The 57,671-nt window shown below is 67.9% G+C and carries 46 protein-coding genes and 4 tRNA genes (1 of these 50 running past the window's edge); 9 read left to right on the top strand and 41 right to left on the bottom strand.

Annotated features, from left to right (window positions below):
- From rpoC to trpE, 20 genes are all read right to left on the bottom strand, one after another.
- Positions 1–4,142, bottom strand: the 5' portion of a protein-coding gene (rpoC, locus tag AC1RAD_RS02280; RefSeq protein WP_062479330.1) for a DNA-directed RNA polymerase subunit beta'. Its footprint begins 94 nt before the window's first position; 4,142 of the gene's 4,236 nt are visible here — the first part of the coding sequence; it begins with the start codon at positions 4,140–4,142; the stop codon falls past the left edge of the window.
- A 21-nt stretch (positions 4,143–4,163) separates the two neighbouring features.
- Positions 4,164–8,288: a DNA-directed RNA polymerase subunit beta gene (rpoB, locus tag AC1RAD_RS02275; RefSeq protein ID WP_139701541.1), complete on the bottom strand. Its 4,125-nt coding sequence runs from the start codon at positions 8,286–8,288 to the stop codon at positions 4,164–4,166.
- A gap of 301 nt (positions 8,289–8,589) precedes the next feature.
- Positions 8,590–8,964: a 50S ribosomal protein L7/L12 gene (gene rplL, locus AC1RAD_RS02270; RefSeq protein ID WP_070063901.1), complete on the bottom strand. Its 375-nt coding sequence runs from the start codon at positions 8,962–8,964 to the stop codon at positions 8,590–8,592.
- A gap of 47 nt (positions 8,965–9,011) precedes the next feature.
- Entirely contained in the window at positions 9,012–9,551 is a 540-nt protein-coding gene (gene rplJ / locus AC1RAD_RS02265; RefSeq protein WP_056584633.1) for a 50S ribosomal protein L10, read from the bottom strand.
- A gap of 246 nt (positions 9,552–9,797) precedes the next feature.
- Positions 9,798–10,496 carry a 50S ribosomal protein L1 gene (rplA, locus tag AC1RAD_RS02260; protein WP_062479319.1) on the bottom strand — a complete coding sequence of 233 codons (699 nt, stop codon included), beginning with the start codon at positions 10,494–10,496 and terminating at the stop codon, positions 9,798–9,800.
- The gene (rplK, locus tag AC1RAD_RS02255; protein ID WP_056584627.1) at positions 10,497–10,928 is read right to left on the bottom strand and encodes a 50S ribosomal protein L11; all 432 of its coding nucleotides are present in this window, start codon (positions 10,926–10,928) and stop codon (positions 10,497–10,499) included.
- A gap of 141 nt (positions 10,929–11,069) precedes the next feature.
- Positions 11,070–11,681: a transcription termination/antitermination protein NusG gene (gene nusG, locus AC1RAD_RS02250; protein ID WP_062479316.1), complete on the bottom strand. Its 612-nt coding sequence runs from the start codon at positions 11,679–11,681 to the stop codon at positions 11,070–11,072.
- Entirely contained in the window at positions 11,681–12,064 is a 384-nt protein-coding gene (gene secE / locus AC1RAD_RS02245; RefSeq protein ID WP_062479313.1) for a preprotein translocase subunit SecE, read from the bottom strand. Before secE ends, nusG begins: the two co-directional genes overlap by 1 nt.
- A gap of 101 nt (positions 12,065–12,165) precedes the next feature.
- Positions 12,166–12,241 (bottom strand) — tRNA-Trp (locus AC1RAD_RS02240).
- A 21-nt stretch (positions 12,242–12,262) separates the two neighbouring features.
- Positions 12,263–13,456, bottom strand: coding sequence for an elongation factor Tu (gene tuf / locus AC1RAD_RS02235; protein ID WP_062478858.1), 1,194 nt, complete (start codon positions 13,454–13,456; stop codon positions 12,263–12,265).
- Between the two features lie 73 nt (positions 13,457–13,529).
- Positions 13,530–13,604, bottom strand: a tRNA-Thr gene (locus AC1RAD_RS02230).
- A 42-nt stretch (positions 13,605–13,646) separates the two neighbouring features.
- A tRNA-Gly gene (locus AC1RAD_RS02225) sits at positions 13,647–13,720 on the bottom strand.
- Between the two features lie 65 nt (positions 13,721–13,785).
- Positions 13,786–13,871 (bottom strand) — tRNA-Tyr (locus AC1RAD_RS02220).
- A 94-nt stretch (positions 13,872–13,965) separates the two neighbouring features.
- Complete coding sequence (locus AC1RAD_RS02215) at positions 13,966–14,688, bottom strand: uracil-DNA glycosylase (protein ID WP_070063900.1); 723 nt, start codon at positions 14,686–14,688, stop codon at positions 13,966–13,968.
- Positions 14,685–15,485 carry an indole-3-glycerol phosphate synthase TrpC gene (gene trpC / locus AC1RAD_RS02210; protein WP_492733684.1) on the bottom strand — a complete coding sequence of 267 codons (801 nt, stop codon included), beginning with the start codon at positions 15,483–15,485 and terminating at the stop codon, positions 14,685–14,687. Before trpC ends, AC1RAD_RS02215 begins: the two co-directional genes overlap by 4 nt.
- A 37-nt stretch (positions 15,486–15,522) precedes the next feature.
- Positions 15,523–16,545, bottom strand: coding sequence for an anthranilate phosphoribosyltransferase (gene trpD / locus AC1RAD_RS02205; protein ID WP_095950914.1), 1,023 nt, complete (start codon positions 16,543–16,545; stop codon positions 15,523–15,525).
- A 197-nt stretch (positions 16,546–16,742) separates the two neighbouring features.
- Positions 16,743–17,801 (bottom strand): low-specificity L-threonine aldolase, encoded by a 1,059-nt coding sequence (ltaE, locus tag AC1RAD_RS02200; protein WP_492733682.1) that lies wholly within the window; start codon positions 17,799–17,801, stop codon positions 16,743–16,745.
- Positions 17,802–17,807: 6 nt separating this feature from the next.
- On the bottom strand, positions 17,808–18,392 hold the full coding sequence (locus tag AC1RAD_RS02195) for an aminodeoxychorismate/anthranilate synthase component II (RefSeq protein ID WP_070063896.1): 585 nt from the start codon (positions 18,390–18,392) through the stop codon (positions 17,808–17,810).
- The gene (locus tag AC1RAD_RS02190) at positions 18,389–18,781 is read right to left on the bottom strand and encodes a GxxExxY protein (RefSeq protein ID WP_070063895.1); all 393 of its coding nucleotides are present in this window, start codon (positions 18,779–18,781) and stop codon (positions 18,389–18,391) included. The genes AC1RAD_RS02195 and AC1RAD_RS02190 overlap by 4 nt, the downstream gene beginning before the upstream one ends.
- Positions 18,778–20,280: an anthranilate synthase component I gene (trpE, locus tag AC1RAD_RS02185; protein ID WP_070063894.1), complete on the bottom strand. Its 1,503-nt coding sequence runs from the start codon at positions 20,278–20,280 to the stop codon at positions 18,778–18,780. Before trpE ends, AC1RAD_RS02190 begins: the two co-directional genes overlap by 4 nt.
- Positions 20,281–20,614: 334 nt before the next feature.
- Here trpE and AC1RAD_RS02180 point away from each other — a divergent pair, with 334 nt between their 5' ends.
- Positions 20,615–21,220 carry a chalcone isomerase family protein gene (locus AC1RAD_RS02180; protein ID WP_095743420.1) on the top strand — a complete coding sequence of 202 codons (606 nt, stop codon included), beginning with the start codon at positions 20,615–20,617 and terminating at the stop codon, positions 21,218–21,220.
- A gap of 15 nt (positions 21,221–21,235) precedes the next feature.
- On the opposite strand, the gene AC1RAD_RS02175 is transcribed toward AC1RAD_RS02180, so the two are convergent.
- Positions 21,236–21,913 (bottom strand): phosphoglycolate phosphatase, encoded by a 678-nt coding sequence (locus AC1RAD_RS02175; RefSeq protein WP_492733680.1) that lies wholly within the window; start codon positions 21,911–21,913, stop codon positions 21,236–21,238.
- A 79-nt stretch (positions 21,914–21,992) separates the two neighbouring features.
- Between AC1RAD_RS02175 and AC1RAD_RS02170 the strand changes: the two genes are divergently transcribed.
- Positions 21,993–23,225 carry an NUDIX hydrolase gene (locus tag AC1RAD_RS02170; RefSeq protein WP_492733678.1) on the top strand — a complete coding sequence of 411 codons (1,233 nt, stop codon included), beginning with the start codon at positions 21,993–21,995 and terminating at the stop codon, positions 23,223–23,225.
- A gap of 9 nt (positions 23,226–23,234) precedes the next feature.
- Here the strand turns inward: AC1RAD_RS02170 and AC1RAD_RS02165 are convergent, their stop codons facing one another.
- Complete coding sequence (locus AC1RAD_RS02165) at positions 23,235–23,939, bottom strand: response regulator transcription factor (protein WP_070063891.1); 705 nt, start codon at positions 23,937–23,939, stop codon at positions 23,235–23,237.
- A 253-nt stretch (positions 23,940–24,192) separates the two neighbouring features.
- Between AC1RAD_RS02165 and AC1RAD_RS02160 the strand changes: the two genes are divergently transcribed.
- Complete coding sequence (locus tag AC1RAD_RS02160) at positions 24,193–25,518, top strand: DotU family type IV/VI secretion system protein (protein ID WP_492733676.1); 1,326 nt, start codon at positions 24,193–24,195, stop codon at positions 25,516–25,518.
- A 17-nt stretch (positions 25,519–25,535) separates the two neighbouring features.
- Positions 25,536–26,651 (top strand): type VI secretion system protein, encoded by a 1,116-nt coding sequence (locus AC1RAD_RS02155; RefSeq protein ID WP_139701552.1) that lies wholly within the window; start codon positions 25,536–25,538, stop codon positions 26,649–26,651.
- 19 nt (positions 26,652–26,670) lie between these two features.
- Here AC1RAD_RS02155 and tssJ read toward each other — a convergent pair whose 3' ends face one another.
- Positions 26,671–27,189, bottom strand: coding sequence for a type VI secretion system lipoprotein TssJ (gene tssJ, locus AC1RAD_RS02150; RefSeq protein ID WP_307696189.1), 519 nt, complete (start codon positions 27,187–27,189; stop codon positions 26,671–26,673).
- Positions 27,190–27,260: 71 nt separating this feature from the next.
- Between tssJ and tssA the strand changes: the two genes are divergently transcribed.
- The 5 genes from tssA to AC1RAD_RS02125 all read left to right on the top strand — a co-directional run bounded on the left by tssA (position 27,261) and on the right by AC1RAD_RS02125 (position 31,621).
- Positions 27,261–28,292 (top strand): type VI secretion system protein TssA, encoded by a 1,032-nt coding sequence (gene tssA / locus AC1RAD_RS02145; RefSeq protein WP_492733674.1) that lies wholly within the window; start codon positions 27,261–27,263, stop codon positions 28,290–28,292.
- Positions 28,293–28,341: 49 nt separating this feature from the next.
- The gene (tssB, locus tag AC1RAD_RS02140) at positions 28,342–28,854 is read left to right on the top strand and encodes a type VI secretion system contractile sheath small subunit (protein ID WP_062482197.1); all 513 of its coding nucleotides are present in this window, start codon (positions 28,342–28,344) and stop codon (positions 28,852–28,854) included.
- A gap of 52 nt (positions 28,855–28,906) precedes the next feature.
- Positions 28,907–30,400: a type VI secretion system contractile sheath large subunit gene (gene tssC / locus AC1RAD_RS02135; protein ID WP_062482199.1), complete on the top strand. Its 1,494-nt coding sequence runs from the start codon at positions 28,907–28,909 to the stop codon at positions 30,398–30,400.
- A 152-nt stretch (positions 30,401–30,552) separates the two neighbouring features.
- A complete protein-coding gene (locus AC1RAD_RS02130; protein WP_056584576.1) occupies positions 30,553–31,032 on the top strand; it encodes an Hcp family type VI secretion system effector in 480 nt (159 codons plus the stop codon).
- Between the two features lie 88 nt (positions 31,033–31,120).
- Positions 31,121–31,621 (top strand): peptidoglycan-binding domain-containing protein, encoded by a 501-nt coding sequence (locus AC1RAD_RS02125; RefSeq protein ID WP_062482201.1) that lies wholly within the window; start codon positions 31,121–31,123, stop codon positions 31,619–31,621.
- A 91-nt stretch (positions 31,622–31,712) separates the two neighbouring features.
- Here the strand turns inward: AC1RAD_RS02125 and AC1RAD_RS02120 are convergent, their stop codons facing one another.
- From AC1RAD_RS02120 to AC1RAD_RS02035, 18 genes are all read right to left on the bottom strand, one after another.
- Positions 31,713–32,510: a PP2C family protein-serine/threonine phosphatase gene (locus AC1RAD_RS02120; RefSeq protein WP_492733672.1), complete on the bottom strand. Its 798-nt coding sequence runs from the start codon at positions 32,508–32,510 to the stop codon at positions 31,713–31,715.
- A 40-nt stretch (positions 32,511–32,550) separates the two neighbouring features.
- A complete protein-coding gene (tagH, locus tag AC1RAD_RS02115) occupies positions 32,551–34,233 on the bottom strand; it encodes a type VI secretion system-associated FHA domain protein TagH (RefSeq protein WP_492733670.1) in 1,683 nt (560 codons plus the stop codon).
- 154 nt (positions 34,234–34,387) lie between these two features.
- Positions 34,388–34,783 carry a DUF4150 domain-containing protein gene (locus AC1RAD_RS02110; RefSeq protein WP_056584565.1) on the bottom strand — a complete coding sequence of 132 codons (396 nt, stop codon included), beginning with the start codon at positions 34,781–34,783 and terminating at the stop codon, positions 34,388–34,390.
- Between the two features lie 9 nt (positions 34,784–34,792).
- The gene (locus AC1RAD_RS02105) at positions 34,793–35,482 is read right to left on the bottom strand and encodes a DUF3540 domain-containing protein (RefSeq protein WP_180838813.1); all 690 of its coding nucleotides are present in this window, start codon (positions 35,480–35,482) and stop codon (positions 34,793–34,795) included.
- Positions 35,483–35,526: 44 nt separating this feature from the next.
- Positions 35,527–36,582, bottom strand: a complete 1,056-nt coding sequence (locus AC1RAD_RS02100) for a pentapeptide repeat-containing protein (protein ID WP_492733668.1) — start codon at positions 36,580–36,582, stop codon at positions 35,527–35,529.
- 13 nt (positions 36,583–36,595) lie between these two features.
- A complete protein-coding gene (locus AC1RAD_RS02095; RefSeq protein ID WP_492733666.1) occupies positions 36,596–39,193 on the bottom strand; it encodes a DUF2169 family type VI secretion system accessory protein in 2,598 nt (865 codons plus the stop codon).
- Positions 39,194–39,222: 29 nt separating this feature from the next.
- Positions 39,223–42,045: a type VI secretion system Vgr family protein gene (locus AC1RAD_RS02090; RefSeq protein WP_492733664.1), complete on the bottom strand. Its 2,823-nt coding sequence runs from the start codon at positions 42,043–42,045 to the stop codon at positions 39,223–39,225.
- 40 nt (positions 42,046–42,085) lie between these two features.
- A complete protein-coding gene (gene tssH / locus AC1RAD_RS02085) occupies positions 42,086–44,779 on the bottom strand; it encodes a type VI secretion system ATPase TssH (RefSeq protein WP_159273679.1) in 2,694 nt (897 codons plus the stop codon).
- 39 nt (positions 44,780–44,818) lie between these two features.
- Entirely contained in the window at positions 44,819–45,862 is a 1,044-nt protein-coding gene (gene tssG / locus AC1RAD_RS02080; protein ID WP_492733663.1) for a type VI secretion system baseplate subunit TssG, read from the bottom strand.
- Positions 45,863–45,870: 8 nt separating this feature from the next.
- Entirely contained in the window at positions 45,871–47,763 is a 1,893-nt protein-coding gene (gene tssF / locus AC1RAD_RS02075) for a type VI secretion system baseplate subunit TssF (protein WP_492733661.1), read from the bottom strand.
- Positions 47,764–47,769: 6 nt separating this feature from the next.
- Positions 47,770–48,285, bottom strand: coding sequence for a type VI secretion system baseplate subunit TssE (gene tssE, locus AC1RAD_RS02070; protein ID WP_062481207.1), 516 nt, complete (start codon positions 48,283–48,285; stop codon positions 47,770–47,772).
- Positions 48,278–49,117, bottom strand: a complete 840-nt coding sequence (locus AC1RAD_RS02065) for a type VI secretion system accessory protein TagJ (RefSeq protein WP_492733659.1) — start codon at positions 49,115–49,117, stop codon at positions 48,278–48,280. The genes tssE and AC1RAD_RS02065 overlap by 8 nt, the downstream gene beginning before the upstream one ends.
- Positions 49,118–49,145: 28 nt before the next feature.
- Positions 49,146–49,703, bottom strand: a complete 558-nt coding sequence (locus AC1RAD_RS02060) for a type VI secretion system tube protein Hcp (RefSeq protein WP_056584544.1) — start codon at positions 49,701–49,703, stop codon at positions 49,146–49,148.
- Between the two features lie 54 nt (positions 49,704–49,757).
- Positions 49,758–51,776, bottom strand: a complete 2,019-nt coding sequence (locus AC1RAD_RS02055; protein WP_492733658.1) for a caspase family protein — start codon at positions 51,774–51,776, stop codon at positions 49,758–49,760.
- A complete protein-coding gene (locus tag AC1RAD_RS02050) occupies positions 51,773–52,909 on the bottom strand; it encodes a hypothetical protein (protein WP_492733656.1) in 1,137 nt (378 codons plus the stop codon). The genes AC1RAD_RS02055 and AC1RAD_RS02050 overlap by 4 nt, the downstream gene beginning before the upstream one ends.
- A gap of 27 nt (positions 52,910–52,936) precedes the next feature.
- Positions 52,937–53,686, bottom strand: a complete 750-nt coding sequence (locus AC1RAD_RS02045) for a hypothetical protein (protein WP_492733654.1) — start codon at positions 53,684–53,686, stop codon at positions 52,937–52,939.
- Positions 53,687–53,716: 30 nt separating this feature from the next.
- Positions 53,717–55,300, bottom strand: coding sequence for a murein transglycosylase A (mltA, locus tag AC1RAD_RS02040; RefSeq protein ID WP_095950933.1), 1,584 nt, complete (start codon positions 55,298–55,300; stop codon positions 53,717–53,719).
- 60 nt (positions 55,301–55,360) lie between these two features.
- The gene (locus AC1RAD_RS02035) at positions 55,361–57,271 is read right to left on the bottom strand and encodes a protein kinase domain-containing protein (RefSeq protein ID WP_492733652.1); all 1,911 of its coding nucleotides are present in this window, start codon (positions 57,269–57,271) and stop codon (positions 55,361–55,363) included.
- Between the last annotated feature and the right edge of the window lie 400 nt (positions 57,272–57,671).

The following is a 57,671-nucleotide window of genomic DNA, read 5'->3' as shown; positions in this document are numbered from 1 at the left end:
ATGGCGCGGCGCTCGGCCTCGTCCATGGCGTCCTTGACCTTGCGGGCCTGGTGGTACGCCATACCGGTGCCTGCGGGAATCAGGCGACCGACGATGACGTTTTCCTTCAGACCGCGCAGCTCGTCGCGCTTGCCCATGATCGCGGCTTCGGTCAGCACGCGCGTCGTTTCCTGGAACGAAGCGGCCGAGATGAACGAGTCGGTCGACAGCGACGCCTTCGTGATACCCAGCAGCAGGTTGGTGAACGTCGCGGGGATCTTGCCTTCGGCGCGCAGGGCGTCGTTGGTGTTGAGCATTTCGCTGCGTTCGACCTGTTCACCGGAGATGTAGCTCGTGTCGCCGATGTTGTCGACCACGACGCGACGCAGCATCTGGCGAACGATCACCTCGATGTGCTTGTCGTTGATCTTCACACCCTGCAAACGGTACACGTCCTGCACTTCGTCCACGATGTAGCGCGCGAGTTCTTCCGAACCCAGCAGGCGCAGGATGTCCTGCGGGTCCGCCGGACCGTCGACCACGCTTTCGCCCTTGTTCACCACCTGGCCTTCGTGCACCAGGATGTTCTTTTCCTTCGGCACGAGGTCTTCGTAGACGCCGCCTTCGGGATCGGTGATCTGCAGGCGGATCTTGCCCTTGGTCTCTTTACCGAACGACACGGTACCGGTCATTTCGGCCAGCATGCCCTTGTCCTTCGGCGAACGGGCTTCGAACAGCTCGGCCACGCGCGGCAGACCGCCGGTGATGTCTCGGGTCTTCTGACCTTCGACCGGGATGCGTGCCAGCACTTCGCCGGGGCCCACGTCCTGGCCGTCGCGGATCTGCACCAGGGCGCCGATCGGGAAGCCGATCGTCACCGAGTGGTCGGTGCCGGGGATCTTCACTTCCAGGCCTTGGGCGTCGATCAGCTTGACCTGCGGACGCACGACCTTGGCAGCGCCGCGGCGCTTCGGGTCGATCACGACCAGGGTCGACAGACCGGTCACTTCGTCCACCTGCTTGGCGACCGTCAGGCCTTCCTCGACGTTCTCGAACTGCGCCTTGCCGGCGAACTCGGTAATGATCGGGCGGGTCAGCGGGTCCCAGTTGGCGAGCACGTGGCCGGCCTTGATCTGCTGGTCGGCCTTGACCGTCAGCGTGGCGCCGTACGGCACCTTGTGACGCTCGCGCTCACGGCCGTGCTCGTCATGGATGACGATCTCGCCCGAACGCGAAATCACGACCAGCTCGCCCTTGCTGTTGGTCACGTAGCGCATCGTGGCGTTGAAGCCGATCGAGCCGTTCGACTTGGCTTCCACGCTCGAGGCGATGGCAGCGCGCGAAGCGGCACCACCGATGTGGAAGGTACGCATCGTCAGCTGCGTGCCGGGTTCGCCGATGGACTGGGCAGCGATCACACCGACGGCTTCGCCGATGTTGATCAGGCCGCCGCGGCCCAGGTCGCGGCCGTAGCAGGTCGCGCAGATGCCGAAACGCGTTTCGCAGGTCAGCGCGGTGCGGACCTTGACTTCGTCGACGCCCTGGGCTTCCAGTGCTTCGATGTTGTCTTCGTCGAACATCTCGCCGGCCTTGAGCAGCACCGAACGGTTTTCCGGGTGCAGCACGTCGTCCGCAGCCGAGCGGCCCAGGATTCGGTCGCGCAGCGACTCGATCACTTCACCGCCTTCGACGATGGCGCGCATCAGGTAGCCGCCGTGCGTGCCGCAGTCCTGCTCGGTAACCACCAAGTCTTGCGTCACGTCGACCAGACGACGGGTCAGGTAACCCGAGTTCGCCGTCTTCAGCGCCGTGTCGGCCAGACCCTTACGGGCACCGTGGGTGGAGATGAAGTACTCCAACACGTTCAGGCCTTCGCGGAAGTTCGCGGTAATGGGCGTCTCGATGATCGAGCCGTCCGGCTTGGCCATCAGGCCCCGCATACCGGCCACCTGGCGAATCTGCGCTGCGGAACCGCGGGCGCCGGAGTCGGCCATCATGTAGATGGAGTTGAACGACTCTTGCTCGACTTCCTTGCCGTGGCGGTCGATGACCTTCTGCTTCGAGAGCTTGGCCATCATGACCTTCGACACTTCGTCGCCGGCCTTGCCCCAGATGTCCACCACCTTGTTGTAGCGCTCGCCGGAGGTCACGAGACCGGAGACGTACTGCTGTTCGATCTCCTTCACTTCCTTGGCCGAGCGCTCGATGATGCCGTGCTTCTCAGCGGGCACCAGCATGTCGTCGATCGCGATCGAGATGCCGGCCTTGGTCGCCAGGCGGAAGCCGTTTTGCAGCAGCTTGTCGGCGAACACGACGGTCTCTTTCAGGCCGCACTTGCGGAACGAGACGTTGATGAGCTTGGAGATTTCCTTCTTCTTCAGCGCCTTGTTGATGTTCGAGAACGGCAGGCCCTTGGGCAGGATCTCGGACAGCAGGGCACGGCCCACGGTGGTGTCCACGAGCGAGGTCGACGGCGTGAACACGCCGGTTTCCTTGTCCTTGGTGTACTCCGTGATACGCACCGCGACCTTGGCGGTGAGTTCGACTTCGTTGGCGTCCAGCGCGCGCTGCACTTCACCGATGTCGGAGAAGATCAGGCCCTCGCCCTTGCCGTTGATGCGGTCGCGGGTCGTGTAGTACAGACCCAGCACCACGTCCTGCGAAGGAACGATCGACGGTTCGCCCGAGGCCGGGAACAGCACGTTGTTGGAGGCCAGCATCAGCGTGCGGGCTTCCATCTGCGCTTCCACCGACAGCGGCACGTGGACAGCCATCTGGTCGCCGTCGAAGTCGGCGTTGAAGGCCGCGCAAACGAGCGGGTGCAGCTGGATGGCCTTGCCTTCGATCAGGATCGGCTCGAACGCCTGGATGCCCAAACGGTGCAGCGTAGGCGCACGGTTCAGCATGACCGGGTGTTCCTTGATCACTTCTTCCAGGATGTCCCAGACCACCGGCGTGCCCGATTCGACTTCCTTCTTGGCAGCCTTGATCGTCGTCGCGATGCCCATGGCTTCCAGGCGCGAGAAGATGAAGGGCTTGAACAGCTCGAGCGCCATCAGCTTGGGCAGGCCGCACTGGTGCAGCTTGAGCGTCGGGCCCACCACGATGACCGAACGGCCCGAGTAGTCCACGCGCTTGCCCAGCAAGTTCTGGCGGAAACGACCGCTCTTGCCCTTGATCATGTCGGCCAGCGACTTCAGCGCGCGCTTGTTGGCGCCCGTCATGGCCTTGCCACGGCGGCCGTTGTCCAGCAGCGAGTCGACCGCTTCCTGCAGCATCCGCTTTTCGTTGCGCGCGATGATTTCCGGCGCCTTCAGCTCCAGCAGGCGGCGCAGACGCGAGTTGCGGTTGATGACGCGGCGGTACAGGTCGTTCAGGTCGGAGGTCGCGAAGCGGCCGCCGTCCAGCGGCACCAGCGGACGCAGGTCCGGCGGCAGCACGGGCAGCACTTCGAGCACCATCCACTGGGGCTTGATGCCCGACTTGCGGAAGGCCTCGAGCACCTTCAGGCGCTTGGAGTTCTTCTTGACCTTGACTTCGGAGCCGGTCAGGTCGCCGCGCAGGCGTTCGATCTCGCTGTCGAGTTCGATGCCTTCGAGCAGGTCCTTGATGCCTTCGGCGCCCATCTTGGCGATGAACTCGTCACCGTATTCCTTGCGCTTGGCGTCGTAGTCGTCCTCGGACATGATGCCGAACTTCTTCAGCGGGGTCATGCCGGGGTCGGTGATCACGTACGCTTCGAAGTACAGCACGCGTTCGATGTCGCGCAGCGTCATGTCGAGCACGAGGCCCAGACGCGACGGCAGCGACTTCAGGAACCAGATGTGGGCGCAGGGCGCGGCCAGGTCGATGTGACCCATGCGCTCGCGACGCACCTTGGTCTGCGTGACTTCAACGCCGCACTTCTCGCAGATCACGCCGCGGTGCTTCAGGCGCTTGTACTTGCCGCACAGGCACTCGTAGTCCTTGATGGGGCCGAAGATCTTGGCGCAGAACAGACCGTCGCGCTCGGGCTTGAACGTGCGGTAGTTGATCGTCTCAGGCTTCTTCACCTCGCCGAAAGACCACGAACGGATCTTCTCGGGCGAAGCCATGCCGATCTTGATGGCATCGAAATGCTCATCGGGCGTGAATTGCTTGAACAGGTCGAGTAGCGATTTCATAAGACTCTTTCCCTTTTCAACTTAGGAACGCTCGAGCTCGATGTCGAGACCCAGCGAACGAATTTCCTTGACCAGCACGTTGAACGATTCCGGCATGCCGGCTTCGATCGAGTGCTCGCCCTTGACGATGCTTTCGTACACCTTGGTACGGCCTTGCACGTCGTCGGACTTCACGGTCAGCATTTCCTGCAGGACGTAGGCGGCGCCGTAAGCTTCCAGCGCCCACACTTCCATTTCACCGAAACGCTGGCCGCCGAACTGCGCCTTGCCGCCCAGCGGTTGCTGCGTGACGAGCGAGTACGGGCCGGTCGAACGAGCGTGCATCTTGTCGTCCACCAGGTGGTGCAGCTTCAAGAAGTGCATGTAGCCGACGGTGACGGGACGCTCGAACTGGTCGCCGGTGCGGCCGTCGTACAGGTAGGCCTGCGTGCGCGTGTCGGTCAGGCCCTTGAGCTTGGCGATGTCGTCCGGGTAGGCGAGCTTCAGCATGCCGCGGATTTCTTCTTCCGAGGCGCCGTCGAACACCGGCGTCGCGAAGGTCGCGCCGCTTTGCAGGTTGGCCGCCATGGCGAGCAGCTCGGTGTCGCTCAGCTGGTCGAGCTCTTCCTTGCGGCCCGAGCCGTTGTACAGCTGCTCCATGAACTTGCGCAGCTCGGCCACCTTGGCCTCTTGCTGCAGCAGGTCACCGATGCGCTGGCCGATGCCCTTGCCGGCCCAGCCCAGATGCACTTCGAGCACCTGGCCCACGTTCATCCGCGAAGGCACGCCCAGCGGGTTCAGGCAGATGTCGCACGGCGTGCCGTCGGCCATGTGGGGCATGTCTTCGACCGGAACGATCTTGGACACCACACCCTTGTTGCCGTGACGGCCGGCCATCTTGTCGCCGGGTTGCAGGCGGCGCTTGACGGCCAGGTAGACCTTGACCATCTTGAGCACGCCCGCGGGCAGCTCGTCGCCCTGCGTGAGCTTCTTGCGCTTTTCTTCGAACGCGAGGTCGAAGCTGTGGCGCGTCTGCTCGAGCGAGTTCTTGATCGACTCGAGCTGCGAAGCCACGTCGTCTTCCGCCGGGCGGATGTCGAACCAGTGGAACTTCTCGACCGACGACAGGTAGGCCTTGTCGAGCTTGGTGCCCTTGGCCAGCTTGTTCGGGCCGCCGTTGGCGACCTTGCCGGTCAAGAGCTTCTCGATACGGTCGAACGCGTCGGCTTCGACGATGCGCAGCTGGTCGTTCAGGTCGAGGCGGAAGCGCTTGAGTTCATCGTCGATGATCTGCTGGGCGCGCTTGTCGCGCTGGATGCCTTCGCGGGTGAACACCTGCACGTCGATCACGGTGCCTTGCGAGCCCTGGTCCACGCGCAGCGAGGTGTCCTTCACGTCGGAAGCCTTCTCGCCGAAGATGGCGCGAAGCAGCTTCTCTTCCGGCGTCAGCGTGGTCTCGCCCTTCGGCGTGACCTTGCCCACCAGCGTGTCGCCCGGCTGCACTTCGGCGCCGACATAGATGATGCCGGATTCGTCGAGGCGGTTGAGCTGCTGCTCGGCCAGGTTCGGGATGTCGCGCGTGATTTCTTCGGCGCCCAGCTTCGTGTCGCGAGCCATGACCACCAGTTCCTCGATGTGGATCGAGGTGTAGCGGTCTTCGGCGACGACGCGTTCCGAGATCAGGATCGAGTCTTCGAAGTTATAGCCGTTCCAGGGCATGAACGCGATCAGCATGTTCTGGCCGAGGGCCAGTTCGCCGAGGTCGGTCGATGCGCCGTCGGCCACCACGTCGCCCTTGGCGATCTTGTCGCCGCGCTTGACGATGGGGCGCTGGTGGATGTTGGTGTTCTGGTTCGAACGCTGATACTTGATCAGGTTGTAGATGTCCACACCGACTTCACCGGCAGCCGCTTCGGCGTCGTTCACGCGCACCACGACACGGGTCGCATCGACGTAGTCGACGATACCGCCGCGGGTGGCCGTGACCACGGTGCCCGAGTCGACCGCGGAGACGCGCTCGATGCCGGTACCAACCATCGGCTTTTCGGGGCGCAGCACAGGCACGGCCTGACGCTGCATGTTGGCGCCCATCAACGCGCGGTTCGCATCGTCGTGCTCCAGGAACGGCACGAGCGAGGCAGCCACCGACACGATCTGCGCAGGCGACACGTCCATGTACTGGATGCGCTCGGCACCGACCAGGATCGATTCGCCGGCTTCACGCGCCGAGACCAGGTCGCCGGTCAGCTTGCCGTCCTTGTCCAGGACCGCGTTGGCCTGGGCGATGACGTACTTGCCTTCTTCGATGGCCGACAGGTAGTCGATGTCCATCGTGACCTTGCTGTCGACCACGCGACGGTACGGCGTCTCGATGAAGCCGTATTCGTTCAGGCGGGCGTACAGGGCCAGCGAGTTGATCAGGCCGATGTTCGGGCCTTCAGGCGTTTCGATCGGGCACACGCGGCCGTAGTGGGTCACGTGCACGTCGCGCACTTCGAAGCCTGCACGTTCACGCGTCAGACCGCCCGGGCCAAGGGCCGACACGCGGCGCTTGTGGGTGATTTCGGACAGCGGGTTCGTCTGGTCCATGAACTGCGACAGCTGCGAGGCACCGAAGAACTCCTTCAGCGCGGCCGAGATCGGCTTGCTGTTGATCAGGTCGTGCGGCATCAGCGGCTCTTGCTCGGCCTGACCCAGACGTTCCTTCACGGCCTTCTCGATACGTGCCAGACCGGTGCGGTACTGGTTTTCGGCCAGTTCGCCGACGCAACGCACGCGGCGGTTGCCCAGGTGGTCGATGTCGTCGACTTCGCCGTTGCCGTTGCGCAGGTCCACGAGGATCTTGACCACGGCCAGGATGTCTTCGTTGGTCAGCACCATCGGGCCGGTCGATTCGTCGCGGCCGACCTTGGCGTTGAACTTCATGCGGCCCACGCGCGACAGGTCGTACGTGTCCGGGTTGTAGAACAGGCGCTGGAACAGGGCCTGCACCGCGTCTTCCGTCGGCGGCTCGCCGGGTCGCATCATGCGGTAGATGGCCACGCGCGCGGCGAACTCGTCCACCGTTTCGTCGATGCGCAGCGTCTGCGAGATGTACGCGCCCTGGTCCAGTTCGTTCGTGTAGATGACCTGGATGTCCTGCACGCCGGCCGTGCGCAGCTTCTTGAGCAGCGCTTCGGTCAGTTCGTCGTTGGCCTTGGCCAGGATTTCGCCGGAGTCGGCGTCGACGATGTTGCGAGCGATGACGCGGCCGACCAGGAAGTCTTCCGGCACGCTGATGTGCGTGGTGCCGCCCTGCTCGAGTTCACGCGTGTGACGCGCCGTGACGCGCTTGTCCTTGGCGACCACGACCTTGCCCGACTTGTCGGTGATGTCGAAGCGCGCGACTTCGCCGCGCAGGCGCTCGGAGACGAACTCCATCTGCGCGCCGCTGTCCATCAGGCGGAAGTTGTCGTTCACGAAGAAGTTCGCGAGGATCGATTCCGGGTTCAGGCCGATGGCCTTCAGCAGGATCGTGACCGGCATCTTGCGGCGACGGTCCACGCGGAAGTACAGCATGTCCTTCGGGTCGAACTCGAAGTCGAGCCACGAGCCGCGGTAAGGAATCACGCGGGCCGAGAACAGCAGTTTGCCCGAGCTGTGCGTCTTGCCCTTGTCGTGTTCGAAGAACACGCCGGGCGAACGGTGCAGCTGCGAGACGATCACGCGCTCGGTGCCGTTGATGATGAACGAACCCTTGTCGGTCATGAGCGGCACTTCGCCCATGTAGACCTCTTGTTCCTTCACTTCCTTGACCACCTTCGACTGCGAGGTCGACGACTCGCGGTCATAGATGATGAGCTGCACCTTGGCGCGCACGGCCGAGGCGAAGGTCAGACCACGGGTCTGGCACTCACGCACATCGAACGCCGGCTTCGCCAGGTTGTACTCGAGGAACTTCATCTCGACGAAACCGTTGTGCGAGACGATCGGGAAGGCAGCGTCGAACGCGGCCTGCAGGCCTTCGACGGTGCGGTGCTTGGGGGCGATGCCGGCTTGCAGGAACGCGGTGTACGCGTCTTTCTGCATCTGCAGCAGGTAGGGGATTTCGACGACGCTGTCGCGGTTACCGAAACTTTTTCGGATGCGCTTGCGTTCGGTGTAACTGTACGCGGACGATTGGGCCATGAGAGCTCCGGTGCTTGAGATCTTCAGCGACTTGTCAGCAGTGCCGGGCGAACGGCACCACTGCTTGGCGGCTGGCCACTACCAGCCGTTGGCGGACGGCGATGCATTGCACATCGCCCGAACCAAGGGGTCTTCTGCAGTCGGGTTCAGAAGACACTCAAAAATCGTCTTGGCTTTTGCTATTCCATCGACCTTTCGGCCTCTGAAAGAACCGGCGCCAAGCCGGCTTTTGGGTGCGCTCTGAAAGCGGCAAAGGCTGGAGGGCCTTTTCAGGCACCTCCAGCCCTCTAGGGGGTCTGAATTACTTCAGTTCCACCTTGGCGCCGGCATCTTCCAGCTTCTTCTTGGCGGCTTCAGCGTCAGCCTTCGACAGGCCTTCCTTGACAGCCTTGGGAGCGGCTTCCACCAGGTCCTTGGCTTCCTTGAGGCCCAGGCCGGTGATTTCGCGCACGGCCTTGATCGCCGACACCTTGTTCGCGCCAGCATCCATCAGCATGACGTTGAATTCGGTTTGCTCTTCAGCGACTGCAGCAGCAGCGCCACCGCCGGCAGCGGGTGCCGACATGGCTGCGGCGCTCACGCCAAACTTCTCTTCGATGGCCTTCACCAGGTCGTTGAGTTCCAGGACCGTCATTGCGTCGAGCGCGGTCAGAAATGCGTCTTTATCGAATGCCATTTTTGTTTCCTAACAATTGGGTTGAATATTCAAAAACGAGGGCGCGCTCAGGCGGCCTGCGCTTCTTCTGCCGGTGCATCGGCGACGGGTGCAGCTTCGCCACCACCACGCTTCTCGGCCAGCGCCGCGAGCACGCGGGCGGTACGAGAAATCGGGGATTGCATCAAGCCCAGCAGTTGCGCCAGCAGCACTTCCTTGGAAGGGATGTTGGCCAGTTGCTTCACGCCTTCGACGTCCAGGGCCTTGCCACCGAATGCGCCACCGCGAATCACCAACTTGTCGTTGGTCTTCGCGAAATTGGCCACCACCTTTGCGGCAGCCACAGCGTCTTCGGAGAAGCCATAGATCAGCGGACCGGTCATCTGGTCGCCGACAATCTCAAACGGGCTGCCAGCGACAGCACGGCGAGCCAGCGTGTTCTTCAGAACACTCAGGGTCACACCGTTGCTGCGCGCTTCGCTGCGCAGTTTGGTCATATCGGCCACCGTGATGCCACGGTATTCCGCCATCACGAGCGTTTGAGCTTTTGCGGCGAGGCTGGTCACATCACTGATGACCGCTTCTTTCTCACTGCGATTCAGACTCAAGGTCTACTCCTTTTAATGCGACCTTCGGCCGGGGCCTCGGATCGCGCTTCATGCAGCGACCAACTGTTTCGGAACAAAAATCAAATTCCTTGCAGTGGGGTCGCCATCTGCGCTGGATACCGGAAGGATCGATCCGGCCATTAAGTGCAGCGCCCTGCACACCAGCGGTCTTGGATGGCTCGCGGCAACCGAAGCTGCCGCGACCCACCACATTCGCCCTCTCCTTGCGGGATCGGGCCAATCTCTTTAGCTTGCCGAGATGGTTTGCGTGTCCACGCGGACACCCAGACCCATCGTCGACGACACAGCCACCTTGCGCAGGTACACGCCCTTGCTGGTCGCCGGCTTGGCCTTGACCAGAGCGTCGATCAGCGCAGCGAGGTTGCCTTGCAGCTTGTCGTTGTCGAACGAGCGACGGCCGATCGTGCCGTGGATGATGCCGGCCTTGTCGACGCGGAACTGGACCTGGCCAGCCTTGGCGTTCTTGACAGCGGTGGCGACGTCAGGCGTCACGGTGCCAACCTTGGGGTTGGGCATCAGGCCACGCGGGCCGAGGATCTGACCGAGCGTACCGACGACGCGCATGGCATCGGGGGCAGCGATCACGACGTCGAAAGGCATGTCGCCAGCCTTGACCATTGCAGCCAGGTCGTCCATGCCGACGATGTCGGCGCCGGCGGCCTTGGCTTCTTCAGCCTTGGCGCCTTGGGCGAACACGGCGACGCGCTTGGTCTTGCCGGTGCCGTTCGGCAGCACGACAGCACCGCGAACCACCTGGTCCGACTTCTTCGCGTCGATGCCCAGTTGCACGGCCACGTCGATCGATTCGTCGAACTTGGCGGTGGCAGCATCCTTGACGATGACGATGGCGTCGGCCAGGGGGTACAGCTTGTTGCTGTCGACCTTGCCTTGCAGCGACTTTTGCTTCTTGGTGATCTTGGACATTTACACGCCCTCCACATTCACGCCCATCGAGCGGGCCGAGCCGGCGATGGTGCGAACTGCTGCGTCGAGGTCGGCGGCAGTCAGGTCCTTCATCTTGGCCTTGGCGATTTCTTCGAGCTGAGCGCGCGTGATCTTGCCGACCTTGTCGGTGTGCGGACGGGCCGAGCCCTTGTCCAGCTTGATGGCCTTCTTGATCAAGGTGATCGCCGGGGGCGTCTTGATGATGAAGGTGAAGCTCTTGTCAGCGAACGCGGTGATGACCACCGGCAGCGGCAGACCCGGCTCGACGCCTTGGGTTTGCGCGTTGAACGCCTTGCAGAACTCCATGATGTTCAGACCGCGCTGACCCAGTGCGGGACCGATCGGCGGGGACGGGTTGGCCTTACCAGCTGGCACTTGCAGCTTGATGAAGCCGACGATTTTTTTCGCCATGCTTTGCTCCTTGCGGGTGATATCGCCTTGGCTCTCGCCGCGGCTCCCCGGGGTTAAACGACTCTTCGATCAAGGCCGCGCGCCGAGTCGGACAACGCGCAGCCGGAAACTGGCAGGCCCGCCCGAAGGCAGGCCATGGGATCAGGTCTTCTCGACCTGACCGAATTCGAGCTCCACAGGGGTGGCGCGGCCGAAAATCATGACCGACACGCTGACCTTGCTCTTCTCGTAGTTGACGTCTTCCACCGTGCCATTGAAGTCGGTGAACGGGCCTTCCTTGACGCGCACGAACTCACCCACGGTGAACTCGACCTTGTGGCGCGGCTTCTCGGTGCCCTGCTGCATCTGGTTGACGATGTCCTCGACCTCTTTCTGCGAGATCGGGGCCGGACGGTTCTTGGCGCCGCCCACGAAACCCGTCACCTTGTTGGTGTGCTTCACCAGGTGCCAGCTCTCGTCGTCCATGATCATTTCGACCAGCACGTAGCCCGGGAAGAAACGGCGCTCGGTGGTGCGCTTCTGGCCGTTCTTGATCTCGACCACTTCTTCGGTCGGAACCAGGATGCGGCCGAACTTGTCCTGCATGCCGGCGCGGGTGATGCGCTCGGTGATGTTGCGCTCGACAGCCTTTTCCATGCCCGAGTAGGCATGCACCACGTACCAACGCAGATCAGGGTTGGCAGCGGGGGTCAGGAGAGGGTTCTGCTCCTCTTCCGGCGTGCTCTGCGTGGTTTCAACTGCGTCGTCGGTCATTATTTTCTCCAGCCCAGAATGAGGTCAAAGAACACCCATTCGAGCGTCTTGTCGGTGAGCCAGAGGAAGACGGACATGATCGCCACGAAGGCGAACACATAGGCCGTCATCTGCATCGATTCCTTGCGGGTCGGCCACACGACCTTCTTGACCTCGCGCCACGAGTCACGACCGAAAGCCCACAGCTGACGGCCATTCTCGGAGCTGCCGAAGGCGCCCACGGCCGCAGCCAGGCCGACCAGCAGCGCAGCCCATTGCACCAGCGAGCCTTGGCGCGACAGCAGGTAGAACGCCACGATGGCGCCCACTGCCAGCACCACCGCCGCAGCCAGCTTGGCTTTGTCGGCACCCGTGCTCACGGTTTCGATTTGAGAAGTGGCCATGTCGGCTGATTTCCTGTGGCCTCGCGGCCTTCAATTCAATGCGTCTCTTGAGACGCCGAAGCCCATCGGATCGCGATGGGCTTGTCGGGGTGCCACCTAGGTGGCAGGGGCAGTAGGAATCGAACCTACAACCTTCGGTTTTGGAGACCGACGCTCTGCCAATTGAGCTATACCCCTCCGGTACTCTTTACGCTCGGCTTAGATGTCGAGGATCTTGGCCACGACGCCCGAACCCACGGTACGGCCGCCTTCACGGATGGCGAAGCGCAGGCCTTCTTCCATCGCGATTGGGTTGATCAGCTTCACGGTGATGCTGACGTTGTCGCCAGGCATGACCATTTCCTTGTCCGCGGGCAGCTCGATCGCGCCGGTCACGTCCGTCGTGCGGAAGTAGAACTGCGGACGGTAGTTGTTGAAGAACGGCGTGTGACGGCCGCCTTCGTCCTTGGACAGGACATACACCTCGGCGGTGAAGTGCACGTGCGGCTTGATCGAGCCGGGCTTGCACAGCACTTGGCCGCGTTCGACTTCTTCGCGCTTCGTGCCGCGCAGCAGCACGCCGACGTTGTCGCCAGCTTGACCCTGGTCCAGCAGCTTGCGGAACATTTCCACGCCGGTGCAGGTGGTCTTGACGGTGGGGCGGATACCGACGATTTCGATTTCTTCGCCGACCTTGATCACGCCGCGCTCGACAGCGCCGGTCACCACGGTACCGCGACCCGAGATCGAGAACACGTCTTCCACAGGCATCAGGAACGTGCCGTCCACAGCGCGCTCAGGCGTGGGGATGTACGTGTCCAGGGCTTCTGCCAGCTTCATGATGGCGCCTTCGCCCAGGTCGCCCTTGTCGCCTTCCAGGGCCAGCTTGGCCGAGCCGTGGATGATGGGGGTGTCGTCGCCGGGGAATTCGTACTTGTCGAGGAGTTCGCGAACTTCCATTTCGACCAGCTCGAGCAGCTCCTTGTCGTCGACCATGTCGCACTTGTTCAGGAACACGATGATGTAGCCCACACCCACCTGGCGAGCCAGCAGGATGTGTTCACGAGTCTGGGGCATCGGGCCGTCAGCGGCCGAGCACACCAGGATGGCGCCGTCCATCTGGGCGGCGCCGGTGATCATGTTCTTCACGTAGTCGGCGTGGCCGGGGCAGTCGACGTGTGCGTAGTGGCGGTTGGCCGTTTCGTACTCGACGTGCGCGGTGTTGATCGTGATGCCGCGGGCCTTTTCTTCAGGCGCTGCGTCGATCTGGTCGTAAGCCTTGGCTTCGCCGCCGAACTTGGCCGACAGCACGGTGGCGATCGCAGCCGTCAGCGTGGTCTTGCCGTGGTCAACGTGACCGATCGTGCCCACGTTCACGTGCGGCTTGGTGCGGGTGAATTTACCTTTTGCCATTTTTCGACTCCGAAAAAAACGATTTCAACGCATGCAGATGGGTCGCAAGCCTGTCGTTGCAACCCCAGAAAACTGGTGCCCTTTGCGGGAATCGGACCCGCGACCTCTCCCTTACCAAGGGAGTGCTCTACCACTGAGCCAAAAGGGCTTTTGTTCTAACCAAATCGCTTCCGGCGCCGAACCGGGTCTCTGGAGCGGGAGACGGGAATCGAACCCGCGTCATCAGCTTGGAAGGCTGGGGTTCTACCATTGAACTACTCCCGCATCGGGGGCACTTCAAGGCACCCAAAGCGCTAGATCCAATCGCTCTTAGAAACCAAATTCATCGCTGGTGGAGAGGGCTGGATTCGAACCAGCGTACTCGTAAGAGGGCAGATTTACAGTCTGCTGCCATTAACCACTCGGCCACCTCTCCGGCGAACCTCGAAATATAGCACGATTTTGTGACTACACAGGATTCCCAGCAAAAGATGAAGCGTGGAAACCTGCTCGAGGTGTGAAGCCTCTGATTATGAGCGAAGTTCGGAGCCTCCCGACTGCTGCGCCTCACGCCATGCACGGGCTTGGCCAAAATGACCGCAGCCGATGAACGGAACCGGCGGCCGGAGCGCAGACAGCGGCGAGGGATGATTCGACATCAGCACCTTATGGCGCCCAACATCGATCAACGCACGCTTACTTTGCGCGTGCGAGCCCCATAGCATAAAAACAACAGGTCGCTCGCCCTGCGCCACATGGCGAATCACGGCGTCGGTCAGCACCTCCCAGCCGCGGCCCGAATGGCTGGCCGGCTGGGCCTCTTCGACCGTGAGGCAGGTGTTGAGCAGCAGCACGCCGTGCGTCGCCCACTTCACGAGACTGCCGCCCGGGTTCGGAAACGCCGGCGGCGGCGTGCCCAGGTCGCGCTGGAGCTCCTTGAAGATGTTGCGCAGCGATGGCGGCAGCGCCACGCCCGACGCCACCGAGAAGGCCAGGCCCTCGGCTTGCCCGCGCCCGTGGTACGGGTCCTGGCCCAGGATCACCACCCGCACGTCTTCCGGCGGCGTGAGCTCCAGCGCCCGCAGCGGCTGCGGCGGAAAGATCACCGCCCCGGCGTCGAGGCGCTCGCGCAGGAAGCCCTGCAGCTTCTGGCCGACCGCGCTGGCGAAGAAATCGTCGACCAGCGGCTGCCAGCCCGGCGCCACCGGCCAGTCGGCAGGATCGCTGCTCGACAGCTGGTCCGGCCGCGTCATTTGAACAATGCGGCGAGCGCCTCGCCGGGTTCCTTGGCGCGCATGAAGGCTTCGCCGACCAGGAATGCATTGACGCCCGCGCCGCGCAGCGTGGCGACGTCCTCGCGCGTGGCGATGCCCGATTCGGTCACCGGCAGGCGGTCCGCCGGCAGCCTGGGCAGCAGATCGATGGTGGCCTGGATCGACACCTCGAAGTTGCGCAGGTTGCGGTTGTTGACGCCGATGAGCGCCGTCTTGAGCTTCAGCGCGCGCTCGAGTTCAGCCGCGTCGTGCACTTCGACCAGCACCGCCATGCCCAGCCCGCGCGCGATGGCTTCGTAGTCCTTCATCTGCGCGTCGTCGAGGCAGGCGGCGATCAGCAGGATCGCGTCGGCGCCCATCGCGCGCGATTCGTACACCTGGTAGGCGTCGACGATGAAATCCTTGCGCAGCACGGGCAGGTCGCACGAGGCGCGCGCCTGCTTCAGGTAGTCGACGCCGCCCTGGAAGAACTGCTTGTCGGTCAGCACCGAGAGGCAGGCCGCGCTCACCACGCCGTCGCCCTCGGCATAGCTTTGCGCGATGTCGGCCGGAATGAAGTCTTCGCGCAGCACGCCCTTGCTCGGGCTGGCCTTTTTGACCTCGGCGATCACCGCCGCCTGGCCGGCCGCGATCTTGGCGCGCAACGCGGCCTCGAAGTCGCGCGTGAGCACGCGGCTTTCGGCGTCGAAGCGCACGGCTTCGAGCGGGGCGCGCTTCAGCGCGGCGGCGACTTCCTGGCGTTTGACGGCGACGATCTTGTCGAGAATGTCTGACATGGCTTGCTCTGCTTTCGGTGGCACGACGGCCTGATTCTCAGAAGGAGGTGGAGGCCTTGACCAGCTCGTCGAGCTTGGCCCTGGCCGCACCCGACGCGATGGCCTGGCGCGAGCGCTCCACGCCCGCCGGCACCGAGTCGACCACGTTGGCCGCGTACAGCGCCGCGCCCGCGTTGAGGAGCACGATGTCCAGCGCCGGGCCGGCCTGGTTGTCCAGCACGCCGATCAGCATGGCCTTCGACTGCTCGGGCGTCTCGACGCGCAGCGAACGATTGCTCGCCATCTGGAAGCCGAAGTCTTCCGGGTGCAACTCGTACTCGCGGATCTCGCCGTCCTTGAGCTCGCCGATCATGGTGGCCGCGCCCAGCGAGATCTCGTCCATGCCGTCGCGGCCGTAGACCACCACCGCATGCTCGGCACCGAGGCGCTGCAGCGCGCGCACCTGGATGCCCACGAGGTCGGGGTGGAACACGCCCATCAGGATGTTCGGCGCACCGGCCGGGTTGGTCAGCGGGCCGAGGATGTTGAAGATCGTCTTGATGCCCAGTTCCTTGCGCACCGGCGCCACGTTCTTCATCGCCGGATGGTGGTTCGGCGCGAACATGAAGCCGATGCCGACCTGCGCGATGCACTGCGCGATCTGCTCGGGCTTGAGGTTGATGTTGACGCCCAGCGACTCCAGCACGTCGGCACTGCCCGACTTGCTCGACACGCTGCGCCCACCATGCTTGCTCACCTTGGCGCCCGCCGCGGCCGCGACAAACATCGAGCAGGTCGAGATGTTGAAGGTGTGCGAGCCGTCGCCGCCGGTGCCGACGATGTCCACGAGGTTCGTGGTGTCGGCCACGGGCACCTTGGTCGACACCTCGCGCATCACCTGCGCGGCGGCGGTGATCTCGCCGATGGTTTCCTTCTTCACGCGCAGGCCGGTGATCAGCGCGGCCATCATCACGGGCGAGCACTCGCCGCTCATGATGAGCCGCACGATGTGCAGCATCTCGTCGTGGAAGACTTCGCGGTGTTCGATGGTGCGCTGCAGCGCCTCCTGGGGGGTGATCATGAAGAGTCTCCTCGGTGTGTGCGTATAGCCAGGCTTCAGAAGGTGTGAATGAATCCGGCGTGGCCGAGCAGCCCGCCCAGGCGCGCCCCATCAAGGCGCAAAGCGCAGCCATAGCTCGGGCTATGGCGAGCATTTGCAACGCAGAGGGGGCGTGTCTGGGCGGGATGAGCGGACATGGCGGGTTCGTTCACACCTTCTCAAGCCTTGAAGAAGCCGCGGATCGCCGCGACCGCGCGGTCGACGCCCGCAGCATCGACGTCCAGGTGCGTCACGAAGCGCAGGCGGTACAGCCCGGTCGCAAGGATGCCCTGCTGGTTGAGGCTGGCGAGCAGCTCCGAAGAACGCGCCTGCGCCGCCCCCGTGAGGTCGACGAACACGATGTTCGTGTGCGGCGCCTCGACGGTCAGGCCTTCGATGCCCTCGAGCCCCTGTGCGAGCCGTTGCGCCAGCGCATGGTCGTCGGCCAATCGGTCGATGTGGTGATCGAGCGCGTGCGACGCAGCTGCTGCGAGCAACCCCGCCTGTCGCATGCCGCCGCCCGCCATCTTGCGGATGCGGTGCGCGCGCGCAATGAAGTCACGCGAGCCGACCAGCGCCGAACCGATCGGCGCGCCCAGGCCCTTGCTGAAGCACACCGACACGCTGTCGAAGCACTGCGCGATGCGACGGGCTTCGGCGCGAATGTCGGTTCGCTTGTTCAGCGCGGCCTGCGCGGTGGCGGCATTGAAGAGCCGCGCGCCATCCAGGTGCCGCTGCAGCCCCTTGCTTTTCGCCAGGTCGGTCGCGGCCTGCACGTACTCGAAGGGCAGCAGCTTGCCACCCAGCGTGTTCTCCAGCGCCAGCAGCTTGGTGCGCGCGAAATGCGCGTCGTCGGGCTTGATGGCGGCTTCGATCTGCGCCAGCGGCAGCGTGCCGTCGGGCGCGTGGTCCAACGGCTGCGGCTGCACGCTGCCGAACACCGCGGCGCCGCCGCCTTCCCAGCGGTAGGCGTGCGCCTGCTGGCCGACGATGTACTCGTCGCCACGGCCGCAGTGCGACAGGATCGCGCACAGGTTGCTCTGCGTGCCGGTCGGCACGAACAGCGCCGCCTCGAAGCCCAGCAGCGCGGCGATCTTCTCCTGCAGCGCGTTGACGCTCGGGTCGGCACTGAAGACGTCGTCGCCCAGCGGTGCAGCCGCCATGGCCTCGCGCATCGCGGGCGTGGGCTGCGTGACGGTGTCGCTGCGCAGGTCGACGATGGGAGTGCGTTCGGTCATGGTGGGTCAGTCCAGAAAGTTCTTGAGCATGGCGTGGCCGTGCTCGGTGAGGATCGATTCGGGATGGAACTGCACGCCTTCGATGCGCACGTCGTGCGCAAAGCCGGTATGCCGCACACCCATGATCTCGCCGTCGTCGGTCCAGGCGGTGACAGCCAGTTCTTTCGGGCAGCTCTCGCGCTCGATCGAGAGCGAGTGGTAGCGGTTGACGATGAACTTCTGCGGCAGGCCCGCGAAAACGCCCTCTTGCGTGGTCGTGATCTCGCTGGTCTTGCCGTGCATGAGCTGCTGCGCGCGCACGATCTTGCCGCCGAAGGCCGCGCCGATGGCCTGGTGGCCCAGGCACACGCCCAGGATGGGCAGCTTGCCCGCGAAGGCCTCGATGGCCGCCACCGACACGCCCGCCTCGGCCGGCGAACACGGACCCGGCGACACCACCAGCCGCGTCACGCCCGAAGCGATCAGCGCGCCAATCTGCTCGACGGTGATCTCGTCGTTGCGGTGCACCTGCACGTCCGCTCCCAGCTCGCCGAAGTACTGGACGATGTTGTAGGTGAACGAATCGTAGTTGTCGATCATCAGCAGTTTCATGGCTTGCTCACAATCCGGTGCACGCCCTTCACGACGGGGAACACGTTGAAGTTGATGAGAAGGCCCAGCTTCAGGCCCGACAGGCGCAATGCGGCCAGCACCTGCGCGCGGTGCAGGTCGGTCAGCACGTCGACGGCGCGCAGCTCGACGATGACCGACTGCTCGATCACGAACCCCGCGCGGTACACCTCGCCCAGAGACCGGCCCTTGTAGCTGGCCGACAGCGCCACGTCGCGCGCGAAGCCGATCTCGCGTTCGGCGAGTTCGATGGCCAGTGCCGCGGCGTAGGCGCCCTCGTCGAGCCCCGTGCCGAGCACGCGCTGCACTTCGACGGCGGCGCCGATGATCTCGTGCGAGAAGTCGTTCTGGATATCGGGTGCGTTGCTCATTCCAGGCCTTCCTCGACCAGTTCGGCGGCACGCAGCAGTGCGCGCGCCTTGGCTTCTGTTTCTTTCCACTCCAGCTCGGGCACCGAGTCGGCGACCACGCCGGCCGCAGCCTGCACGTGCAGCATCTGGTCCTTGACGATGCCGGTGCGGATCGCGATGGCCACGTCCATGTCGCCCGCGTAGCTGATGTAGCCGCAGGCGCCGCCATACAGGCCGCGCTTGGTGGGCTCCAGCTGGTCGATGAGTTCCATCGCATGCACCTTGGGCGCGCCGGTCAGCGTGCCGGCGGGGAACGTGGCCTTGAGCACGTCGATGGCGGTCATGCCGTCCTTCAGCGTGCCCTCGACGTTGCTCACGATGTGCATCACGTGGCTGTAGCGCTCCACCGCGAAGGCCTCGGTCACCTTCACGGTGCCGGTCTTGGCGATGCGGCCGATGTCGTTGCGCGCGAGGTCGATCAGCATCACGTGCTCGGCGCGCTCCTTCGGGTCGTTGATGAGTTCCACCTCGGCCGCCTTGTCGAGCTCGAGCGACGCGCCGCGCGGGCGCGTGCCGGCCAGCGGGCGGATGGTGATCTTCTGCTCGCCGTCGCCCGTGTTCTCCTGGCGCACCAGAATCTCGGGCGAGGCGCCCACCACGTGGAAGTCGCCCAGGTTGTAGTAGTACATGTAGGGTGACGGGTTCAGCGAACGCAGCGCGCGGTACAGCGACAGCGGCGATTCGGTGTAGCGCTTGCTGATGCGCTGGCCCACCTGCACCTGCATGAAGTCGCCGGCGGCGATCATCTCCTTGGCGCGCTCCACGGCCGCGAGGTAGTCGGCCTTGGCGAAGCTGCGCTCGGGCGGATGCGCCTGCGTGGGCTTCACGACGGGTGCGCTCACCGAGTACTTGAGCTTGTCCTTCAGCTCGCGCAGGCGGCGCTTGCCCACGGCGTAGGCCTCGGGCTGCTTCGGGTCGGCGTAGACGATGAGGTAGAGCTTGCCCGACAGGTTGTCGATGACCGCGAGTTCTTCGCACTGCAGCAGCAGGATGTCGGGGCAGCCCAGCGCATCGGGCGGGCAGCTTTTTTCGAGCTTGCGCTCGATGTGGCGCACGGTGTCGTAGCCGAAGTAGCCGGCCAGGCCGCCACAGAAGCGCGGCAGGCCGGGCCGCAGCGCGACCTTGAAGCGCTTCTGGTAGTCGGCCACGAAGTCCAGCGGATTGCCCTTGGCGGTCTCGACGACCTGGCCGTCGGTCACGACTTCGGTGACGGCCTCGTCGCCGAAGCCCGAGGCACGCAGCAAGGTGCGCGCCGGCAGGCCGATGAAGCTGTAGCGCCCGAAGCGCTCGCCGCCCACCACCGATTCGAGCAGGAAGCTGTGCTTGCCGCCGCCCTGCGAATGGGCGAGCTTGAGGTACAGGGAAAGCGGGGTTTCGAGGTCGGCAAAGGCCTCGGCCATCAGCGGGATGCGGTTGTAGCCCTGGGCGCTGAGGCTCTTGAATTCAAGTTCGGTGATCACGGATCGTTCTCCAGTTGCCTGCCGACGCTCCTTTGGCCGGTGGCAAGGTCATTCACGAGAGTGGCCCGATGTCGGCATGCGTGCCGGCTCGGAACCGCGGGCGCACGGCGTGCGCCGCGCAATCAAACAGTCAGCGATGTATGGCGACGCCAGGGCCAGGCTCCCCGGCTGCCTTCACCTGTTTGAATGATGTGATGAACGAACATGGAGCGCCGAGTTTAGCCCACGAAAACGAGGCCTTGTGCAACCGCAGGCTTCAGGGTTCCCCCGGAGCCTCTCGGATAAAACGAAAAGATACATTCGCACGACCGTTCGCAAATTCAAGGAGACTCACTTGCTTGCACCCCTGCTCCCGGCCGTGTTCTCCCGCCTCGCGGCGCTCGCTGTCCTGTCGGCCGCGCTCTGCGGCAGTGCCTTCGCGGCGCAGGTCGAGGTGGCGGGCGTCAAGCTCGACGACCAGATGGACCTGCGCGGCGCCCCGCTGGTGCTCAATGGCGCGGGCATCCGCTACAAGACCATCATCAAGGTCTACACGGCCGGCCTGTACCTGGGCAAGAAGGCCTCGACCACCGAGGAGGCGCTGGCCGTGCCGGGCCCCAAGCGCGTGGCGATCACGATGCTGCGCGACATCGACGCCAACGAGCTCGGCAAGCTCTTCGTCAAGGGCGTGGAAGACAACTCGCCCAAGAGCGAAATGGTCAACCTGATCCCCGGCCTGCTGCGCATGGGCCAGATGTTCGCGGACCAGAAGCAGCTCAAGGCCGGCGACACCTTCACCATCGACTGGGTGCCCGGCACAGGCACGCTGATCACGGTGCGCGGCGTGCCGCAACCCGACCCGGTGAAGGAAGTGGCGTTCTTCAATGCGCTGATGCGCATCTGGCTCGGCCCGAACCCGGCCGACTGGAAGCTGAAAGACGCGCTGCTCGGAAAACAGTAAGAGCCGGACAGCCCTTCAGGCCGTCGCGAGGTCGGCCAGCGAATCCACGAAGCCGTCCGCATCCACGCCGCGCACCGGCTCGCCGTGGTTGTAGCCGTAGGTGACGAGCACCACGGGGCAGCCAGCGGCGCGTGCAGCGCGCGCGTCGTTGCTCGAGTCGCCGACCATCAGCGTGCGCGACGGCACCGTGCCCAGCGCCTCGCAGGTCTTCAACAGCGGCAGCGGATCGGGCTTCTTGCGCTCGAAGGCATCGCCGCCGAACACTTGCTCGAAGAAGCCGTCGAGCCCCTTCGCCGCCAGCAGCGGCTTGGCGAAGGAGGTCGGCTTGTTCGTGAGGCAGGCCAGCCGCAGCCCGCGCGCGCGCAGCGCCTTCAGGCCCTCGACCACGCCGGGGTAGGCGGACGAATACCGGCCGTTGATCTCCAGGTAGTGGTGCTGGTAGCGCTCCCACGCGCGATCGAACAGCGCCGCCGGGGCCGGCGCGCCCACGTGCGCCAGCGCCGACAGGATCAGGTGCTCCGAGCCCTTGCCCACCATGCGCTCGATGGCGGCGGGCGCCACCGGCGGCAGCTCGAGGTCGCGCAGCATGCGGTTCAGGGCCTCGGCAAAGTCGCCGAGCGTGTCGACCATGGTGCCGTCAAGGTCGATGATGGCGGCGTCGAAGCGGGAGAGATCGGTGCGAAGAGTGTCCAAAACAGGCGGCTCCCGGGGAGCGAAGTGGGTGACGGATGCGCGAGGCACGCATTCTCCCCCGGCCGCAAAATAGGCGCCCATGACCCCCACGACGCCCCCGCCCTCCGCCCCTCGCCCCATCCGCACCGCCGCCACGCTCGTCGTCCTGCGCGACGGCCCCGAAGGCCTCGAAGTGCTGATGCTGCGGCGGGCCGAGAAGGCCAACGACCAGAACAGCGGCGCCAGCGTCTTCCCGGGCGGCATGGTCGATGCGCACGACCGCCTGCTGCACCCGCTGTGCGCGGGCCTGGACGACGCCGCCGCGAGCGCGCGGCTGGGCCTGCCCGAAGGCGGGCTCGACTTCCACGCAGCGGCGATCCGCGAATGCTTCGAAGAGGCCGGGCTGCTGCTCGCGAACGATGCGCAGGGCCGGCCGGTCGAGCTGCTCGCGCTCACGTCGGGCGAACTCGACGCCATGCGCGCCGCCGCCGAACGCAGCACCGACGCCCTGCTCGCCCTGTGCGCCGAGCGCGGCTGGTGCCTTGCCGTCGACCGCATCGCGTACTTCAGCCACTGGCTGACCCCGCCCGGCATGCCGCGCCGCTTCGACACGCGCTTCTTCGCGGCCGCGATGCCCGCCGGCCAGGACGTGCGCCCCGACGGCCGCGAGACCGTCGAGCACCTGTGGCTGAAGCCCGCCGACGCGGTCAGCCCCGAACGCGGACTCAAGCTGCTGAACGTGACGCGGCGCGTGCTCGAGCACCTGGCCACCTTCGCCCGCGTCGACGACTTCATGGCCCATGCGCGCGCACTGCGCCGCATTCCGCTGACCATGCCGCGCCTGGCCGACGGTCCCAAGGGCCGACGGCCGGTGAACATGGAAGAGCCCGCCTACGACGAGATCGGGCACCTCGATCCCGACGGCCAGGGCGGCGGTTGCTATGCGCTCGAAGCGGGCCTGGTCACGCCGCTGTCCGCGCGCGTGGTGCGCGTCGTGCACGACAGCGGCCTCAACAGTTTTCTCATCGGCGGCACCGAGGGCTGGGCGCTCATCAACCGCGCGCCCGGCGACGCGGCGCACGAAGCCGCGCTGCGGGCGGCGGCGCCCGGGCCGGTGCGATGGGTGTTGTCGGCGGACGCTGCGCCGCAGTCGCTGGACCTCGGCGGCGCCACGCTCCAGGTGCTGGGCGCGCAGGGTTTCCTGCTGGCCGAGGAGCGCATGCTGTTCACGGAGGACGCGACGACCACCGCCGTCGAGACGGATCACCGCGTCGAATGGATCGTGCCCGCGCGCGGCTTCATGCGCCGCCCGGCGTCGGCGCTCGCCGACTGAGGCGCGTCTTCAGGCCTGCTGCGCTTCCGTCAGCGCCTGCGCCGCCACCACCGCCTCGGTGCGGTTGCGTACGTTGAGTGCGCGGAAGATGGCGGCCAGGTGGATCTTCACCGTGCCTTCGCTGATGCCCAGGCTGCGCCCGATCAGCTTGTTCGGCTTGCCTTGCGACAGCAGTTGCAGCACCTCGACCTGGCGCTCGGTCAGCACGCTGCGCAGGTGTTCGAGGGTCTGGGTACCGCCACCGCCGTTGCCGCCACCGCGCGCAAAGGGTTCGCCCGCCGCGGCAGACGACGGCGACACGCCGGCCACGATGCCCGGCGGCAGCGCCGTGAGCATCATCGGCGGCACGTACACGCCGCCCGCCAGCACCAGGCGCACGGCCGACAGCATGACGTCGGGCGAATAGGCCTTGGGAATGAAGCCGAGCACGCCGCGTTCGAGCGCGCTGCGCATGATGGACGGGTCTTCGTAGCCCGACAGCACGATCACGGGCACGGCCGGGTGTCGTCGCCGGATCTCGTCGATGTGGGCCTGCCCGTCCGCGCCGGGCATGTTGAGGTCGATCAGGGCCAGGTCGAGATCGTCGGTCGCGCCGGCAAGCAGTTCGTCGACGCTCAGCGCCAGGACGAACTCGATGCCAGCTCCCAGCTCCGACAACTTGGCTTTGACCGCCTCGATGACGAGCCGGTGGTCGTCGGCGATCAGAATTTTCATGGCATACCCCAGTGTCCCAACGTCAATGTGCATTGGATTCTTCTGCGACTGCGAAGATAACGGCGATTGCCCCGTCCAGCAAGGCCGCCGCGCCCCACCAACGGCATAGACCCCAAGCGGTATGGCGGCCCCGTGGGCCCGTTGAAAAAATGAACGCCCACTCCAACGACCGGGGACATGGGCATGTGCGATCGCTGCAGACGCCGGTGCAAGGCATGCTTCGCAATGCACGCTTGAGAAGCGGGCATCCCTCATGGCCCGCCTGCTCGACTGCTTCTCGCCCTTCATTGCCTTCGGTCTCGGCCTGGACGCGTCGATCGCGGCCGGCCACCCCACCCTCACCCACGGCGACGCCCAGCGCGAGGCCCTGCGCCTGCTGGACATCGCACGCGCCGACGCCGACGTGGCCGGCGCCACCGCCACCCAGATCGAGTCGGCCGCCTTCGCCATGGTCGCGTGGCTCGACGAGATCCTGGCGCGCCACCCCGACGCCGTGGACGGCGCCGCGCCGCTGCAGGTGCAGCTGTTCAACTCCAACAACGCGCACAGCGAGTTCTTCCACCACCTCTCGGCCCTCGGCGCGCAGGACCACGCGGTGCGCGAGGTCTACTGGCATGCGCTGGCGCACGGCTTCAAGGGCCAGTACTACTTCGAGTCGGGCGACGAGGGCGAGCTCGGCAAGCTGAAGGACCTGCACGGCCGGCAGCTGCAACCGCCGCCGCTCGAACTCGGCAGCCTCGCGCAGGACCACATCACGCCCCAGCCCTACGGCGTGCCCGACCCGCGCGGCCCGGCCGACATGCGGCGGCGCGACCGCACCGTGCTGCGCACCGGCGCCGCGCTGGCCGTGCTCGTGCCCGCGCTCTTCCTGCTGTGGCACTGGCTGGCGGGGCCGCCGGCCGCCGGCACGGCGCTCACGCAGCGCATCGACCGGCAGCTCGCCAGCTACGCCTGCGCCGACCTCGAGGCCTCGATCGACCCCGACGGCCGCCCGCGCGTGACCGGCTTCGTCTCGCAGCGCGACGACCTGCTGAAAGTGGCGGAGGACGTCGCGGCCATTCCCGGCGTGCGCGCGCCGCAGTTCGACATCGGGCTGCGCGTGTGGCCGCACTGCGAGGTGTTCGCCATCCTCAAGCCCTCGCAGGCGCGCAACCGCCAGAAGAACCACGGGCTGAGCGTGAGCGCGCCGTCCGCGCGCGACGGCCGGCTGCGCGAGGGCGACGCGGTGCGCGTGCAGGTGGTGGCGCCGCGCCACGAGAGCTACATCTGGGTCGATTACTACACCGCCGATGGCTCCGTGATGCACCTGAACACCGGGCCGGCCCCGACGCGGCTGCGCGCGGGCGAGTCGCTGGAACTCGGGTCCGACATCCCCTCGAGCTGGCTCGTGAGCCCGCCCTTCGGCAACGTGCTGATCACCGTGCTGTCGGCGCCGATGCCGTTCAGCGAAACCTCCGACCGCCCGCCGTACGAGATGGCCTCGGCCTACCTGCTGCGCCTGCGCGAGGCGCTGGCCGCGAGCAGGAACAGCGAGCGGCTGATCGCCGACTTCATCTCCCTCGAAACCGTGGCGCGCTGACCTCGCCCTTCCCCACCATGTTCGACACGCTGTCACCCGTGCACCTCTTCTGGCCGCTGCTCGCGGTCTGCCTCGCTGGCCTGGCGCTGCTGTACGCCGCCGTGCGCGACGCAGGCCGCGGCGCGCGGCGACGCGGCCTGCTGCGGCGCGTCGACGCCCTCGGTGCGCCCGCCGACCACGCCGCCGTCGACGCGCTGAAGGAGGCCATGGCACAGGCGCGCACCTCGCTGCGGCAGGCGCCGCGCACGCGCGCGACGGCGCCGTGGTTCCTCTTCATCGGCGGCCCGGCCACCGGGCTGCCGGGGCTGCTCTCGGCCGCCCGCGCCGAATGCGTGGCGCCGCCCGCGAACGAGGCACCGGGCACCCCCTGGTGGCGCTGGTGGACCACCGGCGCGCTGACGGCCATCGAGCTGCATCCCGACGCCATCGGCGACCAGGCCGGCACGGCGCCCGCGCGCGGGCTCTGGCTGCAGTCGCTGCTGGCGCTTGCCGAGCGGCGCGAACGCCTGCCGCTGCACGGCGTGGTGGTGTGCGTGGCGGCCGGCGACCTGCTGTATGGCGACCCGGCGCTGCGCAAGCGCGCCACCGCGAACATGCGCCGTCTGCTCGACGAAGCCAGCGACACGCTGCGCCTGCAGCTGCCGGTCTACCTCGTCGTGACGGGCCTCGAAGGCCTGAAGGGCTACGCCACGCTGCGCGCCGCGCTGCCGCCCGAGGTGCTCGCGCAGGCGCTCGGCCACCGCGTGGAGCACCCGTTCGCGGCGCACGCGGCGCGCGCCGCCGACCGGCTCGATGCGCTGTTCGATCCGCTCGTGGCGCAGCTGCACGGCCTGCGCATGGCCCTGCTGCGCGAGCAGCCGGGTCCCGCGGGGCGGCTCGCGCTGCATGGCTTCGTGGAAAGCGTGCGCACCTTGCAGCCGGCCTTGCGGCAGGTGGCGCAGGGGCTGTTCGAGGGGCACGGCAAAGGGGTGCGCGCGCCGCGCTGGCGCGGGCTGTACCTCACGGCGACGGCGTCGGAGAACGGCACGGGCGCCGCGTTCGTGAGCGACCTGTTCGGCCGCTTCCTGCCGGCGGACCAGCCGCTGGTGCGGCCGGGACGCTTCGCGCCCACGGTGCCGGCGGAACTGCGCTGAGGCCGCCGTGCAGCTGGCGTTACTTGGCGGCAGCGTCGACGCGGATCTGGCGCGCGCCGAAGGTCACGTTGAGCACCTGCGCCTGGCCCGGCACGACCGCACGCACCTCGCGCCAGCGCGCGCGGTCGAGGTCGCGGAACGCGGCCATCACGCCGATGGCCTTGGCATCGGCCGGCAGGGTGAGGTCGAGCTTTTTGCTCTCGCCGGGGCGCAGCAGCATTTCTTCGCGCTGCACCAGTTCGGCGCCGAGCGTGGCCTGGTCTTTCTCGAACAGCGAGAAGAAGTCGGCGCCTTCGAAGGGCCCCGGCGTCTTGAGCGCATAGACGCGCACCGTGAGCGGCGAGGCGCGCCCGCGCGCATCGGGGTTGGCATCGGCGCCGGCCGTGAGCGTGATCGACACCGGCGTGACCACCGGTTTGCTCGCGCAGCCCGCCATCAGAAGACCCGCTGCAGCAAGGCCAAGGGCTGCGATACGGCGTCGCGATGCGACAGCAAGGAGGCCCTCATAGGACGAATGGTGTGTACCCAGCGTGCGCATGCTATTCCCTTCGTTGCATTGACCGGTCCTGACGCATCTTTGATTATCACCAGCGAACTCGAACAGGCAACATGCTGACTCCCCAACTCGTCGACGCACTGCTCACGCCCATCGGCGAGGCCTCGCCTTGCGGGGACGACTTGGAGTACGACGCGGACTTCATGGCCCTCACGACTGCGGCGCAAGGCAAGGCCGAGCAGCAGTTCGGCGACACCGTGATCCCCGCCGTCGAACCCGACTGGCGCGACGTGGCCGAACGCGCCGATGCGCAGCTGCGCCGCAGCAAGGACGTGCGCGCCGCCGTGCTGCTGCTGCGCGCCGCGACGCGCCTGCAGGGCGTGGCCGGCTTCACGGCGGGCCTGCAATTGCTCACCTCGCTGCTCGACACCTTCTGGGACGGCATACATCCAAAGCTGGATGCGGACGACGACAACGACCCCACGATGCGCCTGAACGCGCTCGCGCCGCTGAGCGACGACAGCATGGTGCCGCGCGACCTGTACGACGCCTCGGTGGGCAACGCGCCGGGCGTGGGCCCGATCCGCGTGCGCGACATCGCCATTGCGCACGGCGTGCTCAACGCCGTCGGCGGCGAGGCCTCGTATTCGCCCGCGCAGGTGCATGGCGGGCTCGAGGCCCTGCACGCCGCGCACCCCGAACAACTGCAGGCCGCCATCGGCCTGCCTGCACTGCTCGACCGCCTGCAGAAGCTGCTGGGCGAGCGCACGGGCCGCACCGATGCGGTGGACCTGGGCACGCTGCGCACCGTGTCGCGCGCGGTCGCCAAGGCCTGCACGGCGGCAGCCGGCGCGCCCGAAGCCTCTGCCGACGAGGGCGCAACAGCCGACAGCGACGCCCCCTCCGGCAACACGGCCCGCCCGGCCGCGCCGCGCGGCGAGATCCAGAACCGCCAGGACGCGGTGCAGATGCTCGACCGCGTCATCCGCTACCTCGAACAGGCCGAGCCCGGCAACCCCGCGCCGCTCCTGATCGAACGCGCCAAGAAGCTCATCGGCGTGAGCTTCCTGGACATCATGGCCAACCTCGCGCCCAACGCGATGGACACCATCGAGACCGTGACGGGCAAACGCCAGTCCGAATGACCGCCGCCGTTTCCACCCGTCCCCTTTCATTCCCGCAAGGAGCATCGCCATGGCCAAGAGCAGTCAGAAATTCATCGCACGCAACCGCGCGCCCCGGGTCCAGATCGAATACGACGTGGAGCTCTACGGCGCCGAGAAAAAGATCCAGCTGCCCTTCGTGATGGGCGTGCTGGCCGACCTGTCGGGCAAGCCCGCCGACCCGCTCGCGCCCGTGGTCGACCGCAAGTTCCTCGAGTTCGACGTCGACAACTTCGACGCCCGCATGAAGGCCATGAAGCCACGCGCCGCCTTCGCGGTGGAGAACTCGCTCACCGGCGAGGGCGACCTCAAGGTCGAGCTCACCTTCGACAGCATGGACGACTTCTCGCCCGCCGCCGTGGCCCGCAAGGTGGGCGCACTCAACAAGCTGCTCGAAGCGCGCACGCAGCTGTCGAACCTCGTGACCTACATGGACGGCAAGGGCGGCGCCGAAGACCTGCTGGCCAAGGTGCTCGAAGACCCGGCCCTGCTGCAGACGCTGGCCGCCAGCAAGAAGCCCGGGGACGGCGAAGCCGCCGCCTGAGCCCCACCCCGATTCCTGACAGACACACACCGGTACACGAGGAGAAACCATCATGGCCGACGCACTCGAGCAGAGCGCACTGAAAGACGTTGCGTACGCGGGAAGCGACTTTTCGTCGCTGCTGCAGAAAGAATTCAAGCCGCGCAGCGACGAAGCCAAGAGCGCCGTCGAAGCCGCCGTGCTCACGCTGGCGCAGCAGGCGCTGAGCAACAGCACCGTCATCGGCAAGGACGTGACCAAGTCGATCCAGGCCATGATCGCCGCGATCGACGCCAAGCTCACCGACCAGGTGAACAAGATCATCCACCACCCCGACTACCAGAAGCTCGAGAGTGCGTGGCGCGGCCTGCACTACATGGTGAACAACACCGAGACCGACGAGAACCTGAAGATCCGGGTGATGGACATCTCCAAGCAGGAGCTGGCCAAGAACCTCAAGAAGTTCAAGGGCGCGGCCTGGGACCAGAGCCCGATGTTCAAGAAGATCTACGAGGAAGAGTACGGCCAGTTCGGCGGCGAGCCCTTCGGCGCGCTGGTGGGCGACTACCACTTCGACCAGAGCCCGCCCGACGTCGAGATGCTCGGCGAGATGGCCAAGATCGCCGCCTCGGCCCACGCGCCCTTCATCACCGGCGCGAGCCCCAACCTCATGCAGATGGAGTCGTGGCAGGAGCTGGCCAACCCGCGCGACCTGACCAAGATCTTCTCCACGCCCGAGTACGCCGGCTGGCGCTCGCTGCGCGAGTCGGACGACTCCAAGTACCTGGGCATGTGCATGCCGCGCTTTCTCGCGCGCACGCCCTACGGCGCCAACACCAACCCGGTGGAAGAGTTCGACTTCGAGGAAGACACCGCCGGCGCCGACCACAGCAAGTACGCCTGGGCCAATGCCGCCTATGCGATGGCGACCAACATCAACCGCTCGTACAAGCTGTACGGCTGGGGTTCGCGCATCCGCGGCATCGAGTCGGGCGGCGCGGTGGAAAACCTGCCGCTACACACCTTCCCCAGCGACGACGGCGGCGTGGACCAGAAGTGCCCCACCGAGATCGCCATCAGCGACCGGCGCGAAGCCGAGCTGTCCAAGGCCGGCCTGCTGTCGATGATCCACCGCAAGAACTCCGACTTCGCCGCCTTCATCGGCGCGCAGTCGCTGAATAAGCCGGCCGAGTACGACGACCCCGACGCCACGGCCAACGCCAACCTGGCGGCGCGCCTGCCTTACCTCTTTGCCTGCAACCGCTTTGCGCACTACCTGAAGTGCATCGTGCGCGACAAGGTCGGCAGCTTCAAGGAGCGCGAGGACATGCAGCGCTGGCTCAACAAATGGATCATGAACTACGTGGACGGCGACCCCGCCAACTCGTCGGAAACCACCAAGGCCCAGAAGCCGCTGGCCGCCGCCGAGGTGATCGTGGAAGAAGTCGAAGGCAACCCGGGCTACTACACGTCCAAGTTCTTCCTGCGCCCGCACTACCAGCTCGAAGGCCTCACGGTCTCGCTGCGGCTGGTGTCCAAGCTGCCGACGGCCAAGGGCGCCGGCTGAAAAAAATCTGCGGATTCTTCTTGAATTCCCGGTTCCGTTTCGTTCTATGAGTAGCTGCCGGGCATCGGAACTTTTCTCCCACCGCCGGCAGCCATTTTTTTCGTTTCGATCATCAACCGCCCGAATGCAATCGGGTTCCAAGGAGTAGGAACATGTCATCTGACTTTCACATCAAGCTCGACGGCGTCAAGGGCGAGTCTTCTCACAAGGACCACAAGGACGAGATCGAGATTTCGTCGTGGTCCTGGAACGTGAGCAACGCATCGGGCGCGGGATCGGGCGGCGGTTCGGGCAAGGGCAAGGCCACGCCGGGTGAATTCAATTTCACGCACACCTACGACAAGGCATCTCCCGTGCTCGCCAAGAACTGCGTGAGCGGCAAGCACTTCAAGGACATGGTCATGACCTGCCGCAAGTCGGGCGAAGGCCAGCAGGAGTACCTGAAGGTCACGCTCAAGGAAGTCTTCATCTCCAGCGTGGGCCCCGGCGGCGCACAGGGCGGCGACGTGCACGAGCAGGTGTCCTGCAGCTTCAAGGACATCGAGTTCGCCTACAAGGGTCAGGACGAAAAGGGCGCCGGCGGCGGCGAGGTGAAGTTCGGCTGGAACGTGGCCACCACCGAAACCCGCTGACGGGCGACGGACCCGCCAGCCCCGTCCGCCCCAGGCACCGCACGGTGCCGGGGCCGGTCCCTGCCCGTGTCCTCACCGGAGCAATGCCATGGCATTCAGCACCACACTCATCGGTACCAGCGGCAAGCTGCACACGACCTACAACTCCGATTGGTCGGTCGGACGGATCGGCTCCAACACGCGTGAAGACGTGATGCTGGTGCAGGCCCTGTTCAAGATCTTCTACTACGAGCTGCTCGGCTTCAACCACGACTTCGACCCGCCCCCCGGCGCGACCGAGGTGATCGTGGTGGACGGCTATTACGGGCCGGTCACGCAGAAGCACATCACGCACTTCCAGGAACAGGCGATCGCACGCGGGCGCAAGGTCCTGCCGGACGGCATCTTCGATCCGTTCCGCGAGCCCGGTGCGTCCAGCACGATCAGCAAGACGCGCTACGCGCTCGACCTGCTGAACAACGGCTGCGCCAACAGCTGCGAAGAGCAGAACATCGACAACTACAGCAACCTGCCGAACCGGGAAGACATGCCCGCGTTGCTGCGCAGCGCGCTGAAGAAAGTCAAGAAGAAGGCCAGCAAGTACAGCTGAACAATCTCAGCGGCCCCAAGCAAAACGCCCATCCATCGGATGGGCGTTTTGCTTGAGGGATGGCAACGCCTCGTCGCGAGGCAGGCTGCGCTCAGGGGGCCGTTGTCGACGCGACGTTCTCGGGCAGCAGCCGCGTCAGGTCGTCGTCGGCGTCCTCGATCACCCACAGCGTGAGCGCCGTGTAGTTGTCGTGGCCCGGCTTGGCGTTGGCCTTGATCTGCGCGTCGAGCAGCTCGGTCCACTGGCTGGGCGTGCGCGACGCGTGCAGCGTGTCGACCAGGCACTCGTCGCCCAGCGGCTCCCACACGCCGTCGCTGCACAAGAGCAGCACGTCGCCGGGCAGGAGGCGCATGCGGTCGGACACCGCGATGTCGGGCGCCTCCTCGATCGAGCCCAGTGCCGACAGCAGCATGTTGCGCTGCGGATGCAGGCGCGCGCCCTCCTCGTCGAGCATGCCGCCCGCGACCATCTGCTGCACCAGGCTGTGGTCGGTGGTGCGCGCCACGATGGCGCCGCCGCGGAACAGGTAGGCGCGGCTGTCGCCGCTGTGGACCCAGGCCAGCACCTCGCGCTCCAGGTCGATCACCGCGAACACCACCGTGGAGCGCATGCCGGCGAGCTTGCCGCCTTCGGCCTGGCGCGCCACCACGTCCAGGTTGGCGCGCTCGATCAGCGCGCGCAGCGCGGCCTCGTCCAGCGAGGGCGCCCCCGAGAAGCCGCCGAGCACGCTGGCGCGCACCGTGGCCGCCGCCACGTCGCCGCCGCCGTGGCCACCCGCGCCGTCGGCCACCAGGCAGGCGACGTAGCGCTCGTCGTGCCAGTGGCCGTGCACGTCCTCGTTGTAGGTGCGCCCGCCCTGCCGGGAGAGCGTGACGATTTCGATTTCCAAGCGGGGTGCCTCGCGAGTGCTGGGGTTGTTCTGGTTGTCTTCAGGTGTCGGACTTCAGGCGCGCCATCTGCTCTTCGTAGGCCGCGAGGAAGGCCTTGCCGAAGAGGCTGTGGAAGTCGTCCTCGGCCTCGCTCGCGATGCCGCCGTACAGCGCCACGAACTGGTCCCAGAGCTTGGCCTTGCGGTTGGCGGCAAAGAGCGCGTCGAGCGCGGTCTTCGCGCTGATCTTCTTCTCGAGCTCGGCCGGCTCGAAGCGGCCGATGACGTGGGCCAGCGCCGCGCGCATGCCCACCATCACGCCGAACTGGTGTGCACGGAGGTCGTCGAAGGCATCGCGCATCGCGGCCTCGGGCGGCATGAAGCCGCGCACGCCGGGCCCCAGCAGGTGCGCCAGCGCGACCTCGACCGTGGGCGAGAACTTGAGCGGGTTGTTGGCCTGCGACGCGATCATCGTGACCTCGGCGCGCACCTCGCGCTTGAACTCCTGGCGCGTGAGCAGCAGCTGCAGCGTGCCTTCGGTGGACGTACGCAGCATCGCGCCGATGCGCTCCATGAGGCCGGGCGTGAGCATCTCGGGCGGCTGGTGCGTGCTGGCGAGGCCGCGCAGGAAGGCGGCGAGCAGTTCGTCGTCGGAGGCGGTGCGTGCGGATGGTGTGGCTGCTGGCGTTGCCGGCGGCGCGACATGCACGGGCGGTGGTGGTGGCGGAGGGGGCGGCGGCTCGGCCACGCGGCCGGCGTTCTCGGGCCCGCTGATGCGGATCGGCTGGCCGGTCACGTCGTCGAACTTCGCGAGCGGGGCCACGGGTGCTGGCGCGGGCGCAGGGGGCGGCGGCGGCGGTGGCGGCGTGATGGCCTTCGGCGGCTCGAAGCCGAACTGGTCGATCGGCAGATGATCGGAGCGCGGCACCGGCGTGGCGGGCGCCGCGCGCTGCAGTGCGGCCAGCGGGTCGGCGTCCGACGCGGTGTTGGGCTGCAGCAGCGGATCGGCCAGCGGCGACAGCGCAAGCGGATCGCCGCCGATGCCGCCGGCGCCCGGCGAACCGCCGAAGAGGTCGTCGATGCTCGCGGCCTTGCCGTGCGCGGGCGGCGCGCCCAGGTCGGAAAAATCGTCGAGCGCGCCGAGTCCGGCAGAGGGCGCGGCCGAGGGCGTGGGGCCGAGCAGGTTCGCGAACGGGTCGACCTGGTCGGCCTGCGCATTGCGCGAGCCACTGGCCATGGGGTCGGGAAAGAGCAGCGACTCGGCGGGCGCGGCGGCGGCGCGGGCCGCAGCAGGCGCCGGCGCGGGAGCGGCCGGCGACCCCAGTCCCGCAAGCAGGTCGGCGAACGGATCGTCGCTGCTGGCGGCAGGCGCGGCGGCCGGCGCCGACATCACGGTGTTGGGGATGACCGGCGCGCGTGGCGCCGCCGCAGCCGCCATCACGCGCACCGAGAGTTCGAAGCTGCCGATGACGAGCCGCGCGCCGTCCGTCAGCGCCGCTTCCTTGCCCGCGCCCAGCGACACGCCATTGCATTGCATCGCGTTGCTGCCGCGATCGACGATGAAGTACTGCCCGTCGCGGCACAGCACCTGTGCGTGCACGCGCGAGACGGTGCGGTCGGGGTCGTCGAGCACCAGCGTGTTGGTGTCGGCACGCCCGATCGTGCCCCCGCTGGGACCGAAATCGGCGGCAATGGCCGGCCCTGCCGGGGCGCCTTGCCGTGTGATGACAGCGATATGGATCATGAGTCGGCCCCCGGGGCGTTTACGCCCGAACACGGCCCGCGCGTGCGCGGGCGAAGTCCAAAGGAGTATTCATTCCGGGGGGCGGGTTGGCAATCTCGCCGGAAGAGGTATGCCGTAGCGGCGCGGTGATGCCAAGGTGCGCACGGCATGCACCTCAGGGCGCCAGCAGGAGCACCAGCGTCTGGCTCGGCACCGTGCGCACGCCGGGGCAGTTGGTGCTGTTCTGCAGCGAGGTGCTGGTCAGGCGCGTGGCGGGCATGCTGTTCAGCAGCACCGTGAAGGCGCCTGTCAGATGGCGGCTGGGCCCCATGACCGTGCCGGACGCCACCCCCAGCAACACGCCCGGGTTGTCGCCGTTGGTCATGGGAATGACCGTGCCGAGGTTGTGGGCCGGCGTGCACATGAACAGGATCGTTGGGCAGTTCGGAATGGCCATCGGCCCCATCGCGATGTTCGGATAGGGCACCGGGATCGGCGAGGGCGCGGCGGGCGTGATGCAGACATCGGGAAACCCCATGTCCGTTCCCATCATCTGGCAGTTGGCGAACATGGTGCTGCCTCAGCCAAAGTGGATTTGCGCGCCGCGCGTCTTCACCAGCTTGGCGCCGTTGATCAGCGCATGCTCGCCGCGCAGGTGCAGCAGCTCGGTTGCATCGCATTCGATGTGGGCCGCATTCACGCGGTCCAGCCCCTTGGTCGTGCGCAGGTAGTGCTGGCTGAAGTGGTTGACGCGGTCCACCACCGTGCTCAGCAGGCTGCCCACGAGCTTGACCGTGCCGGCGATCATGCGCACCCGTTCGCCGATGAACTCGGTCGAATCGAGCGACACGGTGGCGGTGGCGGCGCGCACGCCCAGGCGGTGCGACGCCAGGTGCAGTTGATCGGCCTCGAGCGCGAGCTGTCCGCCCTCCACCACGAGCCGCGTGTCGCCGCTGCACCGGAGCACGCGCTCCTGCGTGCCGGCGCAGCGCTCCAGCACCGAGAGCACCCAGATGTCGCCCGGTGCCGTGCCGAAGCACAGCACGGTGTCGCCGGCCGCCGGCACCAGCAGGCAGCCCGCGGCCGTTCGCACGGCCGCGACCTGCGCGCCCTGCCGGACACACAGCGTGCCGTTGCGTCCCGCCTCCAGCAGCGCGGTCCAGCAACGCTCGGGGGGTCCCGCGGGCGGCGCCGGGTCGGCGTCGATCGGCCTGGCGCTGCGCGGCGCGGCGGTGGCGCGGCGGACGGGGTGGTGGGCGGTGGTTTTCATGGCAGGGCTTCCAATGGAAAGAAGGGGCATCGGCCGGTGGCGCCTCAGGCCGACAGGGGGCGCCAGTCTTCGGCCTGGGCCAACTCGGGATCGGTTTCGATCGCACGGGTGCGATCTTCGATCTGCGCCTCGTCGGTCAGGGCCCGGTGCAGGCAGGTGCGCGCGAGGGTCGCACCGCGCAGGTCGGCCTGGTGCAAGTGCGCGTGGCGCAGGTCGGCGTACGTGAGGTCCGCCCCGTTGAAGCGCGCCCGGTCCAGCACGGCGCCGGCGAAATGGGCCTGGTGCAGGCGTGCGCCACTGAAGTTCGCCTGCGGCAGCCTGGCGCCGGTGAACAGTGCCTGCGTCAGCACGGCACTGGAGAAATCGACACCGGCCCCTTCGGCCTCGCAGAACAGGGCCAGGGGCGCGTCGATGCGGTCGAAGCGCGCCTCATCGAGCGTGGCGCCCTGAAAGTTGCACTGGCGCAGCGGCGCCCCGCTGAACTGGGCACCGCGCAGGTCGGCGTTCGCGAACTGGCAGCTCTCGAGCGCGACGCCGTCGAACGACACGCCGGCCAGCTGCGTGGTGGAGAACGCCACGCGCAGCAGGTGGGCGCCGCGCCACGCCACATGGCGCAGATCGCAGCCGGCCACGGTCACATGTGTCCAGCGCGTCGATTCGGCCCCCAGGTCGATCAGGCTGCTCTCGGTCAGCACGCAGGCGTCCAGCAGCGCACCGCGCAACATCGCGTGATCGAGGCGGGTCTTGGTGCAGGCGAGCATGCTCAGGTCGGCATCCGACAGGTTCGCATGCGGCGCCTGGCATTCGCTGAACACGGCCGCGTGCAGGCCGGCTCCGTGCAGGTCGACGTGGTCCATCAGGCACTGGTTGAAAACGGCGCGCTGCAGCCGCGCCCCGCCCAGCAGCGCGCCGCGCAGGTCGCACTGGTTGAACACGACCTCGCGCAGGTCGGCCCCGCGCAGATCGGCCTTGGCGAAGTTCACCCGGTCGAACAGCCCCCCCGCCAGCTGTGCATTCGAGAAATGACCGCCCGACAGGTCGAGCCCGGCAATCGACTCGCCGAGCAGCACGGCCAGGGTCAGCGTGGTGGTGTTCATCATGGCGCCGTCCTCCTCATGCGCCTGCGGCCTGCTGCTCGGGCGTGAGCCGCGGCCATGTGCGCGCGCGCTGCAGCAGGGCCCCATCGAAGCGTACGTCGCCGTCGAGCCGGGCGCGCGACAGGTCGGCAGCGAACAGGTTGCTGTTGCGCAAGTCGCAGCCGCGCAGGTCGGCGTGCTGCAGGATCGCCTCGCTGAAGTTCACGCCCGCCAGCCTGGCGCCCCGCAGCACGGTCCGGCGCAGCAACGCGCCCTTGGCCGAAGCCAGCCGCCAGTCGCTGTCGGGCAGCCGGGCCTCGCACAGGTTGGCGCCGTCGAGCACGCTGCCGAGCAGCCGCGCGCGCGACATGTCCGCAGCGCCGAAGTTGGCACCCTGCATCCGCGCCCCGGAAAAATCCGCGTCGGCCAGGTCGCAGTGCTGGGCGAACACCATGCCCATGCCGCGTGCACCGCCGAAGCGGGCCCCCGTCAGCTTGCAGGTGATCAGGTTGGCCTGGGCCAGGTGGGCTTCGCGGAAGTCGGCCTCCGTGAGGTCGCATTCGACGAACTGGCAGCCCGCGAGATCGGCCTCGGCGAGCGAGAGACCCGGCAGCGACAGCCGGTAGAAAAGCTGCTCGGGCGCCTGCAGCCCGTGCGCATCGGTGCCGTCCCAGCGCGTGCCGATCAGCATGGCGCCCTTCATCTTGGCGCGTCGCAGCGAGAGGCCCCCCAGGTCGGCATGCGACAGCTGCGTCGCGCTGAAATCGGCCTCGTCGAACACTGCGCCTTGCCAGCGCGTGCAACCCAGGTTGGCGCCCTGAAGGATGGCCCGGATGCCGATCGCGCCGTCGAGGTTCGCATGCGCCAGCACCGCCGCCGTGAAGTTCGCGCCCGACACGTTGGCTTTTCCGAAGTCCACGCTCTCGAGCCACGCGCCGGCGAAGTTGACATCGCGCAGGTCCAGCCCCGAGAAGTCGGCGCCGGTGAAGTCCATGCCGCCGAAGAACCGCAGTCCGCCGGCCAGTGCCTGCTTCATGCCGTCCTTCAGTGTCTGGGCCTGCGCCGCCTGCATCGCGGGTGCGGGCTGCTGCGCGTGTGCGCCCTGCAGATAGCCAAGCCGCTCCATCGCTTCCTGCTGCAGCAACTGGCCATGCACGGCCGCGAGGTCGAACGCACCGGTCGCGCCGGCGTTCGCGCCCTGGAGCTGCGCCAGCGCCACGTCTGCATTGAAGAGCGGCGGCCCCCGATGCTCGATGGGCTTCATGGCCGGGTTCGCCTTGCGCGCCGCCACCGCCTGCTCGAGGGCATCGAGCGCATCGTCGACGGCCGCCAGCTTCTGCGCTTCGGCCTCCTGCAGCTTCTGCTTCAGGTGGGCCACGCGCTGCGCCGGCGCTGGGGGCGCTTCGCGCGACGGCATGACGATGCCCATGGCATCTGGGTCGCGGCCGCTGGCGCGCACCTCTTCCCGCGCGAGGGCCACGTCGATCTCGGCGCGGCGGTACTGCGCCTGCGCCTGCAGGCCCTGGCTCGCGAAGGCCTCGGCGGCCCGCTCGGCCTCGGGGTCCACCGCGTCCAGCCCCTCGGGCAGCAGGTCGCTGTCGTCCAGGCATTCGACCCCGCCCCATCGCGGGTCGGCGCGTCGCGCCAGCGCATCGAGGTAGTGGGTGTCGGGCCGCGACGCATCGACGCGCTCGACGGCGCCGAGCAGCCCGTGCACGTCGGAGCCGTCGTCGGTGGCCACCTCGGCCAGCCCCTGGAACAGCAGCAGCGCCCGCTCGGCATGCGGAAAGAACCAGACCGTCGTCAGGCGCAGCGGCACTTCGCGCAGGCGCGGCTCGGCGGCGCCGACGGCTCGGTAGTCGGCGAACACACGCGCACGCAGGCCGGGCAGCCGGCCTTCGAGCCGCGGCTTCTGCGGATGCATGTGATCGAACTGGAAAGGCTCGTCGCCGCGCAACGGGGCGTCGAACCACTGGTCCTCGGGGGCGAGATTGAAATAGCGCCAGTCCAGGTCGGGCGCGAAGCCCGGCGCATGCGCCTTGAGGTAGTCCGCGTCGTAGGTGCCGCGAAAACGCGCGCGCTCCGGATGCATCGGCCCCCGCAGGCCGAAGCCGGCGGGCGCCACGGGCTGTGCCGGATCGCGCAGGGGCTGATCGGGCCGCTCGATGTTGGGCAGCCGATGGAACCCGCCTTCGGGCACCGCGCCGATGCCCTCGGGGTTGGCCGGCACCGCGGCGCCCCCGTAGGCATGCGTGGCGTCGATGGGCATCGCGTCGAACGGCAGCGGCGCACTGGCCTTCGTGCCCTCCCAGTGGCGATCGCCGAAGACGAGCAGGGTCTTGCTGCGGCTGCCCAGCCGCGCGCGCACCGCGCAGGCGCTCGGGCTTTCAGCGGGAGGAAAGGCTTGGCCGTGCACGAGGAACTCGGGCGTGAGCTTGGCCACGCCCTCGTCGACCAGCGGCACCGCCATCTCGCGTCCGATGAAGTTCCAGGCCGACTGCTCGCCCCACAGCGTGCCGCCCTCGGCCTGCTCGAACGGCACGTGCAGCATGGCCGTCACGCACAGGCCGAAGCGCTTGCGGTACTCGATCGGCCGGGTGCTCAGGCAGACAGCCTGGGGTTTGACGACTTGCATGATGATTCGCGCGCTGGCCTTCTTCCCGATCAGCCGTTGGGATGGGTGGGGTTGCCGGCGTCATCGCGGCCGAGCAGCTCGCCGGCGCCGCGTTCGCTGCCCACGGCGTCGACGCCGGGGATCATGCCCAGCAGTGCCAGCACCGCGCCGCCGGTGCCCACCGTCGCGACCGTGAGGGCGCCGTCGTTGAGATTGGTGCTCACCAGATTGCGCATGCGCTCCAGCCGTCCGCGCATGCCTGGGATGCGGTCGATGTCGCTGCTCGAGAGAATTTCGTTCATCAACTTCCTCGCGTCGGCGTACTGGGAACCCAGGGACGCCGCGCCGCTGATCATGGAAACGGCACCGTACGCAAGGCTCGCGACTGCCCCCACCGTCCCGGCGGTGGCCATGGCGCCCGTCGCGGCGGTGCCCGCCCCGGCCCCGGCGCCCGGCATGATCGAATGCAGCGGGGCCTGCCGCACCGAGGTGCCGTCCCGCTCGATCTTGAGGCCGGCCACCGATTCCATGCTGATGGCCAAGGTGTTGTCGACCTTCAACCCGAGGAAGTTCGACATCGCGATGCCCAGCGCGTTGTCCATGCTCAGCCCCATGAAGGTCGAGCGGGCGACGCCGAGATTGAAGTCGGTGTTGTTGCCGATGTAGCCGCTGGTGTTGGGGCCGAGCACCGTGGTGTTCGAGCCCACCGACACGGTGTTAATGTTGCCGATGGCCACCATGTTGAGCTCGGTGTTGCTCACCAGCGTGTACTTCTGGAACGCCGCGGCATACGGTGCGGCATTGGCATCGATCTTCATCGAGTTGCCGCCGGTCACCTTGAACTCCATGTGCCCGGCCTCGAAAAGCATGGTCGGGGCCTTGTACTTCACCCCGCCCTTCACCGTGACGGTCTGCGTGCCCGTGACCGTGCGCGTCTCGTTGCCGCCCGTGATGTCGGTGCGGTTGCCGTCGGACTGGATCTTGTGATGGCCCTTCACCAGCAACGCATGGTCGATGTCGACATTCGTGGTCTGGTAGCCCACCACATGGTTGTCCTGGTTCTTGCCGACCGTGAGCTTCTGGAACTTCTGGATGATCGTGGTGTCGTTGTTCTCCACCGTCGTCTTGCGGTCCCGCACGACCGTGGAGGTCTGGTCGCGCTTCACGGTCACGGTCTGGTCGCGGTCCACCGTGGTGGAGTCGTCCAGCTCCACGCTGCGGCTCATGTTCTTCTCGGCGTGGATGTTGATGTTCTCCTCGCCCTTCTTGTCCTCGAACATGATCTCGTTGTAGTTGTTCACGCCGCCGCCCGGCGTGGACCGGGTCCGGAAGCCGCTCTGCGTGGGCGACTTGTAAGGAATGGGCTGGTCGTCGTTGTAGACGCGGCCCACGATCACCGGGCGGTCGGGGTCGCCGTTGAGGAAGTCGACGATCACCTCCTGGCCGATGCGCGGCGCGAAGTAGCCGCCCCAGCCCTTGCCGCCCCAGGGTTGCGACACGCGCACCCAGCAGGTGGACTTCTCGTTGCTCTCGTCGTAGCGGTCCCAGTGAAAGTGCACCTTCACGCGGCCGTGGTCGTCCACGTGCAGCTCGTCGCCCTTGGGGCCGACCACGATCGCCGTCTGCGGGCCGGGCATGGTCACGCGCGGCGTGAGGCGCGGCGCGCGAAACGGCCGGTCGACCGGCATCACGGTGAGCAGGAACAGGCTGCTGCCGGTCTGCGCGGCGGCCAGCGCGGGCGTGGCGGCGATCAGCTCTTCCAGCACCGGCAGGGTGTCGGCGTTCACGGCGTCGTCGCGCAGCACCTCGGCCAGCGCGCGCTGCACGGGCTGGGCCGGCGCGCTGGCGCTCACGCCTTCGTAACCGCGGTGGCTGGCGATGAAGGTGCAGGCGGCGATCACGTAGTCGCCGTTGCGCGTGCCGTCGGGGTCGTCCTCGAACTTGAAGCTGCGCCCGGCCGCCACGTCGGGCCACGGCGTGAACGCCCAGTGGCGGTCGCGGCGCGCGTTGAGTTCGTCGCCGCGCAGCTTGGCGCGCGTCTCGGCGTCGTCGCCGCTGAAGTAGCCGCCGGGGAACTCGAACATCTCGAACTCGGCGAGCTCGTGCTGGTCGGAGCTGTCGATGTCGGCGCCCAGCTTCTTCTTGATGGCCTTGAAGTCGCTGTCGCGCGACGAATGCTTGCCGGTGTCGAACTGCCGCGCGCTGACCCAGCGCGAGATCTCGTTGAAGCGCGGTTCGGCCGCATGGACGGCCATGTGGCGCAGCGTGTCGGTCGCGGGCAGCTTGTCGTGCGCCAGGTCGCTGGCGTCCGACAGGTGCATGGTGCCGGGCGCATCGTGCGCGTCGAACCAGTAGTAGATGCCCTCGTCCTCCAGCAGGCGCGACAGGAACTGGTAGTCGCTCTCCTGGTGCTGCACGCAGTAGCGGCGCGGGTTGTGCGTGCCGATGACGTTGGTGGCCTTGGTCTTCTTGAAGCGCTTGATCGGGCTGTCCTCGAACACCGCGTCGAGCACCTCGAGCACCTTCTTTTCCTGGTGGATGCGCGAGTTGGCGCGCTTGGTGAGCAGCCAGAACCACGAGCGCAGCGCGATGCGGTACTCGTAGTGCCGCCCGATGTGGCCCGCGCGCACGAAGCGCACCGCATGGCCCTGGCAATGCCGTTCGTGCGCGCCGCCGTCGGCGTCCTTGAACTCGATGACCACGTCGAAGGCGTGGCCCAGGATGTCCTTGGCGGCGAGGTCCTTGTTCTTGGACAGCACGGTGAGCTCGTAGGCCGCGGGGCGCGCCAGCGCCTCGTGCCCGACGATGCGCCAGAACATCAGGTCGTCCTTGGCGGGCGAATCGCTCTCGATGCGGAACTCGTGGTCGGCCATCTTGGGTCTCTCGGAAGTGGGGCGTCGCGCAGCGGGGGGCTCAGTCGAACGCGTAGGTGAAGTCGGCGTCCTTCACGTCGAGCGCCACGCGGCGGATCTCGCCGCCCGAGGCCAGGCGTTGCAGGTACTCGACCGAAATGGTGGGCAGCACGGTGTTGGTGAGGATCGCGTCGATCACGCGCCCGCCCGACTCCGGGTCCTGGCAGCGCGCGACCACCTGCTCGATCACCGCCTCGGTGTATTCGAAGGGCACGCCGTGGTTGGTCTCCACGCGCTTCTTGATGCGGCCCAGCTGCAGCCGCACGATCTTCTTCATCATCTCGGGCGACAGCGGGTAGTAGGGAATGGTGACGATGCGGCCCAAGAGCGCGGGCGGGAACACCTTCATGAGCGGCGCCTTGAGCGCATCGGCCAACGCGTTCGAATCGGGCAGCAGCTCGGGGTCGCGGCACATGCTCATCACGAGCTCGCTGCCGGCGTTGGTGGTCAGCAGGATGATCGTGTTCTTGAAATCGATCATGCGGCCCTCGCCGTCTTCCATCCAGCCCTTGTCGAAGACCTGGAAGAAGATCTCGTGCACGTCGGGGTGGGCTTTTTCCACTTCGTCGAGCAGCACCACGCTGTAGGGCCGGCGGCGCACCGCCTCGGTCAGGATGCCGCCCTCGCCGTAGCCCACGTAGCCCGGAGGCGCACCCTTGAGCGTGGAGACGGTGTGCGCCTCCTGGAACTCGCTCATGTTGATGGTGATGATGTTCTGCTCACCGCCGTACAGCGCCTCGGCCAGCGCCAGCGCGGTCTCGGTCTTGCCCACGCCCGAGGTGCCGCAGAGCATGAACACGCCGATGGGTTTCTGCGGGTTGTCCAGCCGCGCACGCGAGGTCTGGATGCGGCGCGCGATCATCTCCAGGCCGTGCTTCTGGCCGATGACGCGCTGGTTCAGCGTGTCGGCGAGCTTGAGCACCGCCTCGACTTCGTTCTTGACCATGCGGCCGACGGGAATGCCGGTCCAGTCCGCGACCACCGAGGCCACGGCCTGCTCGTCAACCGAGGGCAGGATGAGCGGCGACTCGCCCTGCACCGCGTGGATCTTCGTCTGCAGTTCGTGCAGCTCGGCCAGCAGCGTGGCGCGGTCGGGGCCGGCCTCGGCGGCGGCTTCACCGGCCGCCGGTTCATCGACCGGCTTGTTGCCCGCGCGCAGCTTGCTGCGCAGTTCGAGCAGCCGATCGACCAGCCCCTTCTCTTCCTGCCAGCGCGCATTCAGCGCTTCGAGCTGCACCTTCGATTCGGCCAGCAGCGTGGCCACCAGCGCGGCGCGCTTGGTCACGTCGATGCCGATGGCCTCCTCGCGGCCGATGATCTCCTGCTCGACCGTGAGGCCTTCGATGCGGCGCATGCAGTCTTCCACCTCGGGCGGCGTGGCGTGCTGGCTCACGGCCACGCGCGCGCAGGCCGTATCGAGCAGGCTCACGGCCTTGTCGGGCAACTGGCGCGCAGGAATGTAGCGGTGCGACAGCTTCACGGCCGCCTCGATCGCCTCGTCGAGCAGCTGCACGCGGTGGTGCTTCTCGAGCACGCTGGCCACGCCGCGCAGCATCAGGATCGCCTTGGTCTCGTCGGGCTCGGGCACCTGCACGACCTGGAAGCGCCGCGTGAGCGCCGGGTCTTTCTCGATGTATTTCTTGTACTCGGCCCAGGTGGTGGCGCCGATGGTGCGCAGGTTGCCGCGCGCCAGCGCCGGCTTGAGCAGGTTGGCCGCATCGCCGGTGCCGGCCGCGCCGCCCGCACCGACCAGCGTGTGGATCTCGTCGATGAACAGGATGATCGGCGTGGGCGAGCTTTGCACCTCGTCGATCACCTGGCGCAGGCGCTGCTCGAACTCGCCCTTCATGCTCGCGCCGGCCTGCAACAGGCCGATGTCGAGCGTGAGCAGCTTCACGTCCTTCAGCTGCGGCGGCACATCGCCGCGCGCCAGGCGCTGCGCGAAGCCTTCCACCACCGCGGTCTTGCCGACACCCGCTTCGCCCGTGAGCAGCGGGTTGTTCTGGCGGCGGCGCATGAGGATGTCGACGATCTGGCGGATTTCCTCGTCCCGCCCGGTCACCGGATCCATCTCTCCCTTCTTGGCTTTCTCCGTGAGGTCGACAGCAAATTTCTTGAGGGCATCGCCCTTGCCCATGGCGGCCGGCGCCATGGCGCCCGAGTCTTCGCCGGGTGCGCCGCTGCCCATGCCGGTGCCGTCCTGGGCACGCATCTGCGCTTCGGGCGAGGCGTCGCAAATTTTCGGAAAGTTGTCGGCCAGGTCTTCGACCTTGATCTTCTCGAACTGCTTCGACAGGCCGAACAGCGGGTTGCGCAGGCTCTGCGTCTTGAGCATGCCCACCAGGATGTAGCCGGTGCGCACCTGCGCCTCGCCGAACTGCAGGGTGGCGTAGGTCCAGGCGCGCTCGATGGCGTTCTCGATGTGCGGCGAGAAATCGCTGATGGCGGTGGCGCCGCGCGGCAGGCGGTCGAGCGCGGCCGTCATGTCCTTGGCGATCACCGACACATCGAGGCCGTAGTGCTGGATCACGCGGTGCAGGTCGGAGTCCTGCGCCTGCAGCAGCTGGGCGAACCAGTGCTCCAGTTCCACGTACGGGTTGCCGCGCATCTTGCAGAAGACGGTGGCGCCCTCGATGGCCTTGTAGGCCAGCGAGTTGAGTTTGCCGAAGAGGGCGGTGCGGCTGATTTCACTCATGGAGGACTCCGTATCTCTTCTGAACGAATGAAGATGGGTTTATTGAAAAGAGGCGGACTGCTTCGGCAGGCGCGCCCTCGACGGCTGGCTGGCAATGCGCACGTCGGCCGCATCGCGCGTGCGCGGGCGTTCGCCGAGCCACGAGACCCAGCCCAGGCGCGGGCCGTTGCCCCGGGCCTGGCCCAGGCGCGTGGGCGGCACCTGTACTTTCTCGAGCACCAGTTCGGCGTCCCATTCGAGGGTGTCGCCGAGCAGCTGCTGCATCCAGCGCTGCAGCACGGGCTGCGCGTCGCCGGTGGGCAGAAACATGCGGTACTGGGCGACCGTGAGCGGCCCCAGGTGCAGGCGCACGCGGTGCTGGCGGTCCCACGCGCGCGTGCCGAGCATCGCGCCCATGCCCATCGCGCGCGAACTCTCCCCCTGCCCCAGCCGCGTGACCTCGTCCGTGGGCACGCGCATCCAGTGGCCGACCCAGCGCTCCAGCTTCACCGGCACGCCGAAGTAGCTGCACAGCACCGACTCCACGCTTTCCGCGTTGTGCACGCGGCGCGCGAGCCAGCCCGAGAAATGCAGGCGCGCGTCGTCATGGATCTCGTCGCGGTCGATGCGCCCCGGCGTGCCGATGCCGACCAGCGCACCGACCTGCAGGCGGAAGCGGTCTTCGCCCGGCCGGTCGAGTGCCACGGCGGGCCGCGACTGCGCCCACGCGCGGTAGAAGTGCAGCGAGAAGCGGTGCGAGAAGGTGTCGAGAAAGGCCAGCCAGGTCGGGTCGCCGTGGTTCAGGCTGCGCTCGCGGATGAAGTCGCTCAGGTGCACCGGCAACGGGCCGTTGGGGCCGATGTAGCCGAAGAAGTGCTGGCGCAGGCGCGGCGGCGAATGCGCGGTGGCCGGCTCGAAGCGACTGAAGCTGGCGGGCGCGAACGACAGCGAGGGCTCCTGCCCCACGCGCACCGGCTCGGCGCTGGGCAGCAAGGCGCGGCCCCAGCGCGGCGTGGTCTTGGCGACGGATTCGATGCGCCGCATCACGGCGAAGTAGTCGAAGTCCCACGGCTGCGCCGACCACCCGCGCAGCGCCTGGTCCACCCGCGTGCTTACAGAATCTGTCGTGTCCCGCACAGCGGCCTCCAGCGCATGGCTTCGCCCTTGCCCGCCACGCGCAGCACGGTCTCGACGAAGTGATTCACCTCGACATGGCGCGCGAGAAACTGCGCCAGCACGGCACCGAACAGGAAGGCGCTGTGGCCGTGGAAGGCGTCCTTGTCGACTTCGAGCGTCACCTCGAGCCCGCGCCCGAAGGCGATCGGGCCCGCGAGCGGCAGGCGCCGCGCCACGGGCTTGCTCTTGACCGACAGCAGCCCGCGCACCTGGCCCTGGCGCATCTCGTCGGCATGCACGGCGTAGAGCATGAGCGTCTCGCGCAGTGCTGCGGCGCCCTGCTCCGGCGTGCTGTCGGACAGCGACAGGTAGTTGAGCGCCAGGTGGTCGATGACGCGCCAGCCCAGCCCCTGGCTCACGACCGGCGACACCGGCCGCGACGGCCCGCGCACCATGCGCACGCGCTGCACGGGAAAGGAATCGACGCAGTCGAAGTCGTTGTCGCGCCCCAGCGGCATCAAGAGCGGCAGGTCGCGGTTGGTGCACAGCGCGGTCACGGCGAGCTGGCGCAGCGTGGCCGCATACGGCGCCTGCTGCGGGTCGACGATCTGCATGTAGACCTCGGAGCCGATGTGGCTGCTGCGGTGGCCTTCGGTGCGCTGGCGCACCGAGAGCATGCGCGGCTCGCGCGTGGTCGTGAAGTAGGCCGGGTGGCTGTTGCGGCTGCCGTGGAAGGCCGAGTAGAACGACCGGAACGGCTGCTCGGCCACCGCGGCGTCGGCCCCGGGCGCGCCGTGACCGATGACCTCGGTGACGGTGTGCACCTCGAAGTCCTGCGGCCGCGTGCGGTCGGGCACGAGGTGGAACTGGCTCACGCCTTCGGTCACGGGCACGCGGTCGAGCCGCTTGGTGAACAGGTTGACGGCGGGCACGCAGTGCAGCTGCACGTTGTCGGCGCTCACCAGCTTCTCGAGTGCCGCATCGCCGCGCGAGAACAGCAGCACGATCTCCAGCTCGGTCACCGGCATCGTCGCGAGCAGCGCCTGCAACCCGCCGATGCGCACGAACTGGAAGCGCTGCGGGAACGCGAAGTACTCCTGCAGCAGCCGAAAGCCCGAGAAGCCCGTGGCCGTGACCGGCAGCAGCGCCTCGTCGTCCCCGAAGCCGACCGCGCCGATGGCGCTGCCCGGCAGGCTGCGCACCGCGCCCTGCAAGGCGCCGCCGGCCGTGAGCGGTCGCACCCACACGCCCACGGGCTGGCCGAGCGCGCATTCGTGCAACTGCCAGGCCACGTCTTCCGCGCCGCCGAAGTGCAGCACCAGGTCGTCGAGCGCGATCTGGCTGAAGTCCAGCCCCGCCGTGGCGCGCAGTGCGATGCGCAGGCCGCCGCGGATGGCGCGCGACTGCGGGTGGGTGTTCAGCGGCAGGTCGGGCGCGTAGGTGAAGTACTGGGCGCGCTGCACCTCGATCGGCCAGATGCGCAGCGCGGCGGCGGTGCGGAACTCGCAGTGCGTGTTCTGCCCCACGGCCTGGCGCGCGCGCAGGCCGGCGCCGCGCGGCAGCGTGGGGCCGGCCGCGAGGTTGGCGTCTTCCGGGTCGGGCACGAACGACACCACGGTCATGGCCGGCGTCGGCGCCAGGAAGTGCGGGTAGACGATGTCGAGCAGGTGGCCCGTGAAGCGCGGGTATTCGGCGTCCAGCTTCAGGCCCACGCGCGCCGAGAGAAAGGCCGTGGCCTCGATCAGCCGCTCCACGTACGGGTCGGCGACTTCCTGGCCCTCGATGCCCAGCCGGTGCGCGATCTTCGGGAACGCACGGGCGAACTCCGAGGCGCTTTCGCGGAAGTAGCGCAGCTCCTGCTCGTACAGGCTCAGCAGCCGAGGGTCCATGTGGACTTACCTTGGGTTTTGCGCCATGTCCACGATCTCTATGCGGCCCTCTTCCAGATCGACGCGGCTTCGCATGAGGAACTCGAGCGGCACGGGCTGCGCCCACAGCATGCCGCGGATCTGCAGGCCGATGCTGTTGTGGGACTCCAGGGCCGGGCCTTCCATGACGAGTTCGACTTCGAGTGTGCGGGACAAAATGCGCGGCTCGAACTGCAGGATTGCGTTCTTCAAAGCCTGTTCCATGCTGACACGCTGCACCGACGAGGTGAACTGGCCAGACAGCATAGGCAATCCGTAGTTGATGACGGAGCGCGCGGCATTCGGGTGCTGCTTGTCGTCCATCGACAGGCCGTGCCCCGTGGCATTGAAGAGCCAGCCGAGGTCGCGCAGCACGGCCTGGCGCAGCGCCTGCTTGGTGAGCGTGCGCTTGTCGTCGCCCTCGCGCTTCTCGTCGGGCGCGTGGTCGACGAGGCGGTCGAGCAGCGAAGGCTGCAGCCGCTCCTGCGCGGTGAGTTCAGCCACCGCCGCTGCTTTCGCCGCCCTCGGCCGCGTCGGCGGCGGCGGGCGTGAAGAGGATCTCGCGCACGTCCATCAGCGCGTACTCGCCGGCGTCGCTGCCGAGCACGCGCTGGCCGTAGCCGGCCCAGACCTCGGGGCGCAGCTCGTGCCACTCGGTCTTGCGCGCCAGGCGCAGCTCGCCGTCGTCCTGTGCCTCGGTGCCTTCGTAGCGCGTGGGAATGAGCGCCAGCGTTTCGCCGCCGTTCTCGAACTGCAGGTGCGCGGGCATCCAGACGCAGTCGCGCAGGTCTTCGGGCGGCTCGATCTTGATGTGTGCCAGGCGCGCGTAGGGAATCCAGTAGTACTTGCCGTTGACGAAGGCCTCGAGCACCGGGCCCAGGCGCATGTCGGCGTCGGCCAGCCATTCGAAGGGCGCGCCGTCGATGGTGCCGGCGATGGCGGGCGCGCCGTCGAAGGCGCGCTGGCGCAGGTCTTCGGCCAGCCCGCTCTCGCCGCGGCCTTGCCGCAGCAGCGATTCGATGAGCAGTGCCAGCCATTCATCGGGCTGGCCGAAGATCATCGGCGTGCGCGTGCCGGCGAACACGTCGGCGCGCAGGCCTTCGCAGCGCACGGCCTCGCCGTACACCTGCTTCATGGGCACGGCGAGCGCGTCGAGCTCGGCCGCGACGGTGAGCTGGTTGAGCGCGCGCTCCCACTGCCCGAGCACGCACAAGAGCTGCGCCATGAAGACGCGGTGCTTGGGGTCGGAGGGCTTGGCGCGCACGTCGTCGCTCAGGGCCTTGAGGGCGGCCACCGGGTCGGCGGCCTTGAGGAAGTCTGCGGCGGTCGTCGTCATGGCGGTGTGCTCCTGGAGGCGTTCGGATTCAGGTCCGGGTGAACTGGCATTCGCGCACCGCGCCGCGCGCGCCGCTGGTCTTCTGCGGCGCCGACTTGATCTTCACCGTGCGGTAGCTGATGGAGACCAGCTCCGAGGGCACGCCCCAGTGGCCGCCGGAGTTGAGCACCAGCCGGCAGATGCGCGCGTTCTCCAGCGAGATCTCGAAGGTGGCCTGCGCCTCGGGCGATTGCGGATCGCCGCCGGCCTTGTAGGCGCTGATGACGACCTTCAGGTCTTTTTCCTGCGCGCGCAGCAGGCTGGCGAGCGTGGCCGTGGCCGCGTCGCTGCGGCGCGCGACGACCAGGTTGTGCGGCACGACCTGGTTCTGCGCGGACGACTCGGGCACCTGCACCGACCAGTAGTAACCGCCGATGTTCAGGCGCGCCTTGCCGTCGTCGAAGACGCGTTCGAGCTCGCCCTCGACGGGCGAGCCCTTGCTCTCGATCATCATGACCAGGTCGGTCTCGGCCGAGCCGGTGCCGATCAGTTCGTAGAACTGCCGTGCGTCTTCGGGGCTCCAGGAGCCGTCTTCGAGAAATGCCATGTCAACCTCCGGATTCGGACAAAGAAAACTGGACCGGGACCACGCGCAGCCGCTTCATGGCCGTGCACCACCGTCTGGTGCGGCGGCGCTCCTGCGCAGCAAGGCCGCGAACACCTGGCGCTCGCCGCTGGCGGCCGGTGGCTGGCCGCCGCGCACGCGCACTTCTGACACATCGGCCTGCGCCGCGGTGGCCACGCCGAACAGGCGCGGCGCGCTGTGGGGCGCGGCCGGCACCGCCATGACGAGCAGGCGCGCCTCGCCGGCCGCATCGAGCCAGGGCAGGTCGAAACGCTTGACCGCCGGCTGCTCGGGCGTGCCGCGCTTGAAGCGGTTGGTTTCGCCGGCCCCGTCGGGGTACACCGCCTGCAGCGCGCCGCGCGCGTCGATGCCGGTGATGACGAGGTCGAGCGAACGGCCGCTGGTGTTGCGCACGTTCAGGCGCACGCGCTCGCCGGTCCGCAGCGCAGGCAGCACGCTCGCGGCCTCGGCGACCGGCACGCTACGCAGCAGCCGGTCGGCGCTCCAGACTTCGAGCGCCGCATCGAAACCGTCGAGCTGGCCACCCTTGGCATGGGCCTGCAGCTGGGCCAGCCACTTGAGCTGTGCCAGCGCCTGCAGGCGGCGGCGCAGCGCGGCCACGTCGGGCACCACGACGGCGGAGGCGGCGGTGCCGAACACGGGCGCAAGCGCTTCGAGGCGATGGCCCGCGGGGCCGAGGTCGGTCCAGCGCACGTCGGCGTTCGCGGGGTCGTCGGCCAAGCGGATCGCGGCCGGGTAGTCGAGGCTCAGGCCGGCGGGCAGCGGCTTGTCGGCGCGCACGCGCAGCGCTGTCGCGGCCGGCTCGGCGACCGGCGTGACGCTCCAGAAGGCGCTGCCCGGCAGGTCTTTCAGCGCCGCGGGCACGGCAAGCCACGCGCCGCCGAGCTTGATCTGCGCGATGGCGGCCGGCGCGCGGCGCACGGTGCCGTCGTCGAGCGTGGCGAGCACGCGCACCTCCTGCTGCGGCGCCAGGCCGTCGAGCAAGCCGGCCTTGACGGCCAGGCTGTCGCCGCTGCGCTGCGCGCCCCACACCGGGCGCGTGGACGCGGGCGCACCGCTGTTGGCGAACAGCGGCGCATCGAGGTTGCCCTCGGCCACGGGCGATGGCAGCTCGCGCGTGGGAAAGCGCTGCGCGAGCTCGTCGATGACCGGCGGGTACAGCGCGAGCACGCCGTCGAACAGGTCGCGCCAGGTGGCGGGCTTGCGCGCCAGCGACTCGACCACGGCCCAGGTCAGGAGGCCCTGCGGCCGGGCGCTGCGCGCCTTGCGCGGCAGGCGCAGCTCGGGCGTGATCTGGTGGCTCTCGGACGCGAACAGCGCCACGTAGCGGGCGCGCGGCACGGCGTCGCTCGCCACCGGCGGAGACAGGGACCGCGCGGGCGATGCACCGCCCGCAAGCTGCGTCGCGCGCAGGCCGCGCCAGCGCACCTCGTCGTCGGCCGGGCCCTCGGCGGTCGCGGGCGCATCGCCCGTGCCCCGCGTCATGGAGTTGGCGGAGCAGGTGTCGAACACCGAGGCGACAAACACGTTCTTCGCCAGGAAGGCCTGGATCCAGGCATCGAAGTCGACGTCGCGCAGGTCGCCGCTGAGCGCGGCATCGGCGCCGAGCGTGCCGCGCACGTCGCGCGCGAGAAAGTTCTCGGACAGGCCGTCGGGCTCCTGGTAGCGCTTGGCGACGTCGCGCAGGCGCGTGCCGTGGCCGGAGAAGTACAGCAGCACGAAGTCGCCGCTGGCCGACTGCGCGAGCAGCCGCGCCAGGGCCTCGTGGATGGCCTGCGATTCGGGCAGCGCGGCACCGGGCACGCCGTCGGCGAGCACCGCAATGTCGGGCGCGCCGAAGCCCTGCTTCAGCAAGGCGTCGCGCATGAGCATCACGTCGTTGCGCGGCGCCTGCAGCCACAGGGCCTGCGGCTGGTTGACGAGTTCGGAGACGCCGACGAGCAGCGCGCGTTGCGCGGCCTGCGCGGCGACACCGCCCGCGCCCCACACCACCAGCGCGAGCAGGAACCGCAGGCTGCACGCGCGCAGGTTCATGGCGGCTCCGAGGCCGGTCCGGCCGACGCGACCAGCGGCGACGTCGCGAGCACCGACAAAGCGCCGACCGGATCGGCCACGCGCAGACGCCAGACGCCATTCGGCCCCGGCCCGCCGACCACTTCGGCCGACATCGTGTGCAGCAGGCGATCGGCCTCGTCGATGCGCACGCCGTCCTTCCAGCGCACGACCAGGTTGGCCTGCGCCGCGACGGGTGCCGTGGGCACCGAGCGAAAACGCACGTCGTCGTCTTCCGCGCTGCCGCGCCCGCCGATGAGCCCCACGTTCTGGATCACCGCGAACAACGCCACCGCCGCGAAGGCCGGGCGCGCCCAGCCTTCGGCGCCGAACCAGCGGCGGATGCTGCCCCACCAGCCGTCCTCGGGCCGCGGCAGCGGCCGGGCGGGCGATGGCGGCGGTGCGGCTGCCGGAGCCTCGTCCTGCGGTTGCGCCAGCGCGCGGCCCAGCTGCAGGCCGGCATCGCGGTACAGCGCCTGGTAGTCGGTGCGCGGGTCCTGCGGGCCCAGCGGCGTGCCCGAGAGCACCGAGAACGCGCCGGCCACGCCGCGCAGCGCGATGCGCCCGGGCTCGGGCGCGATGTCGGGCGCCGCGTGCGCGGCCCATTCGTCGTGCACCGCGCGGATCGCGGCGAGCCGCGTGGCCGACACCTCGCCGAGCACGCGCGCGGCCAGCTGCGGGCTGGGTTCGAGCGTGAGCACGTTCCAGGCCTGGACCACGCCGAACATCGGCTCGAAGGGCTCGTCGTCGGGCTCCAGCAGCACGTCGAAGGGGCCGGCCCAGTCGGGCTCGCCGGCGGCCATCCAGCCCTGCCAGAGGTCGCCGTGGATGCAGCGGTCGAGCAGCACGCCGAGCAGGCGCCCGTCGTGCACCACGCTCACGAGGCGGCCCGGCGCCCAGCGCGCGGTGAAGGCGCGCCGGGCGACAGCCTCGCGGCGCCGGGCCAATTCGGTCAAAGGGAGCAGCAGGTCCGACACCACCGGCGTGCCCGCGCCCGCGCTGCTGCCGTGCGGCATCGCGACGGGTGCAGTGTCCGGCGAGGCATCGCCGGGCGGCGCGCCGGTTTCGAACGCATGGCGGATCACGCTGAGCGGGGGCCAGAGGTCGGTGGTCATGGCGTCTGTTCCTGAATGGCTATGTCTTCAGACATAAGACGCTTCAGCCCCGAGGATTTTGAAAACCTGCAGGATCGCCGCCATGTTGTCGGCCTCGATGGCAATGCCCAGGGTCTGGCCGATCCAGCTGCCGATGCGGGTCTGCGCATAGCCGGCGCCCAGCCCTTCGCGCTTGTGCACGAGGCCCAGCCGCCCGGCGCGGTAGTGGTACGAGGCGATGGCGTGGCGCGAAGCCACGCCCGACAGCCCGCCCTCGGCCTCCTGCCCGAAGCCCTCGCACAGCAGGATGCGCTCAGGCTCGGGCAGCCCGGCGATGAAGGTGCGCGCCGCCAGCTGCACGGCCTGCGCGCTGAGGCCGTGCTCGGCCAGGCAGCCGTCGAGGTCTTCGCCCGGGCCGAGTTCGTCTTCGAGCTGGGCTTCGGTGATCTGGTCGCCGATGGAGACCTTGCGGCGAAACGAACTGGCGCGCGTGCAGTCGATGAGGTAGCGGCGAAAGTACGCGCACAGCGCGAAGGCGGTGGACGGCGCGCTGTGGCCGGCGCGCTCTTCCGACTCGTCGGGGTCGGCATCGAGCCGCAGCACCTTCACGTAGATGAACTGCGCCACCAGCTCCTGCCGCCCCTCGCCCAGCACCTGCAGCTCGGGCGGGTTGCAGGCTACGAGCGCGTCGCCCACGATGCGGTACATGGTGCCCATGTCGTCCGAGGACAGCGTCTGCCGGCGCCGCCAGAGGCGGACGAGTTCAGAGCTCTCGGCGGACGAAAGGGTTTCCTGCATGAAGGGCCAAGGGGGTCGAGAAAGGTGAGGTCAGTCGTCGACGCAGACGCCTTCGGTCGGAACGAGGCACTGCGGAAGATTCGCGCCGACCGGGCCGCCGCGCGTGCGGATCGCCCCCGACACCGCCGCCTGCGCCACGGCCAGGCCGCGCGGCAGAAGAATCCACAGCTGCCCGCGCTCCTTCATGCGGCGCGCGTTGGTGGCGGCCTGCTGGCCGTTGCCGAAGAAGTAGTCGGCCCGCACCGCGCCGCGGATGGCGCCGCCGGTGTCCTGCGCGATGGTCAGGCGCTGCATGGGTGCGCCGCTGCCGGGCGTGCGCGTCGACACGAACACCGGGTAGCCCAGCGGCGTGCTGCGCGGATCGACCGCGATCGAGCGGCCGGCCGACAGCGGCACGCCGAAGGCGCCCACCGGGCCGCCCGCGGGCGAGGTCGATTCCTTGAAGAACACGTAGCTCGGGTCCTTGATCCCGGAGCCGGTCACCGCGCCGGCCGTGCGACGGCCCGGCACCACCACCGCGCCGCTGGCCGTGGGCCGCGCCAGCGTGAAGCCGCGCGTGCGGATCACGCTGTTGTCGATGGCGCCCGTGTCTTCGTCGTCGCCGTCGTCCAGCGTCAGCTCGAGCGAACCGCCGCGCACCTTCACGGCGCTGCGCGGCTTGCCGTTGGCGGCCTGCGCGATGGTCGGGCGGAAGGGCTGGCCGTTCTGCTCGGCATAGGCCACGCGCACCACTTCGCCGCTGGGCAGCTTGATGCGGCCCGAACCCTGGATCTGCATCTCGTACAGCGCCGTGGCGCTGCTCACGAAGGCCAGCACCTTGGCGTTGGGCGCGCCCTTGGTCTCGATCTCTTCGCGCGTGTAGTACGGCAGCAGTCGCTTGCCGTCGATGCGCAGGCGCACCTTGCGGTCGAGCGTGTCGCGGGTGATGGCCGAGAGGTCGAGCGCGTACAGGCCCGGTGCGCCCATGTCGCGCGTGCTCAGGCCGCTTTGCACGATCACGTTGCGGCCCTCGACCTTCGCGGCCACCGTGCCGCTGCCGGCCGGGAGCTTGCGCGCATCGACGAACAGCATGTCCTCGGGCTGGCCGTAGACCGGGTAGATGAACGGCGCGACATAGGTGCGGCTGCCCGCGATCTCGGGCTCGAAGTAGCCGGTGACCACGCCGTCGGGCTTGCGGTCGTCGTCGCGAATCTGGTAGGCCGAGAACTCGCTCTCGAAGAAGCCACGGATCGCCTGCGTGCTCTTGCCGTCGACCTTCAGCGCGCGCTCGCACACCTCTTTCCATTCGGCGCCGCGGCCGTTGAGCACCTTGCAGCTGCCGAGAAACGCCGGCCAGCTTTCCGAGAAGTCGTCGCGCGCCCAGCCCGGCACGGCGTCGAAGCCGACCGAGGTGTAGGTGGCCAGCTGCGTCGAGAAGGTGCGCGCCTGCCCGGCCACGCTGCCGCCGGTGGGGCGGGCCGGTGCGGTCGCGGGGTCGGCCGTGGTGGGCGCGGTGGTGGCCGTGCCCGTGGCGGTCGGCGGCGTGTTGGCGCAGGCGGCCAGCAGCACCAGCGCGACCACGGCGGCCGTTCGGCAAAGGGGAAGTGCGAAGTGCGGCGACGGTGACGTGTGCATGAAAGTCTCCTGGTCGTGTCGTGGAAAGGGGGCCGAAAGCGGCCGACGCTCTACAGACGATTACTTCTCGACGATTTTGAAATTCGCGACGCCATAGACGTCGTTGCACGGCGGGGCGCCCGGTGCGCAGACCGGTTTGCCCAACAGCGGCGACGGCCCGGTGCCGCGCGCGGCTTCGAGTGCCGCGAGCACCGGCAGCGGGAACTGCGGGAACACGCCTTCGTTCTGCACGCCCGAGGCGCCGAAGTCGCGCTCGTGCTCGCTCACGAGCACCGCGAACTGGTTGGTGCCGGCCGGCCCGCCGGCGTCCATCGGCCAGGAGGCGCGCGGCAGCGCGAGCGCGGCGTTGGCGGTGATCTTGTTGTACTTGTCGAGCAGGTTCGGGAACAGCAGGAACATCTCGCCGCCGCTGGACAGCAGGAACACGTAGACGAAGCCGTCGCGCTTGCTGCGCACCTCGAAGGCCAGCTTGTCCTTGCCGATGGCGACCTCGGCCTTCTTCGGCGTGGCCGTGACGTCGAAGCCCGGGGCGGCGCCGGCGGCGAGCGATTGCAGGGATTCGGCGGGGGTGCGCGGCTTGGGCGGCGGCGGCGGAGGGGGTGGCGGTGGGGCCTCGGCGACCTGGGTGGGGGTGTCGGGTGGGGGTGCGGGCGTGGCGGTTTGCGCCGTCTTGCCTGCATCGCCTTCACCGCCTGTGCGGCCCAGGAACCACCATCCGCCGCCTGCTGCGACGACCAGCACGGCGGCGGCGACGGCGCCGAGGACGGCCTTGTTGCTGCCGCTCTTGCTGTTGTCAGCAACAGGTGCCTTGGCGGCGATGGGCTTGGGCATGTGGGCCGTGCCGATCACGGTCGGTGCATCGGCGCCCGACTGACTGCTTCGTGCACCGGACGGCGGCACGGTGCGCGGCGTCGGCGCGATGCTGTGGCCGACCTCCAGGCCCAGCGCCGCGCGCAACTCCGCCATCGATTGCGGCCGTGCTTCGGGCCGCACGCCCAGGCCCGCATCGATCGCCGCGAGCAGCCGGTCGCTGTAGCGCTGGCGCAGGATGTCGTTGCCCGCGAGCGGCACGTAGCTGTCGGACAGCAGCCGCGCCACCGAGGGCGGCGGCGCGCGGCCGCACACGGCGACGTGCATCACGGCGGCGAGTGCGTAGACGTCGGTCCATGCGCCTTGGGACATGTCGGGCATCTCGGCGTACTGCTCGATGGGCGCGTAGCCGGGCTTGAGGATGACGGTGATCGCCTGCGTCTTGTCGGTGATCACGCGGCGCGCGGCGCCGAAGTCGAGCACCACGGGGCGGCCGGAGCCTTCGAGCAGGATGATGTTGTCGGGGGCGATGTCGCGGTGGTAGCAGTGGGCGTTGTGCATCACGGCGAGGGCTTGGGTGACGCCGTCCATGATGCGGGTGAGCCAGGCTTCGTCGACGCCTGCGGGGATCGCTACGAGTGCCTCTCGCAAGGTGTCGCCCTTGTAGAAGGGCATGACCATGTAGGTGGTGCCCTTTTCTTGCCAGAAGCGGTAGACCTTGAGGAGCGAGGGGTGGTCGAACTGGGCGAGGAGGCGGGCTTCGTTGATGAAGCTGCGCATGCCGAGGTCGAAGGTTTCTCTGTGTCTTTCTGACAAGGGGACTACGGTGCCGTCTTGCTGTCTTGTGGATAGCGAGGTTGGGAGGTATTCCTTGATGGCTACTACGCGCTCCAGCGTGTGGTCCCAGGCTTCGTAGACGACACCGAAGCCACCCTGGCCTACGACTCGGGTGACTTCGAATTCGGCTAGGCGGCTGCCTACGGGGAGGAGGCCTGCGTCGTGGGTTGCGGTTGCTGGGCTGGTGACGGGGGTGCCGGAGGCTGTGGTGAAGCCGCCGCCGGTGATGACTGTGGCGCCTGTGTCAGCTTCGCTGGTGGATGGCACAGGCCGTGAGACGACTCGGGTGCGGTCGTCTTCCGGGGGAAGGGCGTTGTCGGTCATTGACCTGCTCCTGCTGGGCGAACGCCGCTTGGGGCTTGCTTTCCGGGGCCGGGTCTCGGCCCGGCGGCCGACCTACTTTTCTTTGCTTCGCCAAAGAAACGTAGGCAAAAGAAAGGCGACCCTGCTGTCTGCGTCCCTCCGCTTCGCTGCGGGCAACCTGCGGTGCTCACGTTTCGCGGGGTCTCGCAGAACTCGCTTCGCTCAAACAGCTGCGAGCCCTTATCCGCGAAACGCTCCGCTCCTCGGCGCATACAGAAGGGGTTTGGATACCAACGGGCCATCGCTTTGCTCGGCCAGTAGGCCGCAGCAGGCGCTTCGCGCCTGCTGCGGCTTGCATGGGGCGTGGCGTTGAACTGGGCAGGGCGCTGGCGCTCGCGCAAGTGCAGACACATGTACGAGT

This window comes from Variovorax sp. GW823-FHT04B03, assembly GCF_058796495.1.
The sequence above is the reverse complement of the archived record's forward strand: the minus strand, read 5'-3'. Positions and strand labels throughout refer to the sequence as shown.

Coding starts and splice junctions, on each gene's coding strand:
- tssJ (WP_307696189.1), bottom strand. CDS start 27,189: ATGCGCACGCTGGGTACACACCATTCGTCCTATGAGGGCCTCCTTGCT.
- AC1RAD_RS02105 (WP_180838813.1), bottom strand. CDS start 35,482: ATGAAAACCACCGCCCACCACCCCGTCCGCCGCGCCACCGCCGCGCCG.
- AC1RAD_RS02110 (WP_056584565.1), bottom strand. CDS start 34,783: ATGTTCGCCAACTGCCAGATGATGGGAACGGACATGGGGTTTCCCGAT.
- AC1RAD_RS02170 (WP_492733678.1), top strand. CDS start 21,993: ATGACCCCCACGACGCCCCCGCCCTCCGCCCCTCGCCCCATCCGCACC.
- rplL (WP_070063901.1), bottom strand. CDS start 8,964: ATGGCATTCGATAAAGACGCATTTCTGACCGCGCTCGACGCAATGACG.
- AC1RAD_RS02195 (WP_070063896.1), bottom strand. CDS start 18,392: ATGAAACTGCTGATGATCGACAACTACGATTCGTTCACCTACAACATC.
- tssA (WP_492733674.1), top strand. CDS start 27,261: ATGCTGACTCCCCAACTCGTCGACGCACTGCTCACGCCCATCGGCGAG.
- AC1RAD_RS02130 (WP_056584576.1), top strand. CDS start 30,553: ATGTCATCTGACTTTCACATCAAGCTCGACGGCGTCAAGGGCGAGTCT.
- AC1RAD_RS02065 (WP_492733659.1), bottom strand. CDS start 49,117: ATGACGACGACCGCCGCAGACTTCCTCAAGGCCGCCGACCCGGTGGCC.
- secE (WP_062479313.1), bottom strand. CDS start 12,064: ATGGCCACTTCTCAAATCGAAACCGTGAGCACGGGTGCCGACAAAGCC.
- AC1RAD_RS02160 (WP_492733676.1), top strand. CDS start 24,193: ATGGCCCGCCTGCTCGACTGCTTCTCGCCCTTCATTGCCTTCGGTCTC.
- tssH (WP_159273679.1), bottom strand. CDS start 44,779: ATGAGTGAAATCAGCCGCACCGCCCTCTTCGGCAAACTCAACTCGCTG.
- tssF (WP_492733661.1), bottom strand. CDS start 47,763: ATGGACCCTCGGCTGCTGAGCCTGTACGAGCAGGAGCTGCGCTACTTC.
- AC1RAD_RS02190 (WP_070063895.1), bottom strand. CDS start 18,781: ATGAGCAACGCACCCGATATCCAGAACGACTTCTCGCACGAGATCATC.
- AC1RAD_RS02060 (WP_056584544.1), bottom strand. CDS start 49,703: ATGGCATTTCTCGAAGACGGCTCCTGGAGCCCCGAAGACGCACGGCAG.
- AC1RAD_RS02165 (WP_070063891.1), bottom strand. CDS start 23,939: ATGAAAATTCTGATCGCCGACGACCACCGGCTCGTCATCGAGGCGGTC.
- tssB (WP_062482197.1), top strand. CDS start 28,342: ATGGCCAAGAGCAGTCAGAAATTCATCGCACGCAACCGCGCGCCCCGG.
- AC1RAD_RS02095 (WP_492733666.1), bottom strand. CDS start 39,193: ATGCAAGTCGTCAAACCCCAGGCTGTCTGCCTGAGCACCCGGCCGATC.
- trpC (WP_492733684.1), bottom strand. CDS start 15,485: ATGTCAGACATTCTCGACAAGATCGTCGCCGTCAAACGCCAGGAAGTC.
- rpoB (WP_139701541.1), bottom strand. CDS start 8,288: ATGGCCCAATCGTCCGCGTACAGTTACACCGAACGCAAGCGCATCCGA.
- AC1RAD_RS02125 (WP_062482201.1), top strand. CDS start 31,121: ATGGCATTCAGCACCACACTCATCGGTACCAGCGGCAAGCTGCACACG.
- AC1RAD_RS02050 (WP_492733656.1), bottom strand. CDS start 52,909: ATGACCACCGACCTCTGGCCCCCGCTCAGCGTGATCCGCCATGCGTTC.
- tssC (WP_062482199.1), top strand. CDS start 28,907: ATGGCCGACGCACTCGAGCAGAGCGCACTGAAAGACGTTGCGTACGCG.
- AC1RAD_RS02155 (WP_139701552.1), top strand. CDS start 25,536: ATGTTCGACACGCTGTCACCCGTGCACCTCTTCTGGCCGCTGCTCGCG.
- trpD (WP_095950914.1), bottom strand. CDS start 16,545: ATGATCACCCCCCAGGAGGCGCTGCAGCGCACCATCGAACACCGCGAA.
- AC1RAD_RS02090 (WP_492733664.1), bottom strand. CDS start 42,045: ATGGCCGACCACGAGTTCCGCATCGAGAGCGATTCGCCCGCCAAGGAC.
- nusG (WP_062479316.1), bottom strand. CDS start 11,681: ATGACCGACGACGCAGTTGAAACCACGCAGAGCACGCCGGAAGAGGAG.
- tagH (WP_492733670.1), bottom strand. CDS start 34,233: ATGATCCATATCGCTGTCATCACACGGCAAGGCGCCCCGGCAGGGCCG.
- rplK (WP_056584627.1), bottom strand. CDS start 10,928: ATGGCGAAAAAAATCGTCGGCTTCATCAAGCTGCAAGTGCCAGCTGGT.
- rplA (WP_062479319.1), bottom strand. CDS start 10,496: ATGTCCAAGATCACCAAGAAGCAAAAGTCGCTGCAAGGCAAGGTCGAC.
- AC1RAD_RS02215 (WP_070063900.1), bottom strand. CDS start 14,688: ATGACGCGGCCGGACCAGCTGTCGAGCAGCGATCCTGCCGACTGGCCG.
- AC1RAD_RS02035 (WP_492733652.1), bottom strand. CDS start 57,271: ATGACCGACAACGCCCTTCCCCCGGAAGACGACCGCACCCGAGTCGTC.
- ltaE (WP_492733682.1), bottom strand. CDS start 17,801: ATGACCGAACGCACTCCCATCGTCGACCTGCGCAGCGACACCGTCACG.
- mltA (WP_095950933.1), bottom strand. CDS start 55,300: ATGCACACGTCACCGTCGCCGCACTTCGCACTTCCCCTTTGCCGAACG.
- AC1RAD_RS02100 (WP_492733668.1), bottom strand. CDS start 36,582: ATGATGAACACCACCACGCTGACCCTGGCCGTGCTGCTCGGCGAGTCG.
- AC1RAD_RS02045 (WP_492733654.1), bottom strand. CDS start 53,686: ATGCAGGAAACCCTTTCGTCCGCCGAGAGCTCTGAACTCGTCCGCCTC.
- AC1RAD_RS02055 (WP_492733658.1), bottom strand. CDS start 51,776: ATGAACCTGCGCGCGTGCAGCCTGCGGTTCCTGCTCGCGCTGGTGGTG.
- tuf (WP_062478858.1), bottom strand. CDS start 13,456: ATGGCAAAAGGTAAATTCACCCGCACCAAGCCGCACGTGAACGTGGGC.